Source organism: Nostoc sp. (assembly GCF_036917135.1).
Lineage (GTDB): Bacteria > Cyanobacteriota > Cyanobacteriia > Cyanobacteriales > Nostocaceae > Nostoc.
In genome coordinates this window covers 1-57,671 of the sequence record NZ_JBALEA010000025.1, presented here as the reverse complement: position 1 = coordinate 57,671, position 57,671 = coordinate 1, and the positions used below count along the sequence as shown (strand labels likewise).

The following is a 57,671-nucleotide window of genomic DNA, read 5'->3' as shown; positions in this document are numbered from 1 at the left end:
TAATATAGCTACTTTGCCTACGCTTTTCGTAGAAACCCACGTTTTCTAAGGCTTTGGCGCAATCTCTTCCTGAAATGCTCGGTAATTTGCTCACACGAGTACCAGAAACGTTTCAAAGTTATCTTCTGGAACAGGCAAGCCATCCTCCTCTAATGCGGCAACGTAACCTGAGATTGCCTCTTTGATATTGGAAAGGGCTTCCTCTTTAGTCTTACCCTGGCTAATACAACCTTTTAGGCTTGGGCACTCTACAACCCAGAAGCCATCTTCATCTCGATACACAATTACCTGTCTCATATTCTACTCGATAATAAAAAATGTGTATAACTGTTCTTGATCTTATCAAGTAAGCCTCTTAAATCTGCCTTCTACTGTTCATTTCAACCTCAAACTGTATATTTCTCTGATCACATCTTGCACCTAGCCCTAGCGATTAGAAATCGCGGCTATACAAACGAAGTCCGCCTACGCCGACTAACGCAAAATCAAGGCTTTTCAACCTGCGGAGGCAGGTTTTGTCTGTGTAGCCGCGACTTCTAGTCGCCTAGTGCAAGATATAAGTCTGGGCGTCTACGCATCTTCATTGCCGATATATTCAATTTTCGGTTGCTTCGGTTTCAAACTGCACTATTTTTATTGCTACCCTGACCAAGCACTAATGTCCCAACATTTTATCCCGCAGATGTTTAATGCGATCGCGCAATTTACCCGCTTCTTCAAATTCCAGTTTCTTCGCCGCTTCTTTCATCTGCGCTTCTAACAAAGTAATCAACCCTGGAATCTGTTCTAATGGCAGTTCATCTATATGTTCATCGACAACTTTTAAATCAGTTGCATTTAACCGCCGAGATACATCTAAAAAAGCCAAAATCGCATTACTTGATTTTTTCACAATTGGTTGTGGTGTAATTCCATGCAGTCGATTATGTGCCGTTTGAATTCCACGCCGTCTATCTGTTTCATCAATGGCTTTAATCATGCTACCTGTCATATTATCGGCATACAAAATCGCTTGTCCTTGGACGTGACGCGCGGCTCTACCAATAGTTTGAATTAAAGAACGCTCGGTTCGCAAAAAACCTTCTTTATCTGCATCCATAATTGCTACTAAGGAAACTTCAGGTAAATCCAAACCTTCCCGCAGCAAGTTCACACCAACCAAAACATCAAATTTCCCCTCGCGCAAGTTCTGCAAAATCTCAATGCGCTCAATAGAAGTAATCTCAGAATGTAAATAACGTACCCTGATACCGTGGTCTTGCAAATATTCGGTTAAATCTTCCGCCATCCGCTTGGTTAATGTGGTAATTAACACTCGTTCATGGCGATCGGCTCTATCTTTAATTTCTCCCAATAAATCATCAATTTGTCCTTCTGTGGGACGCACAGAAATTTCTGGATCAACCACCCCAGTTGGTCGAATCACTTGCTCAATTACATGGTCTTCAGAAACTTCTATTTCCCAATTTCCGGGAGTTGCTGAAACAAAAATACACTGATTCATCTTTTGCCAGAATTCTTCTGCTTTCAAAGGACGGTTATCAGCAGCGCTAGGGAGACGAAATCCATGTTCAATTAAAACTTTTTTTCTAGCTTGATCGCCGTTATACATCCCACGAATTTGGGGCACAGTAACGTGAGATTCATCGATAATTAATAGCCAATCTTTAGGAAAATAATCGATTAAACATTCTGGCGATTCTCCAGGTTTTCTTCCTGCTAAGTGACGGGAATAATTCTCAACGCCGTTGCAATAACCTACTTCGCGTAGCATTTCCAAGTCATAGCGTGTACGCTGATCTATGCGTTGCGCTTCTAATAGTTTCCCAGCTTGTTCTAAGTCTAATTTTTGCTGTTTTAATTCGGCTGCAATATCGTGACAAGCGACTTCTAACCGTTCTTCTGGAGTGACAAAGTGACGCGCAGGGTAAATATTCACCGCTTCCAAACTTTTGAGAATTTCCCCTGTCACCGGATCAATATAGCGAATCGCGTCAATTTCATCACCAAAAAATTCGACGCGAATAATCCGGTCTTCATAAGCTGGTCCAATTTCTAAGACATCACCCCGAACGCGGAATTTTCCCCGACCCATTTCGATGTCGTTGCGGCTATATTGAACGTTGGCTAAATCTCGTAAAATTTGGCGTTGATTTACTTCCATACCTATCTGAAGGGGGATGGCAGCTTTCAGATATTCTGCTGGCATTCCTAAACCGTAGATGCAGCTGATGGAAGCAACGACAATCACATCACGGCGTTCAAAAAGCGATCGCGTCGCTGAATGCCGCAACATATCTATTTCATCATTAATCGCTGCCGTTTTTTCAATATAAGTATCGGTAACGGGAATATACGCTTCTGGCTGATAGTAATCGTAGTAGCTGACAAAGTACTCGACTGCGTTGTTGGGAAAGAAATCTCGCAACTCGTTACAAAGCTGTGCAGCAAGGGTTTTGTTATGTGCCAGCACTAAAGTAGGCTTGCCAATTTTCTCAATCACTGCTGCTACCGAAAATGTCTTGCCAGTTCCAGTGGCTCCTAGTAAAGTTTGGTAACGATTGCCTGATTGGATACTAGCAGTCAATTGTGCGATCGCTTGTGGTTGATCGCCTGTGGGACTAAAGGGAGCTTGAAGACAAAATTCTGTCATACAGTTTTGCTGGAAATACCCTATTTCATGGTGACGATTCCGCCCTGTATCCATTCTAGCTGGCTTATTAGACCAAATAAATAGTAATAATTATTTACAAAAATTAATGCTTTAAATTTACTTATGTATCTGTTTTAAAGATTCTTATATCTATATGAGGTTTTTTAAGGTTAAACTTTAAGGTATATGGAAAAAAATTTCATCTTTCCTTAATTATTGTAAAATTCAATTAACAAACCAGAGGTGTTCGTTTATGGCTATTAGCAGCGCTGGCAAAGCAATCGGTTCTCGGCAAAACAATGCCAAGTCTCCAGGGGAAAGTACAGAGGAAGTTGAAAATCAACCAGACCAGAGCTTGAATGCTGATAAAGTCGAGGAAGTTACTGAACTGCCAGTGGGAGCTTCTGGAACACTCGCCATTTCTGGAATTCGTCCTATAGGCGCTAGCGACTTAGAAGTTGCTGAACACCTTTCAATTGCTGGGGTGCGCCCCGTTAGCACCAGTACGTTAGAAGTAGTTGAAACCTATAACTCAATGGGTATTCGTCCAATTGGTGCGAATACATTTCAAGTCGTTGAAAGTATAAATCTTTCTGGGATTCGTCCAATTGCCTCAAGTTCATTGGTAATTTCTGACGGCTATTCATCATTTGGGAACCGTCCGATAGCATCAAATGAGGTTGATAATTCTGAAACCCTTATGGGTTTTCTAGATTAGACAAAAAACATCACCATAACTTTATTAACCCAGTTTCTTTAAGAAACTGGTTTTTTTTAGCTAATTAAAAAGTATGGATGACGATATTTGCACTTGTTCTATGTCTTTTAGCATAGGCAACTAAACTATTATTGTTTTAATTTACGTTCAGCCAACAGCCAGGATGCTTAGTACAATTACTTTTTTGCAGTTTTAATTTTTAATTTTTAATTTTTAATTGTTTAATATGCCTTGTGGTGGAAGGCTTTAGCAAAAACTTTAAGCTACTGTGTAAGAGTAAGAACAAAGGATTTCAAAGTAGTTTATAGCTTTGAAAGTAACTTTTTATTAAATCAGGAGTACAAAATGAGCATAGAAGATCGTGCTAAAGCAGCTGCTAAAAATGTTGAAGGTAAAGCCCAAGAAGCATTAGGAAATGTCACTGGAGATCCTGAAGACAAAGCCAAAGGTAAGGCAAAGCAAGCTGAAAGCGAAGTACGTCATGGGATTGAAGACGTAAAAGATAATGTTAAGAAAAACATTGACTAACAATTCATCATTTTTTTGCAGAAACTATAGGGATATAAATGGGGTTAATTCTCTTTTTGCAGAAAAATATGAGTTGTTTTAGAAGCAAGCTAAACTCTTTTCATACTTCCTGAGCAAGGGGTGGATAATAGAGTATGAGCTTGGTTTCCAGAATTTTTGTAGAGACGTAATTAATTACGTCTCTATAAGCTAAAACACATCTAATTTGCATGCATATTAAAATTATCTCAATATCCTGTGGATTGGGCATCTTCCCCGCCCTGACTATGCAACTTGAATGCCGATTAGCTTACTTCCAAAAATATTTTAAAACTTACATAATTTAACTAGAGAAATCGTAAATTGTTTTGGAAAAAAAATCTAAGTAGTTTTGTAGGGTGTGTTAGCAGAGCGTAACGCACCCTACTGGAACGACAGAGCTAAAATAGTGCATTAGACGTAGGTTGGGTGGAGCGGAGCGCAACCCAACAGATATCAGGATGTTGGCTTTGGCAAAGCCTCCAACGCCACTTGCTACAAGGTGGGAAACCCGCGCAACGCAGTGGCTCCCCAACCGACAATTTTTTTGCACCATTTTAGCCTTTTCATGCAACTACTGGCGTGGCAAGGCTAAATGTGTGCATTCAGAAAAAAGCAGAAAACGTTGATTTATCTCAATTTTCTCAAAAATCTATTGCACTATTTTAGCCTTGCCACACCACTAGGTGTATTTCACAAATCAAACGCTAGTCCTATATATTAATTACTTTGTTAACAGAACTTTGCCCGAATCAGAAAATTATTCAAAATATCATAAATACTGTAGTAATATACCACAGGCATTAACTATCTTCAGCTATATCTGATTGTTAGCGCTCTGAAGTTTACAATTGATGAGAATATACTATGAGCCTAACTCTTTATTTTCTCCGTCACGGACAGACAGAATGCAGTCGCAATAATTCCTTTTGTGGTTCCATAGACTCAGAACTTACCCCAGAAGGCTTGGAGATGGGAAAGGCTTTTGCCTCTGCATATAGTTCTACACCTTGGACAGCAATATTTTGTAGTCCAATGCAGCGAACTGTATTGACAGCAAAACCTTTGTGTGTATCCATAGGGATGGAACCACAACTTAGGGATGGTTTGAAGGAAATCAACTATGGTGAGTGGGAAGGAAAAACGCCAGAAGTAATTAGCCGTGAATATCACGATGATTATATTCGCTGGTCAGCAGATCCGGCTTGGAATGCGCCAACTGGTGGAGAAATGGCGGTTACAATTGCTTCTCGCGCCATACAGGTAATTGAGGAAATTAAGCAAAATTACAGCAGTGGCAATGTGTTAGTGGTTTCTCACAAGGCAACTATCAGAACTATTCTGTGTAGTTTACTAGGGATTGATGTGGGACGCTTCCGTTTTCGTTTGGGATGCCCTGTTGCTTCGGTGAGTATTGTAGAATTTAGCTCACATGGACCACTGTTAAAGGTTTTAGCAGACCGTAGTCATTTGGATGAGCGGTTGCGAAATTTACCGGGAACTTGAGGGAGTTAGGAGTTAGGAGTTAGGAGTTATTATTTTTACGTTGCTTACCGTGACTGGCAGGCTCAGTATATTTGCAGAGAATGTTGATCGCTATTTTCAAAATATATAATACGGCAATTGTTGCGATCACAATTCCAAATCACTGGCTTGTAGTGATGAATATCGCAACATTCGGGCATCTTTCCACTAGTAGGGAAGAAGGAAAAAAAATACTCGATCAGGGTTTCAGCCTGAAGTTGACACTAATGGCCAGCTATATGGTATTATTTCATGGCATTATGCTAAAAAACTTTGCCTAGAATCAAAGAGTAGCCAACCCATGAGTTTAGCTGTAATTAAGTTCTCTTCAGAAGAGTGCGGCATCTGCCACAAAATGTCTTTTTATGACAAAAAGGTGGCTGAAGAACTGGGTTTAGAATTTATTGATGTAAAAATGCAAGATACGTCTGCTTACCGCAAGTATCGCAAGATTTTATTGACTCAATATCCCGATAAATCAGAAATGGGATGGCCTACTTACATCCTCTGCAACTCTCCAGAAGGCGAATTTGAGATTGTGGGTGAAGTAAAAGGAGGTCATCCAAAAGGGGAGTTTAGAAGCCGTCTGCAAGAGGTTCTGAATTCTACGGCTAATCAGAACTAATTAAGTCAAAAGATTTGACCTCTAAAACAGGGCCAATCATGGCAATAGTCATGACATCTTCGCGTACCTGTCCTTTAACTTTTGCTTTTTGTCCGGCTTTGAGTAAGTCTTTGTCAGCCCCTTTAAGGATTTCGTAAGTAACGCCCTCTTCTGTGACTAACGCCCATGCGCCCATACCAATATCACGGCGTTCGATTGTACCTGTAAGTGTAATGCTCATAAGGAGTGGGGAGTGGGGAGTGGGAAGTTAGGAGTGGGGAGTGGGGAGTTAGGAGTTATCAAGAATTCTTCCCCTATTCCCCATTCCCCATTTACGCTATTTTCTCTTCGTTTTTCAATGCTAAACGAACAAGTCCATAACAGATTAGGGCGTTGGCAATAAGGAAGAGGCGTGCTAAGTTACCACTTCCTAATCCCCAAACTGCTGGATCGAAAAATGCACTTACAGTTAAACACGCTGCTATACCTAAGCTTGAACCAATGGCAAACCATTTCCAACTAGGATGTCCCAGCAGCAATGCCATTAACACAACGGGAATTAGTACACTAGCAAACAGGGGATTTAACGCATCAGTTCCTTGGAGGCTATTGCCTAGTTCGGGAATTGAACTGCCCAAAACTCGGAAAGGCCATTGGGGAAGATCAAAAATATAGATTCCCTTGAGGAAGAATAACCCAGAACTGCCGGCAATTAATCCACTGAATAAAGACCAACTCCAAGTGAAGGGGAAGTAAACTCGTAAAAACCAAGCCAGCAGATAGGAACCAACTACCATTAAAATCTTAGGTAACAGTGCGATCGCACCACCATCAATCCAAAAGCCGGGGTTAATATAGCCGCTATCCCGTAACCACCGGAAGAAATCTGGGAAACTGATTTGCCCCTGGAAGGCTAGTTTAACTGCTGCTGCTGCATTAAGTTGTCCAGCGCCATAATAGTTCAAACCATCATCCTGGATAACTAGCGCTGACTGCTTAAGGACTTTTAAAATTTCATCTGGTTCTTTGATGCCAGCAGCTTTAATTAATGCTGCAACCCCGGCAACGTGGGGAGAAGCCATGCTTGTACCTTGTAAGCCAAGAAATATGCCTTCGCCCTTTTCATTGATGGTTTCTTGGAGAATCTGACCAGTTTCACTACCACCAGGAGCAGATATATCTACCCCTGCACCAAAGTTAGAATAAGGTGCCCTTTCGCCATCTGGGCCAATTGCCGAAACGCCGATGACGTAGGGATAGCGGGCTGGATAACTTGCCCCATTGGTGTTTTCATTCCCGGCTGCGGCAATAATAACTACACCTTTTCTATGGGCATACTCGATCGCTTGTTTCATCAAGTTGCTTTCACCGCCACCGCCCAAGCTCATATTAATCACATCTGCGCCTTTATCAGCAGCAAATTTAATCGCTTCGGCAATATCGGCAACAGTCCCACCGCCAGCTGAACTGAGTACCTTCAGTGGCATCAGACTGGCTTCGTAGGCAATTCCAGCAACGCCATATTTGTTATTGGTCGCTTGGGCAATAGTTCCAGCAACATGGGTACCGTGGCCGTTATCGTCTGTGGCTTCTTCTCGGTCGTTAACAAAATCATAGCCTTTGACGAATTTTGTCTCATACAAGTCCCGCACCTTGGTAATCCCAGTGTCAATTACTGCAACTGTGATGCCACTGCCTTTGGTTTGACTCCATGCGCCTTCAATACCTATTTTGTGCAAGTTCCACTGCTTGCTGTAATATTGATCGTTGGGGCCAGTTAATGAAGGACTTGTTTCTTCATCTTCTTGGGGTCTTAAAATTTCTCCCAGCCAAGTGGCTTTACTTGGTTCGGGAATCTTGGTGTAGATATAGTTTGGTTCAATGAATTCTGTCGCTTGGGCAAACTGAGATTTTTTCAGTTCTTGGAGCCGTTGGCGATCGCCCTTGATAATATAAACATGATCTTTTTCTGAAAACTTGTTGTCTAATTGGGGTGTAACGTTGTATTGTTTGGCGATCGCTTGTAGATCCTGTTCCACCACAAGTGATGGAATGTCTTCCCGAAAATCAAGCAAAATCGTCTCAAACTCTCCTTTACCTGCCAATCCCTGGAAATTCAGGAACCCAAATATGGCAGATCCCAACCCAATGACAAACAAGCACCATAATATAAGCTTTCTCATATTAACTAATCACCGCTTCTTGCCAGTTTGTTCACTACCATAACTTATCTGCATCACTTGTTGGTGGATTTTGCACTTTTAGTTACAAGTTTCACTCAGGATTCAGGATTTTTTAAACGATGGAACGTGGTCTTTTGTGGTTGCCCCTGTTAGCAATGTTTTTCTGGTTGGCTTGGCAAGGCTCGAAGGAATATCAAAAAGTTGAAGCCTATCGCACTTGGGCAGAGCAATTTGAACGGGCTAAGTATGATATTTATGCTGTATTAGGTCAAAAAGGCAACGATCTAACTTGGGGAAAACCCACGCCTCAAGGGCCGATTAAACTAGAAACATTCTCTTTGCTTGATGTTAAGCAAATCTATCTTTTGGTAGATGACAAACAAGTAGATTTAGAAAAAATACCGGAAAAAGGTCGTTCTATAGAATTAGAGTTTCTATTTTCTGAATCTACTGACTCAGTGCGAGTTCCGTTTACAGAAATCCCTTTGGCGGCGGAATGGGGTAAGTTTTTACAAAGGGTATTGCAAGACTTGCGATCGCAACCAGATGACTAAATAATTCGTAATACTTCGGCTACGCTCAGTACAAGTTCGTAATTCGTCAAGTTTAAATTGATCTATAAGCAAGTTCGTAGTCAGGACTTTAGTCCTTATTTTTTAAGCACTAAAGTCCTTACTACAAACTTTTCATTACTAGCTTGACAAAGTACTAGAGCATCGATTCAGTAATCAAAAACCTAACCACCCAGCCCCTTCCCTACCAGGGAAGGGGGAGCAAAACTCCCCTCTTTGCTTGCCTAACGGCAGGCTGACACCAAGGTCGAGGAGTTGGGACAGAGGTTCTTCCGAGATTACTGAATTGGTGTTCTAGGAGGTTTTCATCGCCAGAATCTTCAAAGCTACTGCTTCAGCAATAGGCATCACTGATAAACGATTTCCTTGTCTCAGCACTATTAGCTCTTCGGCGCTAAACTCATCTTTGAGTGTTGATAGCAAGATGGGGTTAGGAAAAACCTCAACAAATTCTACGACAACTGTTTGCCACCGAGGGGATTCGGAATTTGATTTCGGGTCATAATATTTACTTTTTGGCTCAAACTGGGTTGGGTCGGCAATATCTTTTTTCACCACACGCATTAATCCAACAATACCGAGAGGATTAGTGTTGGAGTGATAGAAAAAAGCTAAGTCTCCTTCATTCATTTGGCGCAAAAAGTTACGAGCTTGATAATTGCGAACACCGTCCCAGATAGTCTCGCTCTGCTGTTGAAGGTCAGTAATGCTATAGACTTCTGGTTCTGATTTCATTAGCCAATAATTCATCTACACAAGTTATGGATATAGGACTCGGATTTGATTTTTGAAATCCACATAGAAATCAACATCGGGTGCGTTAGGCTCCGCTAACACACCCGACAAAATAGTATGTAAGTTCGTAGTCAGGACTTTAGTCCTGGATTTTTAAGCACTGAAGTGCTTACTACGAACTCATCAAAATTAATGACATTAACCACTAGTGGTCTGTCTCATTAAATTTGAGTGATAAGAGAACGAACCGCAATCGCGTAGCGTCTCCCCTTCTCCCAAAGGGAGAGGCTAGCGCCAAGGGAGAAGGACGCAAAGGGCAGCGCGGTCTTGGGGAGCCAGTGCGGTCTTGGGGTCTCCCCAAGTGGAGCATCTGGCGTGGTTTCCCCCATGAGCGACTGCCGTCGCGAAGAAAGAAAGAAATTTAAATTTGATTTACTCCTTATAACTAATGGGACAGATCACTAGGCATTCAGTTTTTTCTCTACTAATTCGTTAGTCAGCTTAGGATCAGCACGTTTAGCTGTCTTTTTCAGAACTTGTCCGACAAAGAAGCCTTTGAGGTTGATGTTACCGTTGCGATACTTTTCTACTTCTTTAGCATTGGCGGCTATGACTTCATCAACGATGGGTTCCAGTACACTAGGATCGGTGATTAACTCAAGACCGGCAAAGGCTTTCTCAGGAGAAATACCACTGAGCAAATCTGGGAGCTTTTCTTTAGCTTGAGCATTGCTAATTTTGCCAGTTTCAATGCGAGTGATGATATCTGCTAGATTGGTGGGAGTCAGAGCGATCGCAGTGATACTGAGTTTTTGCTTGTTAATGTATGCTGCAATATCTTGAGTAATCCAGTTTGCAGCAGCTTTGGGATTTGCTCCCGCCGCGATCGCTGCTTCAAAATATTTTGCTACTGGATGATCTTCTGTCAACACTCGCGCATCGTAAACCGAAAGCCCCAACTCGTTTTCATAATGATGGCGTTTTTGGGCTGGTAGTTCTGGTAATTCGCTACGCCATTGGGCTAATTCTGCATCTGATACTTCAATTGGTGCTAAATCTGGTTCGGGGAAGTAGCGGTAATCGCTAGAACCTTCTTTGACTCGCATACTACTTGTACGTTGAGCGCCTTCTTCCCACAGACGAGTTTCTTGGATAATGCGATCGCCTGCTTCAATGGCGGTGATTTGGCGCTCAATTTCGTAGTCAATCGCCCGTTGGATGGCGCTGAAGGAGTTCATGTTTTTAATTTCTACCTTGGTACCAAACTCCTTTCGTCCCACCGGACGCACGGAAATGTTGACATCGCAGCGCAGAGATCCTTCTTGCATATTGCCGTCACTCACGCCGAGATACCGCACAATCCGGCGCAATTCTTCGGCATATTCAGCAGCTTCTATTCCAGAACGCAAATCAGGTTCCGAGACAATTTCTACTAAGGGGATACCTGCGCGATTGTAGTCTACTAGAGAATAGGAAGAACCAGAAAGGCGATCACTACCAGCGTGTACCAATTTTCCCGCATCTTCCTCCATGTGCAAACGTGTGATCCCAATGCGTTTGCGAGTGGGATTACCCTCAGCATCTACCAACTCAATTTCTAACCAACCATGTTCTGCGATCGGTAGATCATATTGAGAAATTTGGTAATTTTTGGGTAAATCTGGATAAAAATACTGTTTACGATCAAATTTGCTATATCTAGCGATTTGGCAATTTAGTGCCAAACCTGTCTTGACGGCGTATTCTAATACTTTTTGATTGAGTACAGGTAAGACCCCAGGTAAACCCATACAAACTGGGTCAATGTTAGTATTGGGATCAGCACCGAATGCCGTAGAGCTATTAGAGAAGATTTTGGTGTTGGTACTCAGTTGACAATGGGTTTCTAAACCAATAATCGCTTCATACTCAGTTTTTACAGTTGTAGCAGTGGTCATAATCTCAATATTTGGGCATAATCCTTGTAGTGGTACTATTGTAGCGGCGTATTGAGTTGCCCTGAAGACGGTTATTTGGGTGAGCAATGCTTACCCTCTTGAGCTTGAAAAGGGAGATGCAAAGCAAAGGTGAAGAAAATCTTAATCATTGGTTCTGGAGGTGCTGTTCAAAGGGGGTAGGGTGTGGGGTTGCAGGTATTGGGAACCCACGTTTTAAAACGTGGGATTGTAACAAGGACACTGTTTTTCTCTCTACGAGACGCTAAGAGCGAACGCGCTTTGCATCTCGAAAAACATCTTTTTTTTAACTGAAGCTCTAAACTCAGCAACTAAAGTTTTTATTTAAACCCCTACCCCCCACACCCTGTTTTTTGTAAATCTACCCTAGCCCGCGAGCTGGGAACGATTTTAGGCTTAGAAGTGATTCACTTGGATGGTTGCTACTGAAATCCTGGTTGGGTTGAGACTCCAAAAGCTGAATGGCAGAGCATAATTCAAGACTTAAGCCGACGAAAATCTTGGATTATGATGGTAGTTTTTTTGGATTTTCCCCATCTTTTATGTTTGTCGCGAGTGATTAAACGTCGCTTCATGTATGCTGGACAATCTAGACCTGATATGGCATCAGATTTTCCTGAATAGGGTTATTTTCCTTTGTAGGCAAGGAGTTAAGAAAGAGGGAAATATGTATTGCATCCAATTGCCATACATACTTCGTTAGTTAGAGAAATCTCTGGATCAGGAGTTGAACTGCTACAATAAGCGTCTTAGTTGGCATCATCCAGAGTTAGTTAATCAAAGTTGGGCTGATATTTAGGGGGTTATTTGAAAAAGCGTCCATTGGGATTAGTGGCAATTGTTGTCTACAAAACATTTACCGCCTTGCTACTTATGGCTACTTCGATCGCTTTATTATTGACATTAAAAAATTATCAAAATCTAGAGGCTTTTTCGGATGATTATGTTTTAGAAGGTAAATCGATAATTATTGATTGGGTTTTAAAGAAAGTTATTAACTTAAATCCGAGAACTCTAGCATTTAGCGGTGTTGGAGCCGGAATTTATGCTATTGTTACTACTATTGAAGCCGTTGGTCTGTGGTACGAAAAGCGTTGGGCACATGTCTTGGTCTTGGTACTTGTCGGTATCAGTATTCCACCAGAGATTTATGAGTTGATTCGGGGTATATCTCCTATAAAAATATTGGTTCTTGTGTTGAACTTAGCAGTGTTTGGCTATTTATTACGAAATTTTCCTAAACATCAAAACTAATACCAACCTCTTGCCTCGTGCCTCTTGAAGACAAGAGGGTGCGGGTTTAGGCAAAACCAAGACCCCACGTTGTACAATCGCTAGAAATACAATCTGGAGAGCGACTTGCCTAAATCGATTCACTCAACTCAACCACCACTAAAATTTATTCCCCAACGGTTGAACCGGCTGGTACTCCAGATTGTTCGGTGGTTACTGCCGATCGCACTCAGGTTTCGCACTCGCCCTTGGCTACCAGCTGGTATTGTCAAGATTGAAGCCAAGAATGTTGAGGTATTAGCTGAACTTTATCAACAATTCCAGGCTGGAAAAATTCGCTTTTTGTTGGCATTTCGCCACCCAGAGGTGGAAGATCCTCTGTGTATGCTGTATTTGCTTTCTCGCATTGTGCCACAAGTTGCCCGTCAGGAAGGCATTACACTAAAATCTCTTGTTCACAGCTATTTTCTTTATGACCGGGGTATGACGGTTTGGGCTGGAGATTGGCTGGGTTGGTTATTTTCACGGATAGGGGGTGTACCTGTTCATCGCGGTAGACGACTAGATCGCCAAGCGATCCAAACTGCACGGGAGTTATTTACTAATGGTGAACTACCGATCGCAGTGGCACCGGAAGGCGGTACTAATGGTCATAGTGGTATTGTTAGCCCCTTAGAACCTGGTGTTGCTCAAATGGGGTTCTGGTGTGTAGAAGACTTGCAAAAAGCCAACCGGACTGAGACTGTAATCATTGTGCCGATCGCCATCCAGTATCGCTACGTTGAGCCACCTTGGTCTAAACTGGATTGGCTCTTAAGTAAGTTAGAAACTGATAGTGGCTTGAAAGTTTTGGAAATTGAGCAGGGCGATGGCGAAGAAATTTACTATCAACGCCTCTTGAGGTTGGCTGAATATCTCATTACCGAGATGGAAGAGTTTTATCGTCGCTTCTATCATCAAGACATCCCAAAAACCATCTCAACTGATGAATCTGCTAGTGCGAATCAGATATTAATTGCTCGACTTCATCGCCTACTGGATAAGGCTTTACAAGTTACTGAGCAATATTTCGGAGTTCAAGGGCAGGGTAATTTTATTGACCGTTGTCGCCGATTGGAAGAGGCTGGTTGGAATTACATTTATCGGGAAGATTTGCCAGATATCAATGCTTTACCACCCTTCAAACGCGGTTTAGCAGACTGGATTGCAGAGGAAGCAGACTTGCGGATGCGACACATGCGGATAGTGGAAAGTTTTGTTGCAGTCACAGCTACTTATATTCAGTCACAACCGACGGCGGAACGGTTTGCCGAAACTGCTTTGCTTGTATTCGATATGCTTTCCCGAATTCAGGATACAACACTTCCGGGGCGACCTCGGTTAGGTTTGCGACAGACACAAATCACCGTGGGAGAGCCAATTTCAGTTACAGAACGCTCTCGAAATTGTCAGGGCGATCGCTTGGCAGCTAGACAGGCTGTGAGCGATTTGACAAAAGATTTGCAAATCGCTTTAGAGAAGATGATTGGTTGATTACTCATCAATTTAAAGTTGACAGAGTACTATGACTATCTCATTGATTAGCGATCGCACAACTGCAAACGGCTTACCCCTCTTGTGTCATCCTCCGCGAGGACAATCTCTAGAAGCTTTATCAGTCAATCAATACAAGCTATCCTATGACAAAAACTTGGTTATTGTATTTGTTATTAGGAAAAAATCTGGCGATTGCTTTGTATACAAAAGCTCTATAATTCCGAAATTGCAAAAGTTTTCGGAGACTGACATAAGAGGGATATTTTATGCAGATAAGAATAATTAAATCATTCCTTTCAGCACTGCTTCGGTGATGATCGTATTCATGTAAATTAGGCTAGACAGGAAATCTAGAGGTGTTTTTGGTAATATTCCTCTATGGCACCTACAGCTTTTAGTAATGGCGAATCTAGCGGTTCAATCCAATCAGCCACTTCATGAGACAGCCCAAGAGTTGAGATTCCTCCTGATGGTTCAAGCTGACCATTCAGTGTGTTGCTTCTAATAGATTTTAGGGCACTATTCACATTTTTTAAAGGTGCAGAAAACTCAGGTTGTTTGTCTTTAAGCATCTGTTCGATAATCTCAGAAGCTTGATCGATTAGCTTGATAAATTCTTCTATCTTGGTTTCCATTAATTTTACGGACAAGTAAATTTTTGTACAACGATATTTTCTCCCTCAGACCACTTAATATTTAGATCTTTGGAATCTTGAATGAATGTCTGTTGAGCGCCACCTGGATAGCATCCCTTAGGGGTTTGAGGACCAACAATACCTTGATAAGTTGTGGTTCCTGCTGGCAAAGTTACTCTTTCTATCATAGTGGCTTCATTGCCCCATGATTGATTGAGAGCTAGATTCTTGATTACTTCTACGTTTGTTTTATATTTGTTAGTTGTTAAATACCTGCCGTATTTGTTCTGACTGCTACTATAGTAGCGATAAAAAATTCGAGGAGACTTTAGTTTTACTTCATGACATTTAGAATTCAGGAAGGTAATAGCAATCTCAGATGGGAGAGGGCATGAAGAGCTAACTTCTTGGGCAAGGACTTGTGGTGAGTTTACAAGACGCGGGAATGAACTGACTGAAAAACTCAAAAGGCTCAAACCAATACATGCGGAAGCTGACTTAAATTTCATACAAACTCTTTTTCACAATCTTTTTTGAATATGTATAAAAATAACACAGCAAACTTAGTTCCGTTACAGTAAGGTTACGAAATTTAAAAGTCAAATTTTATGAATATTATTGCCAGAATGGACATAACGACATTTATTCGAGTTTGTCAGATTGGCGAAAACATTCTGAGGTGTGTAGTTTTTTACCGTATGTCGGTAGTATGTGTTGGCGATCGCACTAAATGTTTGGTGCGATCGCTATCACCTTTTTAGGGTAAGGAAACTCCAACAAATAAATTATCCAATCTTGTGGGGTGGGCAACATCAGCACGCAGTTCACAGGACGGGCGAGACGCCCATCCCGAAATATTAGGATATTTTATTACTTGCAAGTCCCTAAAGAATTGCCCCTACGGGTTTACCTCACGTGGACGATAACCGCTATAGGATCTATTTAATTATCTGAAACTTCTCAATTGTCAGAAATATTTCTTCATCAGCTATTTGACTGTTGTAATCGACATTAATTTGGGTTGGATAGCCGAGTTTAGGATCGTATTGTACATTCAAGCTGTATGCCTTACGGTTGATAGCATCTTGAATGACATTAAAAAGTTTGGGAATTGTGTTGTATTTTTCAAAGAATTGCGGATTAACTGGTTTACCATCTAAAGTGATTGAAGTTGTTTGACCATTACGTACTTCAATGACTACTGGACCTCTAGCTTCTCCTATACAAAAGCAACTGTTGCTAAATGTATAGCGATAGTTATAAATATTTTTCTGATTCCACAAACCGCGATTAAAATTCAATCGTCTTAATAGTCTGAAATTAGAGTTATTATTCGTTTGATATTGTGTTCTCTCTGCGGGAGTTTGGGACATTGCTGGTAGGTTAAGACCTAGAGATAGCAACAGTGTTGCACTGATAATGATAGGTAAACGCATATCCATTTAGTTTTAAAAATCATAATAATTATAATATATTAATTACTTTACTTGTTTAAATAAGGTTTGTATTGTGATTAAAGTTATTTCGTGGGTAACTGAATCTCTTTTCAGAATAAGCTAAAATACATCTAATTTGCATATTAAAATTTTCTTTGCCGATTAGCTTACCCATCCATAGTCCAATCTTCAAGACATAAATTAGGAACTTTCCTAAAATCTTTTTGATTACGCGTAACGACAATTGCCCCCTTAGCCAGAGCGATGGCAGCAATTCTTAGGTCTTGCGTACCTATCTGGATTTTTTGGTAGCGCAAAGTTTGGTAGCAGCTGTATGCTGCATCGTCGAAATCCAGCAAATTCATACTACAAAAGTAAATCTGGGTTATTCGCAAATTTCGATGAGCGACTGCTAGCAGTTCTGGTTTAGTAGCACATTTACTGATAGAAGCTAGTCTGCCTTTTAATTGTTCTTCGAGTGTGACTGTTGTAATAAATATGTTGGAACTTCCGACAGTTTGAGCGCGTTGTAGAATTTGAGAGTTACCATGTTGAGAAAGAGTAACATGATCAGTATCGAGGATATATTGGCTCAAGCTGACTGATTCTCCTCTAAGGAAGCTTCATAAGGAGCGACTTCTGCATCTAATTCACGTCTATTTGCAGCCATATCTTCTACAAAATCATCAAAAAGTGGATCATCTTTGAAAATACCATCAAACTTAACCCAAGGATTGGACTCTTCAACCTGCTGTTGCTGTTTCAAGATTGGCAAACAACAAAGCCGTAATGTAACCCACCATAAGTAAGACATGATCGGGCTGTTGAACTCACTATCGTTAATTAAACCGTGAGCCATGCGGTTTCTTAAATTTGAACCTGAACGCTCAATTAGCAAGCCTTGGAGGTCAAAAAGTGTGTCTTCATCAAAAATTGAGTTTATTTGTGGATAGTTACGGGGGAAAAGAGTAGTATTCAAATCACGCTCATCTTCAATTCCCTTATCGATATCAATTTTTGAGGGTAGCGCACCGTGCTTTCGGAGTAGATAACGGATAGAATTCTCAATTTGAGGAATGAGAAGATGAGTTGATGTGAAGAAGTCTCCGGTTAATCCAGCATAAAGCGCTTTCGCAAACTGCTGTTCTCTACCTGGTGGCACAAAGGGGTTATTTGAAACAATCGGAAATAAGTCTTCTACTTGTACATTATGTTCCAAAATTATTTGATACTTTGCTGGCTCAGTATAAGCTAGAACCTGAAGTTGTTGATAGTAGATTGCATTTTTGTACATCTCAAAACGAATTGATTCTTCTACCTGCTCTGGATTATTGGATAAGCCTAACTTGGGCTTACGAGCTACAACTTTACCCATCTGATTAATCATTGAAGATGGGAATAAATGATATATGGGATTTTCAACAGCTATTTCCAAGACTTCTTGTCGAAGCTGAGACACTTTAGGTGGTGTTCCTAGAAATGCTAGAGAAAAGAGTGCATTATAAAACTCTTTACCTTTAACGTGTGATCTGGCTATATTTACTTGAACACTAATATCTGTTTCATGAGACATAGAAACTAACTCATTTAAGGATTGCTCCTGATACTGGCTAAGAAGCTTGTGAACCTCCTCGGCTCTTTGTTTGGCAGCGATAGTTTCTTCCTTAGTACCTCGGACATTCATGAAAGCTTCAAAAGCTTTCTCCATAAAAGGTGACGCTTGCAGGTACCTTGCATCTGTACCCTTAAGGCTATCTTCAGCTTCTTTTACATAGGTTTCAGCCGCCTGCATTTGCGCTGCACGTTCTTTTTCTGCATCTTTTTCAAGACGATGCCATTGTGCTTTAATTTCCCAATAGTTTCTTGCTCTACGCCAATCATGCGCTGATTCTGATAAAGTTGCGGCTTTCTCAGCTAGAGCAGCGTATTTATTAAAATTACCGCGTTTGTATTCCTGCAAAAGCTCCATAAGCTTTGCTGATAAAAACTTTGGATCTTCTCCATTGCAGCGCTCAAGAACTGTCTCTATATGTGCAACAACATCTTCAAATTTATAATTAATTTTGCGTGCTAGCCAGAGTGCCCGTTCAATTCTAGCGAAACAAAAAGTCCACTTTTCAGGATCTTCTAATTCTGAGGCCGATTTTAAGTAATCTGTGACTGCTAACTGCGCCATTTTATAATAGTCACGTCGTTTGCTAGTCCAGAGAATATCTGCAATTCGTGCTTGAAGCTCTGGGTCTGAGACTTCACCCACAATTTCAGCCAAAAAATCTAGCTCTTCATCAGTCAGGCTATGAACAAATTTAGCCAACAACTCCTCTGTTAATTTTGGCTTGATTCCAGTACCAGTCAGTAATACCAGAATCTCAAAGACACACTGTTCTCTAATATTTCCTGCCTCTTTCGCTTCCTGTGCCTTGTTCGAGAAGACTCTGTTGTAAGCGCTACACTCTTTTCTCTCGCTGCTATTAACCACTTCTAGCCAGCGAGAGTTAATGAAATCTTCTTTAGTGAGAGGAGGGTTTATTAATGGCATAGTATAGAATTATTTAGCTATACATCTACTATGCCAAATCTGAAATAGATCAGGCTATTGTTAGCTCTAGCTGAATAATGCGAACAAAAGCTATAAATTAATATTCCCCGGCAGAGCCAGGGAATGAGAGAATTATTAACTCGCGGCTAAATTGCCCCAACCGACGTAGGGTAATTTTGCAGCTGTTGCCCGAACTTGGTCAGCATTCGCCACCAACTGACCACAAGCGTCCCAAGTTCCAGAAATAAATGTGCTTCTAGTACCTTCACCGATCGCAACTGGGGCGGTGTAATCATCAATTTGCACTTGCAATGTTTCCAGATTTACTGTGACGGTGGCTTGGGGATTGGCAGCGACTAAATCTTGTACTTGTTTAACAGTCACAGTATCGGCTGTCACACAAGGTATGCCCATTGCCACACAGTTACCGAAAAAGATTTCGGCGAAGCTTTCACCGATTAAAGCTTGAATTCCCCATTTAGCGATCGCTTGGGGTGCATGTTCTCTTGATGAACCACAGCCAAAGTTACGGTTAACTATTAAAATCTTCGCACCTTGGTATTGAATTTGGTCAAAGGGATGTTCACCTTTAAGTGCTGTTCGGTCATCGATAAACGCGCCTTCGCCTAACCCGTCAAAGGTAATGGCTTTTAAATATCGCGCGGGAATAATGCGATCGGTATCTATATCATTGCCCACTAAGGGTATACCGCACCCTGAAACTGTTTTAACTTCACTCACCATAGATTTTATCTATTATTTCAATGACAGCCTATTGAAAAAGGGACTGGGGACTGGGGACTAGGGACTAGGGAAGATGAGGATATGAGGAATAGTAATAGCTAAACTTTTAATTACCAATCCCCAGTTCCCAATCCCCAGTCCCTAGTCCCCATTCCCCAACGTTACAGCAACTCGCGCACGTCAGAAATTTCGCCTTTAATGGCAGCAGTGGCGACCATCGCTGGACTCATTAGCAATGTCCGACCGGAGGATGAACCCTGTCTTCCTTTAAAGTTGCGGTTGGAGGAAGAGGCGCTGATTTGTCTTCCTTGGAGTTTATCGGGGTTCATGGCCAGACACATCGAACATCCCGGTTCACGCCACTCAAATCCAGCTTCCTGAAAGATTTTATCCAGTCCTTCAGCTTCCGCCTCTTCCTTCACCCTTTCAGAACCGGGGACAACGAAGGCTTTGATTCCCTCTGCGACGTGGCGACCTTTGGCGATTTTCGCCGCTTCTCGCAAATCAGTAATCCTGCCGTTGGTGCAACTACCAATAAAGCAGACATCTATTTTGGTACCCTTGATGGGTTGACCAGGATATAAATCCATGTAGCGGTAAGCTTCTTCGGCAATAAATCGGTCTTCTTCCAGGAGTTCTTCGGGTTGAGGTATTGATTGGTTGACACCGATACCTTGACCGGGAGTAATCCCCCAGGTAACGGTAGGGGAAATTTCCGCAGCGTCAAATACCACCACATCATCGTACTCGGCATCAGCATCACTCTTGATGGATTCCCACCAAGCCACTGCTTGATCCCAATCTGCACCTTTAGGAGCAAAATCTCTGCCTTTGAGGTAATCGTAGGTGACTTGATCGGGGTTGACGTAACCGCATCTAGCACCGCCTTCGATCGCCATATTGCAGACAGTCATCCTCTCTTCCATGTTCATTTGCTCAAATGTCGTACCTGCAAATTCATAGCCATAGCCCACACCACCTTTAACACCCAGTGTGCGGATGATATGCAAAATAACATCTTTGGCGTAAACTCCTGGGTTGAGAGTGCCGTTAACTTCAATTTTGCGGACTTTTAGTTTCGAGAGGGCGAGAGTTTGGGAAGCGAGAACATCCCGGACTTGGCTAGTACCGATACCAAATGCGATCGCACCAAATGCCCCATGACTGGAAGTGTGACTATCTCCACAAGCGATCGTCATTCCTGGTTGGGTCAGCCCCAGTTCTGGTGCAATGACGTGAACTATACCCTGACTACCAGAACCAATATTGTAAAAAGTTATGTTATTTTCTTGACAGTTATTTTCGAGCGCCTGAATCATTTCCTCTGCCAAGGTATCGGCAAAGGGACGCGCCTGGTTTTCTGTGGGTACAATATGATCGACTGTAGCGACAGTACGCTCTGGAAACAGTACTTTTAAATCCCTCTCGCGTAACATAGCAAAAGCCTGGGGACTGGTGACTTCATGAATTAGGTGAAGCCCGATAAATAGTTGCGTCAGCCCTGAGGGAAGTGTACCAACGGTGTGTAAGTCCCAAACTTTATCAAACAGGGTACCTTTGCTCATACGTCAATCAATATTTAAAGAGTCCGGCTTAAATAGTATCAAAAAAAAGTCTCGGTTTTTGCAGATCCCTTAATATTACTTACAGTTTTGCACTTTTATTTCTCTGTGCCCTCTGCGTCTCTGCGGTTCGTTAAAGAAGAATAAAACTGAGCATCGCTAGTCTTTGGGAAATTGCCATCAAGTTGAACCTTGGCAAATTATCGCTTCAACGGAGCTATGAAACAATAGGTTCTGCGATCGACACTTCAGATATTCTCATACTTGCGATATCTTTTGCAGACACGGTTCAAGTTCGGAATCTCCCGCTACATCATGGTGATCCATTTTACCGAATGTTGATTGCACAGGCAATAAATCACTCTTTAATTATCATTAGTAGGGATAAAAAATTCGATGCTTATTCTGTTCAGAGGATGTGGGAATAGTCATACTAAAAGAGAACGCCCTTTTTTCGCTATCCTAGATAAAGTAAATCATTCAAAGATCGCGCCGATGGTTGCTTTACCCGATTACATTTTGATGAGTGCAGAAGAATATCTGGTTTGGGAACCCACCCAAGAAGAACGTTACGAGTATTGGGATGGCGAAGTTGTGATGATGAGTGGTGCTACACGCAACCATAATCGCATTTCTCTCAATTTCTCAAAGCTCAAAGTATTTAATTATGAAAAAATTTACTGATAAAGTTGTTCTGATTACAGGAGGAAATTCTGGTATTGGGAAAGCTACAGCATTAGCTTTTGCTAAGGAAGGGGCAAAAGTAGCGATTGCCGGTAGGAGAATTCAAGAAGGTGAGGAGACAGTTAATTTAATTGAAAAAGCAGGTAGCCAAAGTATTTTTATCACTACAGATATTACCCAAGAAACACAAGTTAAAAATTTAATTAGCCAAACAGTTAAAACTTTTGGCCGTTTAGATTATGCTTTTAATAATGCTGGAACTCCTGGAATTCTAAAAGTAGACATAGATGATTCTGAAGAAAATTGGAATAAAGTCATTAATACTAATTTAAAAGGAGTTTGGCTATGTATGAAATATCAAATTCCTGAAATGCTTAAAAATGGTGGTGGTGCTATTGTCAATAATGCTTCTATTAGAGGGTTAATCGCCGCTAATTTAACTAACAATCAAGAAAACAAAGCACAACATAATATTCATTTTTATTGTACTAGCAAACACGCCGTTTTAGGACTTACTAAATCTTTAGCTGTACAATATGCCAAAGATGGTATTAGAATTAATGCTGTTTGCCCAGGAACTATTATAACTCCTATGGTAATGGAAGCCTTAAGTGAGGAAATAATAAAGAATTATGGCAATCAATATCCCATACAACGATTAGGTACACCACAAGAAATTGCTCAAGCAGTATTATGGTTATGTTCAGATTCAGCTAGTTTTGTTATTGGACATTCATTAGTTTTAGATGGTGGTCTAACTATTCAACATTAGTTTTGATGGTGATACAGAATTACCCTCTAACAAGATGGCTGGACGTTAATGTAAAGATCAATAAAATTGAGTTAAGCGAGCGATCGCTTCATCATTCGATTTTTGGTTAAGAATGTTTTGAAGTATATCTCTAACGAAAAGTTGAATATGGGAGAGTGAAATCGAGGTGTTAAGGACTGTATTTTTTATAATCCGTTGCAATTTTACTAACAAACCTTGATGGAATCCATCCAGGAGGTAGAAGAAACGACTTACATAATTCAGTATCGTAGAGTTTGTGTCTTAAAATCAGGAAAAAAACGCTTGTGGTTCCCATTAGAGATAATAATCCGACAAAAATCACGCCTTATGTAACTTATGGGTTGATTGCTGCCAATGTCCTCGCCTTTCTTTATGAAACAAGTCTTCCGCCACAAGCATTAAATGGGTTTTTACACCTTGCGGCTGTAGTTCCACGAGAACTCACCTTAAGCTTTGCTGGTACCTCTCTACATCAACCACTGCCAGAGTGGGCAACTTTGATTACTTCCCAATTTCTGCACGGTGGTTTCTTGCATTTAGCCGGCAACATGTTATTTCTCTGGATTTTTGGTAACAATGTTGAAGATAAGTTAGGTCATGCCAAATATCTGCTGTTTTATTTATCTTGCGGTGTTTTGGCATCCTTGACTCAGTGGTTCTTCGCTCAAAATTCTAGCATTCCTTCTTTGGGTGCAAGTGGCGCGATCGCAGGTATTCTGGGTGCATACATTCTCCGCTTTCCCAACGTCGAAGTTCTCGGCGTAATACCTTTAGGGTTTTTCTTCCCAACTTTCCGTGTCCCCGCATATTTCTTTTTGGGATTTTGGTTTCTCGAACAAGCCTTTTACGGACTTGCTAGTTTAGAAACACCTACCAACATCGGTATGGAAAGCGGTGGTATTGCCTACTGGGCACATGCAGGCGGGTTTATCTTTGGGGCAATTCTCGGTCCACTGTTGGGTTTATTTAGCGATAAATCCCACGAAGAATCTTGATACAAGTAATTCTTCATAGTATCATAGTGACCATTAATTATTGCGAGATCCAATCAAAGAAACTCTTATAGAATGGGGAATTGAGCTTTTAGAACAAATAGAGGAAGAATCTGACAAAACCGCATTGCTCCCTATCTGCCTTTACAATAAAAGCGATCGCATTATAGACAAAAACCCGCCTACGCGAGTTTCAAATTCTTTGAATCCACGTAGACGGACTTGGTTTATGTAGCCGCGATTTCTAATCCCCAGGTATATTCTGAAATTATTTTTCTCTATACCCACCAGCGTAGTCAATCACGCAGACTGTTCTATATGATTTGTGAGTTCCAAAGGCAACACCAGACACTTTAAAAGTGCCGTTAAAAATATTTTTTCGATGACCGCGATCGCGCACGCCATCATCGATAATTAATTGCATGACGATATCTTGAGCAGAGTTTGGCCCATAACTGATATTTTCGCCTGCGGTTGTTTCCCATGTACCATAGCGGTTGATGCGAGTAAAAGGGTTGCTACCATCGCTACCATCATGACCTATAGCACCTTTTGGGCCTTGGTCTTTAACGTGGTCTTTTGCTCCTAAAGACATACCCTTTGATGCACTCAAGGCTCCCACAGGACGTGCTGATTTCAAAAATGCGATCGCTTCATCAACTGCTTTGACTCCTTCTTGAGTTCGCAAATAGGTATTATTAGAAATTTTGACTCGGTTCCCCTCAAAGCGGTTTCTATAGTTTTCCAAAATCGGCAGGTATCCCTTGGGATTTGTTCGTACCTTATTTGTTTCAACAATTACCTGTTGTTCCAACGGTGAAAGATAACTCGCCTTTGCTAATAAAATCGGACTAGTTTGTTCAACTACTGCTGGATTCGGGTTGGCTCCAGAGGGTTTAGATTGAAACAGTTGATCTGAGCAGCCGAATATCAAGGCTACTGGCAAAAATACCCAAAATTTCATGCGACGCATCATTACCTCACAATTTTCTATGGATTAATTTAGTGAATTAGAAGAAATAAGAATTTTCAACGCACAGATAAGTCTGTAGACGCTTCTGCCGTTAGAAACGATCTCAGAACTTAGGTGAGTTGCCAAGGAAAGTGTAGATTAATGCACCAATAATCTAGATAAAGCTGCCATCGCCCCTAAGGTGTGACAAATCTATCACTTAATACCTGTTGTAACATTGAGAACAGCAAAAAGTAAATAACAATAAAAATCTTTTAATTTTCTCACGCCTGCTTTTAACCCAATACGCTTGGGTTAAGGCTAAAATTTTTTGTCAAAGTCAATTTTTTTAACGTAGACGCTTCTCTACGAGACGCTACGCGAACGGCTTCCCGCAGGGTACCGCCAAGGACGCAAAGAGAAGAAAGAAATGCTTAACTGAACTGTATTGGCTTTTAACCGAGTACCGTGGGTTTAAATCCCCCGGTTCAATAACCGGCAAGTTTTGGATCGGGGTCTAAATCCCCGTCACAAAACTTAATTACGAATTACGAATTATTTAAATTTATACTTTCAGAAACCAGCGTTGGCGATACATCAAAACACCAACAGCCCACCACAACAACACGGTGACTATGGCAAACAACAGGGAACCATTCAGCGCCCCCGCCCAAGATGCGAAAAAATTCTGGTAAATCCAATTGTAGGTATTGGGAGCGTCTTTGCCAGTGCCAATCGTGGTTTTGACTAAAATTTTAATCAATAAAACCGATGCAACGAAAAGAGCGATCGCATTTAAGCCCATAATTTCAAAAGGTTTACTCCAGCGACGCATCAACCGGACTTCGATGAGTTCATAACAAGCTGCTAGCAATAACAACGCCCAACCTGTTGTAAAGACTACATAAGAACTTGTCCACAGCTTTTTATTAATGGGGAATGTCCACCCCCACGCCCAACCGATAATTAAGCAACCGACTCCAAATAATGCTAAACCTATACTTATGCGTGATTTTACTGATTGACTGCGTATCCATTGCCCGGTGAAGTAACCAGCGAGAACGTTTACTATGGCAGGAATAGTACTGAAGAGTCCTTCTGGATCTCCCATGAATTTGAAACCATCACCTTTATATAAATGTGCTTTGGAAATAATCAGGCGGTCAACATAAGCACCAAAGTTACCTTCCCGTGTCAAAACTCCCGCCCCATAGTCAGGTACTGCTACATACATCATCGTCAGCCAGTAGCCGATGAGTAGCACTGCTGCTAGTATCCATTGACTTTGACGCGGTAGGTTGAGAACAGTTAGGGAAGCCAGGAGATAGGTAAGGCTGATGCGTTGTAATACTCCCATAATACGGATACTACTCAAATCAAAAGTCCAAATACCCTGATTCCAAAAGCCATTTAGTAGCAATCCCAAGGCAAAGAGAATGGCGGCGCGGCGTAATATGCGCCAGTAAACGGCTGAGGTTGGTTTATTACCTTCGGTGTACTTTGACAGTGAGAAAGTCATCGCTACACCAACAATGAAGAGAAAGAAGGGAAATACCAAGTCAGTTGGTGTGCAACCGTGCCAATCGGCGTGGGCTAAAGGAGGATATACATCATCTGCGACACCCGCCATATTGACGAGAATCATCGCAGCGATGGTAATGCCGCGAAAAACATCCAGTGAACTCAGGCGCATAAGCGGAATTTTCTGTTACATGAGTATCTAAGCTACTCCCCTTGATGCACGTAATCAAGCAAAATTTATAGACTTGGATACAAGGTAAAATTTTGTTAAGTCAATTACCACCAATCACTATGCCAATTAAAGTTGGAGATACCGCTCCTAATTTCACTCTACCGGCTCAAAACGGCTCAACAATTAGCCTCCAAGATTTTCGCGGCAACAAAGCTGTTGTGCTATATTTCTATCCCAAGGACGATACACCCGGATGTACGGCTGAATCCTGCGCCTTTCGGGATCAGTATGAAGTGTTTAAAACTGCTGGTGCTGAAGTTGTCGGCGTAAGTGCTGACTCCAGCGAATCTCACCAGCGATTTGCTGCGAAATATAATCTACCTTTTACTTTGTTAACTGACAAAGGCGACCAAGTGCGGAAGCTATATGGCGCAACAGCAGCCTTTGGCTTATTCCCTGGTCGCGTTACTTACGTTATTGACCAACAGGGAGTTGTGCAATACGTGTTTGATTCCATGTTCAACTTTAAAGGTCACGTTGAAGAAGCGCTGAAAAGTTTGCAATCTGTTGCAAAATAGGAGATTGGGGACTTGTACTGAGCGACTTGTGCCGAGCGAAGCCGAGGTAAGCCGAAGTATTGGGGATTGGGGATTGGGAAACTCTCTCCTAGTCCCGAGTCCCTAGTCCCTAATCCCTAGTCCCCATTCCCTATTTAGAATGCGACTTTTCCGGCATGACGATATTAGCGTGGGTTGCCTTGCCATTCTTGCCGTTGGTATGACCGTTACCATTGCGGGGTTGAATCACGCCATAACCGCCGTGGTTGCGTTCGTAAATGACATTAATCTCGCCAGTTTCAGAATTACGGAACATATAAAAGTCGTGTCCTACGAGTTGCAGCTGTTCTGAGGCTTCTGCAAGGGTCATCGGCGGCATGGAAAAATATTTGGTGCGGACGACTTCGTTGGGTAGTTCGGGGGTGCGATCGCCAATTAAATCTGTTACTATCGACTCTGCAACAACTGTTTCTGTTGGTAGGGCATGAGTTTTCTGGTCTTGACGACGTTCTTTGTATTTCCGCAGTTGACGGGCAATTTTATCTGCAACTAAGTCAATGCTGGCATATAGGCTTTCGCTGCTTTCCTCGGCACGGATAACGCTACCATTAGCATAAATAGTTACTTCAGCCGCTTGTCTAGTATTAATTCGGGGATTACGTCCGACGCTAAGATGCACATCCACTTCATTTGTAATGCTCTGAAAGTGACTAACTGCTTTTTCAATTTTTTGATGTACATACTCACGAATTGCATCGGTGATTTCAATATTTTTGCTGTGGATGACAAGCTTCATGTAATACTCTCCCACTAAATATTTGAATGTGTGAATTTGCTTTGTATGAAAAGAAGTTGCGGTAAGCTCTATTACTCCCGCCAAAACAAATTGTGAACTATTGCACATACTGCTAGCAAGCTGTCTCTCAGCTTGCTGCATCTGAGTTTTTCTCAAGTATACCCTTGATTTACCTCCTCATCTCTGCGCTTATATCCAATTGGATATCCACTTAGAACTCTTGAGTGAGGCAATCTGAATGGTAGCTGCCGTGACTACCTTCTTCTTTAAAGCAAGGCTTACAGAATTGTTGATAGTTGCTCCTTCTATGTTCAGTTGAAGTTTGCTTGCTACTGTTCAATAATACAGGTCTTTGTGGAAGTTTGATTCTGTTTGAAATGCAAGCAATGTTATAAGAGTCATCAGCCAATGCATTCGTCCTTATTGTCTTGGCATGATTCTTATTGCAGAGAATTCCTCCTAAAACCTATTGAGGTTAATATTCAAACTAGCACTTTGTATTTTCTAATGCAGGTTCCCTTGACTTTCCTTTAAAATCCTTTGCAAAACTTAATATTTTTGACTCCAATCCTGTAAATTGAAATATATTTCGTCCTTAATACAGTTGATTTTTGGCATTATCTATAGTATGGAAGCACGCAAAAACCATTGTTTGTTGTATAACCAAGGATTAATGCCTTACTTAGAGGCTCATAGATGGCAGCGATCGCTCCTGACTGAGCGCATCCATGACCCCAGTCTAGATGACGTGTTAATTTTGCTAGAACATCCACCTGTTTACACTCTTGGCCAAGGAAGCAACTCAGATTTTCTGAAATTTGATATTGACCCTTCGGCTTCTCTACGAGACGCTACGCGAACGCTCAGGGTAAACGGTGAATATGATGTGCATCGAGTTGAACGAGGCGGCGAGGTTACTTACCATTGTCCCGGTCAACTGGTGGGTTATCCAATTTTAAATCTGCAACGTTATCGTCAAGACCTCCATTGGTACTTACGCCAACTCGAAGAAGTAATAATTCGCGTATTGGCAGTTTATGGGTTGCAGGGAGAAAGAATTCCGGCTTTTACTGGCGTTTGGTTACAAGGGCGAAAAGTTGCGGCTATTGGTATTAAAGTCAGCCGTTGGATTACTATGCACGGCTTTGCATTAAATGTTTGTCCAGATATGACAGGCTTTGAGCGTATAGTACCCTGTGGTATTTCTGACAAACCTGTAGGCAGTTTAGCCGAATGGATTCCAGATATCACCTGCCAAGATGTGCGTTTTTATGTAGCACAGTCCTTTGCAGAAGTCTTTGGCGTGGAATTAGTCGAATCTCACCCGCAAGGATTTTTCCAGTCTGAGTAAATTCAGTTTGTAATTATGTAAGAAATACTATAGTAGTCCTATTTAAATTGTGAGACACTGAAGAGAGTAGTCGATATTTAATAGTATCAAAATAACTATTTAATCCCAATTTGAAAAAAGAACGTGACAGATATAAACCTAGAAACCTAGATTAAATAAGGCTTTCTTAATTTTGAATTTTGTTAGCGAGTCCGTGAGCGTCATTTTGAATTGGTATTTTTACGGCTGTCAAGCACAACTTTACGCGTGAATTACTCAAATAATCTCCAGGTATATGCCCCATCCCTAGCGTCTTTGAGAGAACGTGATTGGACAGCTTTGATAGAACTATTTGATCGAGATGACGGTGATGACATTGAAGCCGACATCCACAGTAGTTTGTTTTGGCTGATACCTGAACCTTGTTGGGAAGATGATCCCTTTGATTTCTTGCGTGAGTACCTTTAAGTAGTGGGGAGTGGGGAGTGGGGAGTTATAAAAGAACCTTTCATTATCAACTCCTAACTCCTAACTCCTAACTCCTAACTATCTATCGTTAAGGCGACTGAGGAAAATACGTAGGCGATCGCTTTGGGGATTAGTCAGCACTTCAGATGCTGAACCTTGTTCTGTGACAATACCTTTGTCTAAAAATATCACCTGATGGGCTACTTCCCGCGCAAATTGCATTTCATGGGTGACAACCACCATTGTCATGCCTTCTGCGGCCAATTGCTGTATCACTTGCAGAACTTCGCCGACAAGTTCAGGATCTAGGGCGCTGGTGGGTTCGTCGAATAGCATGATTTGGGGATTCATACATAAACTACGGGCGATCGCTACTCGTTGCTTTTGTCCGCCTGAAAGCTGTTCGGGATAAGCAGAGGCTTTGTCAAATAAACCGACTTTTTCAAGATATAATCTCGCTAGTTGGGCGCTTTCTTTCGGTGTTTTACCCAAAACTTTACGCGGTGCGAGGGTCATATTTTCCAGAACGCTGAGATGGGGAAACAGGTTGAATTGCTGGAAAACCATGCCTACTTGGGTTCGTAGTTGCCGCAGTTGGCTATAGTTGATAGTGGGGCGGGATAAGTTGATCCCGTTGATGATTAAACGCCCATTGTCAATGGTTTCTAGGCGATTGAAGCAGCGTAGTAGAGTACTTTTACCACAACCGGAGGAACCGATAATTGCAACGACTTCTCCCCGGTTGATTTCGCCGGTGATTCCTTTGAGGACTTTGAGGGAACCAAAGTTTTTTTCGATATTGTCAAAAATAATGGCGGGGATGGTGTTGTTCATTACTAATGTCAAGCTGCTCTACAGTTGATTGTAGTGTGGTGAACGAACCACATACACAAGTCTGAGCAAATGATTGATCTCATGTCCGCATAATTGGACATGAGATGACATCTACCTAGAGTATGGATTCAGTAATCAAAACCTAACCCCCCAGCCCCCTTCCCTACTAGCATCTACGGTGTACACACAAGTTGGTTAAACCCATATCCCGCCAGCGATTTAAATCGCTGGCTAACAGCACAAGTACATTTTAATGGACTCCCACGCCGACAATATTAGTCATCTTTTAGATGACTTTGGCTATTAGACAACGGTTTACAACCGTTGGCGGGCTGGGTGTGTACAGCGCGCGAAATTATGCATTTAGGCAATTCTATGACTTGTGTGTACACCGTAGCTACTAGCGTTGGGGGAGTTTAGCTCCCCTCTGGGCTTCAAAGAGGTGTTGGGGAAAAGGTTCTTCCAGGATTACTGAATTGGTGTTCTAGTATTAATTAGTGTCAACTGATGTAATAAAAGGGTTGGCCATCCAAGTGATTTCTGCCAGTTAAAAAGCCGTGGTGGTAGTATCAGGAACTTTCAAGCTCTTACCTAAGAGAGTAACAAACGGCGCACAATTTGTAATAACATTCGATCTGAATAAATATCCAGTGCCTTCATAATTAGTGATGAAGCCGATTAAACTGAGAACTGGGAATTAGGGACTATTAAGATTTGAATGGGATTCAAACCCCAACAAAATCTTACTCATATTTTCTTAGCGATCTTTTATTCCTCTGAAAAAAAAAATAGGTTGGGTTTCGCTCTGCGAAACCCAACCTACAAATATTTTTACTGAGCAGTATTTTGTTGCGTTTCGAGGAGGGAAACGCAACAAAATCAAAAATTCCTGTTGTTGATAGGGCTTACACCAAATTACACGCGCTCTGGGGCAATTCATGAATTGCCCCTAAGAAGAAAATCACGATTTCGGGTATTGTTTGCGTAAATCCTGGTTGAGTTTCGTTCCTCAACCCAGCAACGCCCTAGATTTATAAATTCATGACAGTAAAGGTTTGTGATTTTTATCTGGTGAAAGTAATAAAAGAGGGTTAGACAGTCACGGCTCTCTAGTAGTCTGTCAAGCTAGTGGTTCATATCACTAATTCTGATCGGTGATGGTGGTCAGATCCCCGACTTCGTAAAAGTTGTCGGGCATCTCGCAGCACCTCAGAATTAATGGGACAGACTACTAGTAGCTACTTAGGAACTAACATTCCTCCCCAAGAAGCTTGGCTGAAGTTGGGGAAGAATGAGTCTAAGAGGTTGTTTGAAAAGTATTTCGCTGTGACTTTAGACACTTTTAGATCCCCCCTAACCCCCCTTAAAAAAGGGGGAACCGGAGTCAAAGTCACCCTTTTTAAGGGGGATTTAGGGGGATCTAGAATGTTTTGCTACCAAGAAGAGGACTTTTCAAACATCCTCTAACCTCTTGAAGAAATGTTACGGAATTTAGTTGAACCTGGATAAAGACTGCTTAACCAAATAGCTTTCACAAGGGGAGTAGGGTAATGACGAATGAACCAGTAAAGCAGAAATCTTTAGACGATATTCTCATCACACAAGAGTTGTCACATCGAGTACCCAGAACCACTGACCTCAAAGAAGAGAACGATGCACTTCATCTCCTAGTAGAGCAACTACTTGAGCAGCCTCAAATTCTCCTGAAAAACCTTGTAAAAATAACCGCTCAACTGTGTCGGGCAGAAACAAGTGGTGTGAGCCTACTTGAGGTAACTCCAAACGGGAAAGAAATTTTTCGCTGGGTTGCAGTAGCTGGGATGTTAGAAGCCTATGAACAAGATACATATCTCAGCACCTTTAGTCCTTGCGGCATCTGCCTAGAACGTCAAGCCCCTCTGCTCTATTCCTATCCAGAACGTTATTTCACCTATTTGCAACAGTTGAAGCCAACAATTATCGAGATCCTGGTGTTTCCTTTATTGATTGCCAATCAACAGCTTGGTGCGATTTGGATTATGTCACATAATGAACATCGGCGGTTTGATAAAGAAGACTTGCGACTAATCACAAGCCTGGCAAATTTTACCGCCGCCGCTCTTTATAATAGCAATGCCCGTCAAGCCGCCGAAGAATCTGCACGCCGTGAGCAAGCCGCCCGTGCGGAAGCTGAACAAGCCAATCGTCTCAAAGATGAGTTCCTCGCTGTTCTATCTCACGAACTGCGTTCCCCTCTCAACCCGATCTTGGGTTGGGCAAAACTTCTCCAAACCCGTAAGTTTGATGAAGCTAAGACAGCTTATGCTCTAGCAACTATTGAGCGCAATGCCAAGTTACAGTCTCAGATGATGGAAGATTTACTGGATGTTTCTCGCATTCTTCAAAGCAAGCTCAGTCTCAATGTCTGCTCTATTGATCTTTCAGCCGTGATTGAAGTAGCACTTGATACCGTGCATCTAGCGGCTGAGGCTAAGTCAATTCAACTCCAGACGATACTTGAAACGAATGTGGGGCAAGTTTTGGGTGATCCGAGTCGCTTGCAACAAGTCATCTGGAATCTGCTGTCTAACGCCATTAAGTTCACAGCGTCCGGGGGTCAGGTGTCAGTGCGACTTGAGCGCGTGGGTACACAAGCCCAAATCCGAGTGAGTGATACGGGTAAAGGCATCAACCCAGACTTTCTGCCTTACGTATTTGATTACTTCCGTCAAGCTGATAATAGCACCACAAGAACCTTTGGCGGATTGGGGCTAGGGCTGGCGATCGCTCGTCGCCTCGTTGAACTACACGGTGGAACAGTTCAAGTAGAGAGCTTGGGAGATGGTTTTGGTGCCACGTTCACTGTGTTACTACCCATTCATAGTGTTGTACCTTTAAAAAACGAGGACAAAGGGTTGCCTGATGTCTCTGCCAATCTGGAAGGAGTAAAGGTGCTAGTGGTGGAAAATGAGGTTGACACCCGCGATCTGATAGTCTTTCTGCTTGAAGGCTATGGTGCTTCTGTGCGTGCCGTCGCTTCAGCAAGTGATGCGCTAAACGCCTTTGCACTTCAGAAGCCAGACATTCTCTTAAGTGATATTGGGATGCCAGAAATGGATGGCTATATGTTGATTCGTAAAATTCGATCGCTACCGTCTGAGCAAGGGGGAGAAATTCAGGCGATCGCACTGACAGCCTATGCTGGAGAGATTAACCAACAACAAGTTCTCCAAGCAGGATTCCAGAAACATCTGACTAAGCCAATAGAACCAAGCGAGTTAGTTATGGTAATTGCTAGCCTAGTTAAATAATAGTTGCCCTGAGAAATCGGGAGTAAATAGTTGACTACAAATTACGGTTTTAGAATGCTAAAGGATCAATTCCTTCCTGAACGCAAAGAAGCTCTACTCGCTCGGATGGCGAACCGCATCCGGCAATCGCTGAACCTTCAAGAGATTTTAGATGCAACGGTGGCCGAGCTGCGAGCATTTTTGCAAACCGACCGGACTAAGGTTTACCGCTTTGATCGCGACGGGCATGGACACGTTATTGCCCAAGCAAGTGCCCCCAACCGCCTGCCTTCTTTGTTGGGATTACACTATCCATCTGATGACATTCCGCCCCAAGCGCGGGCTTTGTTTGTTAAAGCACGTACCCGCACAATTGTCAATGTCAGCGAACAGCGTATTATCCTCAACTCGCTCCCGACCGTGAAAACGACGGCAACGGGAGACTTGACCGTTAAAGAAGTCCAAGAGCAACCCCTTGAAGATATCTTAAGCCGACCAGTAGACCCCTGCCATGTCGAGTATTTGACGCAAATGGGTGTGCAGTCTTCCCTGGTAGTGCCAATAATTTATGAACAGGAACTCTGGGGGCTGTTGATCTCTCATCATGCCGAACCGAGAGAGATTACATCTGAGGATTTGCAGGTCGTGCAATTGCTTGCTAACCAGGTTTCACTAGCCATTACCCAGGCAAGTCTGCTGAGTCAGGTTCACGAGCAACAACAACGGGAAGCGATCGTCAATCAGATTGCCGCTCTGCTGCACGCGCCTCTGGCACCTGAGCAGATTCTGCATAACGTTCTGGAGCAAGCAGTGAAAGCCTCTGGCAGTTCGGGAGGAAGGTTGTACCTAACTTCTCCGGATCAGGCTTTACCAGCCCATCTTTATACTTACGGAAATCAGCCGGACTCATCCGAGCTTGAGCATCCAGACTTCCTAGAAAATCATCCCCTCTGGCAAGAGGTAGAGATAGCTCCTACTGCCATCGACCCTAGCTTAGTTCCAAAGGATAGTCCTTCTCTACGAGTGGTAATTGATCTTCAGCAAGAACCACGTCTGTACCAACTGATTGAATCCTTCCAGACCACGCCGATTCGGGGCTTGATCATTCAACCATTGTATTATGGCAAAGAATTCTTGGGGTATCTGACGTTCTTTCGCGATCAAATCGACACCGAAAGTCTTTGGTTGGGCTATGACGAGGCCGATGAGCGCCAACAGAGACCTCGCCAGTCTATGGGGCAATGGCAGGCGCTCAAACAAGACCAGGCTCACCCGTGGAGTATGGAAGAGATAGAATTCATCCAGTCTTTGAACATTCACCTATCCCTGGCCGTACTCCAAAACCGACTCTATCAGCGCGAACGGCAGCAACGCCTGGTAGTTGAGATGCACAATCAGGCTCTCTCTCATGCCCAATCTGCCGCAGAAGAAGTAAGTCGCCTCAAGAGCAACTTTATGGCTTCTACCAGCCACGAACTGCGAACACCTCTGGCCTCGACCTTGAACTATTTAAAATTGCTCCAAGATCGCCTTTATGAAAACGAAGAGGAGTTGCGCGAATATATCGATGCAGCTTATCAATCAACGCAAAATCTAGTTACTATCATCAACGATGTGCTTGACATTGCCAAGATTGAAGACGGGCGCATAGGCTTAGACTTGGCGACAGTTGATCTGCAACAACTTTTACAAGAGCAATGTTTCCTCTCAGGTGCCGAAAGCCGCAAGAAGGGAATTCCTCTGACGCTCCACTCTGAAGCCCTGACTGTTTTCGCCGACAAGATCAAAGTCCGCCAGGTGATGACTAACCTGCTCTCTAACGCCTTAAAATTCACAGATGAGGGTAATATTGATGTCAGGGCTATCACTGACAGTAGTGGGACAATGGCTGAGATATCAGTGCGGGACACGGGTCTTGGCATTGATATGGAAAACTCAGAGCAACTGTTTGCCCCATTTGTGCAAGCTGATGGTTCTACTCAGCGATCCTACGGAGGCACGGGCTTAGGGCTGACTATTTGCAAGCGGCTGGTGGAACTTATGGGTGGTCGAATCTGGCTTGAGAGCCTTGGTTCAGAACAGGGAAGCACGGTATCTTTTACCTTGCCCCTAAGTGAAGTAAGTAGGCTCAGAGGTGACAGTCTTGAACATCCTACTAGTTGAGGATGACCAACTTTTAGCTAAGGGAACCGCCAAACTCCTCGAACGCTTGGGAGGCCATCAGGTGTTTATCACTGCCGAACCAAAAGAGATTTTTCACCGATGCTCAGTGGGGGCAGTAGAACTTGTAATTATGGATATCAATTTGCCAGGAGCTAGGTGGCAAGGGCAAAAAGTCGATGGTTCTATTCTGTCGCGCTATGTGAAAGCACACTGGAAAGATATACCGATTATCGTGGTAACAGCCTATACTATGCCTGCGGAACTACATCTTCTGTTGGCTGAATCTGGGGCAGACGATTGCTATACCAAACCGATTACTGATTACGAAAGCTTTTTAGATGTAATTACCCAGCTTGGTAAAAAGAGGAATTAAATCCCTATGTATAAACTGGCGATTTTGGATGATGACGAAGACTGGTGTCGGATCGCCCAACGCTTTTTCAAGCAAGAATATACAGTGGCAACCTACAAGTCAGTGTCTACTTTCTTATGGGAGTTAGAGGTACTTAAGCAGTATGATCTCTTCTTGGTGGATTTCGTGCTGCCTGCGGCTCGGCATGAGCTAGATACAGATGGCATCGCAATCGTTACTGCTCTTAAACAACGCTTGCCCCGTTCTCCTGTGGTTATCCTCGTCACGGCTTACATGAGCAAGAACGAGTTAGAGGTGCATGGCAAACAAATATGCCCAGACGCTGACGGATTTTTTGCCAAGGATGCTGGATTAGAAATCTTGGCTGACCAAATCAAGCAACTGTTAACACCAGGTACAACTGAGTTACACTAAGTTGCAAATTACTTACCTATACCTAATTTATGCCTTGGTGCGATCGCTAGGCCGGGCTATATAGCCGTTCTCGTTTACATGAGGTACACGGTAGGGGCACGACACTGCCCATTGGTGTCAACTTAAGGTGAAACCCTTGTCAAGACGTGATATTCAATTCTTTGGCTTCTCATCACGAGCCGCGTTACCCCACCCTAACCCTCCCCTTGTAAAGGCTACGGTGTACACACAAGTCTTATAACCTAGCCCCACAACGTTTTGATCCCCCCTAACCCCCCTTAAAAAAGGGGGGGAAAGAATCAAAGTCCCCCAATTTATCGGGGGATTTAGGGGGATCAAGCCACATTTTGCACTTAGCACAAAGATGTGTGTACACCGTAGCCTTGTAAAGGGGAGGGAACTGGATTTCTTTCCCCCCCCCTTTATAAGGGGGGATTAAGGGGGGTAAAACGTCTGTAGAATAAGCGTTTGGGCTTAAGTTGACACCAATGGGCACTGTTCCCTACACATGGTGATGTAATATTATACCGCAACTGAATGGGAACCGCTATAACTATGCACTAACAGAAAAGCAGATATTGACCCTAGCGCAGAGAATATGTTCTACTTTGCACTAGAAAGAAAAGGCAGGTTGGCATAAAATTACAGCTTCTCTAACTTTGCCCCATCTTCGGCGGGTGCAGGAAATGCGTAGGAAGAAGAGGGAAGAGAAAATAATATGGCTAAATTTGATTTTGGGCGTTGGCTGCGCTGGTGTGTGGTTGTCGGTTTTAGCTGTTTGTTACTGGCTGGCTGTGCTGTGAACCCTAGCGCCGGGAAAACTCTGCGGGTGGCTACGGAACCTGCATTTCCACCTTTTGAGTTTAAAGGACAAGCTGGTGAGTTGCAGGGTTTTTCTATTGATTTGATGAATGCGATTGCACTTGCTGCTAACTTTAAAGTGGATTTTCAAAGTCTGCCTTTTGATGGTATTATCCCAGCTTTGCAAGCCAAAACGGTAGATGCGGCCATTAGTTCGATCACGATTACAGAGGAGAGGGCGAAGAGTGTTTCTTTTTCCCGTCCCTATTTTAAGGCTGGGTTAGCGATCGCAATTCGCACAGACAATCAAGATATTACTGGCTTTGACAGCCTCAAAAATAAAAGAATTGCTGTACAACTTGGCACAACTGGGGCTGCAAAGGCTAAAAGTGTTCCGGGAGTGCAAATTCGCAGTTTTGATTCCGCACCTCTAGCCTTGCAAGAATTGCTCAATGGTAATGTGGATGCGGTAATTAATGATGCACCTGTTACTTTATATGCTATTAATACGGGTAATCTTCAGGGAATTAAAGTAGTACAGCAATTACTGACAGAGGAGTTTTATGGAATTGCTACAACTAAAAACTCGCCGAATTTGGCATTAATAAATGATGGCTTGGATAGGGTGTTGAAAAATGGCACTTATGCCCAAATTTACCAAAAATGGTTTAAAGCCGAACCGCCTAAATTACCAGCTAAATCACCATTTGAGAATCAAACTAACACTAACGCGCCTAAAATATTTACTTCAATTAGCGTAATTTTGCAGGCTTTTCCAACATTATTACAGGGTGCGTTGGTAACGTTGCAATTGACGATAATTTCTGTAGTATTTGGTTTAATTGGCGGTTCCCTCATTGGTATTATCCGCCTTTCTCCTATCGCACCTGTGCGTTGGATAGCGAGGGCCTATGTAGATTTTTTTCGGGGAACGCCTTTATTGCTGCAAATTTTTATGATTTACTTTGGATTACCAGCAATTTTGCAAGAACTGGGTTTGACATTTAGTTTTGATCGTCTAACTGCTGGGGTAATTGCTTTAAGTTTGAATAGTGCTGCATATATTGCTGAAGTTGTTCGTGCTGGGATTCAATCAATTGAACCAGGACAAGCAGAAGCAGCACAATCATTAGGTTTGAGTTCTGTGCAAACCATGATTTATGTAATTTTTCCCCAAGCTTTCCGGCGGATGATTCCACCTTTAGGTAATGATTTTATTAGTTTATTGAAAGATACTAGCTTAGTTTCTGTGATTGGGTTTGAAGAATTACTACGTAAAGGACAGTTAATTATTGCTGACAATTATCGCGCTTTTGAGATTTATGCAGGTGTAGCGGTGATTTATTTATGTTTGACGTTACTTTTTTCACAAGCGTTTAGTCGCTTAGAAGTGTGGATGAATCCGGTTAAAGTCCAGAAAAAATACGATACTTAATAATTTTATGTAGGGTGTGTTATGCCGTAGGCTAACGCACCTAAACAGACGAGATAAATATGGTGCGTTACTTTGTTAACTAATTTGGCATATCAAGTTATACGGCTTGAGAAGGTGGATAATATATAGATAGAATGCTCCCCCGAACGAACAAATTATGTTATGTCAGCAAAAGATAAATTTCACGATGTTGTAAAATTAGGCTTACAAAAAGATGGTTGGACTATTACAGATGATCCTTTACGTATAGAGTGGGGTTTGGTTGAATTATATATTGATTTGGGAGCAGAAAAGATTATTGCGGCTGAAAGATAAGGAAAAAAAATAGCTGTCGAGATTAAGAGTTTTCTTGGACAATTTATTAACTATCGCTTTGCACTTTCCCAAGAACAACCAGAACGCATTTTATATTTAGCGATTCCTTCAGATACTTACGAAACTTTTTTTAAGCTGCCATTTCCTCAGATGATAATTCAAGAATATCAATTACTGTTGCTAATTTATGATATCGAAAATGAGGTTATTCTCAGATGGCTAACTTAGATAAATATAGAAAGTACATTCAGCAGTTATTAACAGTATATAGTCAGTATGAGAAATCTGATAGTGAAGTGGAAGCACAAACTATCTTTGATACCGAACACGACCACTATCAATTAGTATATGTGGGTTGGGAAAACAAGCGGCGTGTATATGGTTGTGTATTACATTTAGATATTAAGAATGAAAAAATTTGGATTCAACATAATGGAACGGAAGCTAATATTGGTGATGAATTAGTCGCTTTAGGCGTTGCTAAACAAGATATTGTATTAGGATTTCACTCGCCTTACAAAAGACAGTTCACAGATTTTGCTGTAGGTTAATATTTGCTCTACTGACAAACATTTTTCGTTTCAATCAAGGAAAAATATATGACAATTCTCAACGCTCGTAATTTATCTTTAGAAGAAATTCAGCGTCTGTTTGGCTTTCAAAAACAGTACAGTGACTCATTTTCTAACTACTTATCTCTGCAACCTCTCACGGAGACAGAACAGCAGGAACTCAAACAAATTCAGCATGACTTTGATAGATACCTGACAGTAGGAAAAGTTTCTGAAGGTCAGGTAAAGTTTCTTGCAGTTGCCCCTTTATTAAGATTAGCTGGTTTTTATCGCTATCCTATCGAGATTCTTTTGGAGGAAAATATTGCTGATATTGAAGTTGAAGATGAAGATATCAAAATTAAAGGAAGATTTGATATTTTAGCTATTAGTAAAGCTAAACATACCAAACCTCAAACATATTTTTGGGTACTATTAATTGAGTCTAAAAATAGTCAGATTGATATATCAACAGCTTTACCTCAGCTACTCACATACTCTTATAAAAATTTAGATAATCAAAAATCAGTTTGGGGATTAGCGACTAATGGTAGAAGTTATCAGTTTGTCTATATCGAACAAGGAAATCCCCCGATTTATTATCTGTTACCAGAATTAAATTTAATGGAAAGAGAGCGTTCAACTCAGTTGTTACAAGTTTTAAAAGCAATTTGTCAGCTTTAAAAGGTAATTTAATTAGAGCTATCGCATCGAAAACTTATTCACCCACGAGGACAGAGAGGCGGAGAGAGCAAGACTGAGTTTTTATGCTACTTTACCAAAACTGCGATCGCCATGAATCTCAATCACCAGATCAACCAGGGTAATATTTTTTACCAACGGATTGACAAATAATTCCGGGTGAAGCGATCGCCAAAAATAATTGACAAATTGCTCTATCTCTGCATCGCTCATCCCCGATTTCCCCGCAGCAATCATCTGCTGTTCCGCCTGTTTGCGCCACTCCAAAGAATAGCGATAATCGGTGGGATAGAGCAAAATTAAGCTGTCTAATCGCTCCCACAGTGGTAGATAATCGTGGAGGCGAAGATTAATATCACGGGCGAATGTTCTATCCTCATCTGTGAGAATTGGCGGCGGCGCAGTCTTAAATACATCAGGGTTGATTGGTCGCACACCCACAAACCAACCTTCAAATAGTACAATATCTACACCTGTTACCATTTCAGGAGTCGTGCGATCGCCAGCGCCTCTGTATGCAGATTTATCAAAGCGGGGAACCATAACTGGACTTTGCAACTGGCGGATTTGATCTAGTACATTTAAGCCTAAGTCTATATCGTGGGTTCCTGGTGGGCCTCGCCAAATTAAGCGGGGATCTTGCTGTATTAAAACCAAGCGATCGCTGTAAGTTTTGTATAAGTCATCTAAAGATAAACTCAGAGTGTGATATCCTAAATGCTGGAGAATCAAACTGAGAACTTTAGACATTGTAGTTTTACCAGTACCTTGTACTCCCAATATTCCCTGAATCATCGGGCGGCTTAACTGTTGGCGCTGCAATGCCAGTTTCATCCCCAAAGGAAGCCACAAGTCCCACAATACCTGTAACATTTCCTCGGGTTGTACCTGGAGACTAGTTTGGCAGAATTGACTAAAAGCTGGAAACACAGATTTTAGTAAATGCGATCGCCTTTCTATCACTTCATGGACATTTTCCGGTGTGATCCCAAAAGCTTTTGCCCTTAACTGATCTGACAGCGCAGCAACTCTAGCTTGCTGCTGCCAAGTTTCCCCCACCGCATCCGTTACTAGAATTTCATTCAGCCACAAATTCATAAATTCATTATCTCGCTACGATCCGAGCTTAAAGGCTTCCAGAAACAGACTGTAAGTGAAACCAATTTTGAGCAGATTTAGTGAGTCTACTAAGAGCGATCGCCTGTCCAAAAAGCTACGACTGTAAAATATCCTACTAGTAATTTCCGTCAACACTACTAAAAAACCCGCTATCGCAATGTCCAATACACCCTGTTGACCGGCTGTAGTGGAAACTGCGTTTCCCAGAAAAAAACCGAACAAAAAACTAATTATCAGCAACGATAGTCGCCGCCAAGGATTTAAAAACCATTGCCCCAAGCGTGTAGCAATGGCATCCAACAAGTTATTGAGACGAGTGTTTTGCATTAAAGGGACTTCTGGGCCAAAGTCAAGATATCTTGAAATATATCTATATTAATTAAGGAGGATATTGGTTTTAGAATCAGCTTGTTTGTTAATATTGTATATATCTATTGGGCTTCCAGTGTTAATTCAAATTTGACCATTTTTTCATCTTCAGGGAAGTATAAACCCTTAAGGTGCTTGCTTCTTCTGGGGTGGGCATTTTGCCGCTCGTAGCCAAAAGCAGACTTTTCTGCCTATGCCACAAGGTTTGATCGTTTATTTATTGGAAATCCCTAAAAGGCGGCTTTTCCTCGCCCCAGATAAAATATACCAGTTAGATTTATCTCAGGTTTGAGAAAGTAAGCCTTATTGAGACCGCCAGTACAGCACGGCGTAAATTGAACTAACATCTCAATTAACCAGACTTTTCACGTTATATGTAAAAGTCCACAAAAAATCTAACCCTCTTCCCGCGTCGCCAAGGGGGAAATTTTAAAGTCTCTCCCTAAAAGTAGAGAGATTTTACAGATACCGTGAAAAGTCAGATCAATTAAGCAGACAACAACTTGCTTGAGCCATTTGTTAAAGGTAGGCAAACTTCCGCCACAGTGTAGTAGCGGTTTCACGGAACTTTTTTTATACAAATCAATGGGTTTACTAGGTATCAAATTTTATTGTTTATATCTAAGGCTACGGTCAAAATCTGAAGCAATGGGTGTCTGTACCTCTTGTTTGTCAAACATCAAAGAAATTATTTACTCCAAATGTTTGCTACTCACAATGATATTTATAATACATTCGTATCCTTAATTTTAGAAAAATCTATATTAGGCTACTTTGTGTGATTGTCTTTTGGGATAATAGGCTACTATTTGGTCAAGCCTAGACAAAATATTTATTTCTAATAACTATCAATATGAAATCTTTAGTGTATCGTAACGTCGGTGTTACAGCTTGTTGCTTGGGACTGCTTGTTGCTTTGGTGGGATACTTTGGAGTTAGCGTATCCTTTGAGTCCACAAACCCAGATACATCTTCACAACAGCCAACTCAAACTACCCAGTGGAACTCAACTTCGTCTACACCTGTTTCACCTGAAAAAGGGATTGACGCTAGTCTTTCTACTCCAGCAACAATTCCAACTAGTGAAGTAGAACATAGCAGTAAAAATAATACTTATCCTGTCTTGGCAGATCGTGATAAATCAGCTAGTAAAGCCAACCAACAAGGGAGTTTGCGAATTAGCAATCAAACAAATCAGCCCGTGCGGTTAGCTCTATTGGCGCGACAGTCGGTAGCAAAAGGCTCTGGTACTAAACAAACTAACTATGATGTACCGGCACATTGGGATTTTGATCCCCAAGAAGGTAGTGAAAAAGGATTGATTCTATCCCTACCTCAAAATAATTTAAAGCTGGAGAAGGGAGATATTTTAGTTGCTTTTGCACAAGATGGTTCACGTCGTTACTGGGGTCCTTATGTTGTCGGGGAAACTCAATTACCTAAATGGAATTCCCAAAACAGAGAATGGCAACTAGTACTGAGTCATTAAATAAATGAGTAATAAGTAATGAGTAATAAGTAATGAGTAATGAGTAATACCCATTACTTATTACTCATTACTTATTACTTCAAAAATAAAGACAGTTGGAGTCGGGGATTTAAACCCCAACTCAACTGATACTACGTCGTGTAATGGTTGGGGTCTTAAACCCTTGAATTTACGATAAACAGTGCTGTTATACCATTTGTTTATGAAGATGCGCCTGTAGGACTTACCCAAAACCGCGCTGTAGGGGCAATTCATGAATTGCCCCTACCTGAATAAAGCGCAGCCTCACATAGAATTGGTGTTAGGGGATAGGTATAGTTGAGCCTGTACGGAAGCAATTTTTGGAGGGTGAACATTGTTTGGCGTTTGCTCAGACGTTTATTTTTACATAGCTACCCCACAGTTGCTAAAGTGTTGAATAATGAGTAAAGAAAAATTGTTAAATTAAAAACTCCGAAGAACAAAAGATAGATAACCAACGACTATTGATTAGTGATTGTTGACTATTGACTAATGAGAATGAAACTGAGTGTTAAGCACACTGTTGATCAGTGGTTCAACAAAATAGCAAAAAATCCCGCCCTTGGTGTAACTGTGTCGATTTTGTGGCTGATGGCGATTGGCTGGATAGCTTTTGGCTGGAATTTGGGCAACATTGGCTTGATTGATGAGACAGAGCCGCTATTTGCCGAAGCTTCCCGCCAGATGTTTGTCACAGGTGATTGGATTACCCCATTTTTCAATGGTGAGACTCGTTTCGATAAACCTGCTTTAATTTACTGGTGTCAGGCGATCGCTTATGCAATTATTGGGGTGAATGAGTGGGCAGTACGTCTTCCTTCTGCGATCGCCGCCTTCGCTTTAGTTTGTTTAGCTTTTTACACCATCTACTGGTATCTGGGTAAACAAGACGAATTAGAGCAAGTTTCACGTCCTACTCGCCGCTACTTAATATCTTTTATCGCAGCAGCGCTCATGGCACTCAATCCCGAAACCATTATTTGGGCAAGAACGGGTGTCTCTGATATGCTACTCACCGCATGCATGGCATCAGCATTATTGTGTTTCTTTGTAGGGTACGCAGGGAAAGAAGGGACTGGGGAGGAATTTTCCCAAACCCGGAGGGAAGCGACCTCCCTATTCCCTAATAAGTGGTACTTAGCTTTTTATGTGCTGATTGCTGGCGCAATTTTGACTAAAGGACCAGTGGGAATTGTTTTGCCAGGGATAATTGTTGGTGCTTTTTTACTTTACGTGGGCAAGGTACGAGAGGTATTGCGAGAAATGCACCTCTTCGTAGGTATACTGTTAATTATAGTTTTATCAGTGCCCTGGTATGCTTTAGTAATTTGGCGCAATGGCTGGAATTACATTAACTCATTTTTTGGTTATCACAACCTAGAACGCTTTACAGAAGTAGTTAATGGTCACTCAGCACCTTGGTATTTTTACTTTTTAGTGGTGCTGCTGGGTTTTGCGCCATACTCCGTGTATTTACCAGCCTCTATAGTCAGACTAAAGTTTTGGCAGCGATCGCATTGGCGATCCGTTGAACGTTTTCAGCAATTTGGTTTATTTGCCTGGTTCTGGTTTGCTAGCATCTTTAGCTTTTTCTGCATTGCTGTCACCAAACTCCCTAGCTACGTATTACCTTTAATGCCAGCAGCAGCAATTCTGGTAGCCCTGTTGTGGAGCGATCTTTTTCCAAATATAGAGAATGAAAATGACACGGAGAAAGTATTAGAGAATTTATCCTCATCCCCACGTCTCCCAGTCCCCGCGTCACTCGTCTGGAGTGGTTGGGTAAATGTAGTGTTTTTATCATTTTTGGCAACAGCACTGTTTAACATAACCCATATATTAGGTACTGATCCAGCCATAAGTAACTTCCACGAACTAATTCAAAAATCTGGTTTACCAATAATAGCGGGTGCAATTTGGCTAGTTTGTGCCGTTTTGGTTGCGGGTTTATTATTAAGTCGCCGTTGGAACTACGTTATCAGTATTAATTTAATTGGGTTTGTGGCGTTTATAATTTTTGTCTTAACGCCTGCTTCATTTTTTATTGATCGAGAACGTCAATTACCCTTAAGGGAATTGTCTGCGATCGTTCTAGAAGCAAAACAACCAGATGAAGAATTGATCATGCTTGGTTTCAAAAAGCCCAGTGTGGTATTTTACAGCCACATTCACGTAAATTATTTAGGATTTCCCCAAGAGGCTATAGACCATATTAAAAAACAGGCTGCCAAAGGACTAAAACCTGCATCAGTGTTGCTGTTGGCTGAACAGAAAAAGTTTTTACAAATGGACTTACAGCCAGATGATTACAAGAATTTATCGACTAAGGGGGCTTATAACTTGGTTCGAGTTCCTTTTAAGAAAAAGAAAAATGAAAAAATGGACATATCGTAATTGGGGATTGGGGATTGGGCACTAGGAAAGATAAGTATGTAGATTTATATCCCAACCAATCTTAAAAGAATTTCTTCCTCAGTCCCCAGTCCCCAGCGATGCACTGAGCTTGTCGAAGTGTCCCCAGTCCCCATTAACATTTGCCATTGTAACCATTGACAGCTAATGCTTGATTGATCTGGCTTAACAGGTCTTCCATTGAGATCGATCGCGGTAATATTTGAGTAGCGATCGCACCAACAACAGTTTCTATGGATTCCAAACCATTCTTCTTCTGCTTGTCAATTTCCTTGTAAGCTACTCCAGGCGGTAAACTGCTTTCTGGGCGATTTAAGCGCTGATTCAGTACCAAAATCGGTGGTAACTTGTCAGGCGAATCCCCTAATGTTTTCAAAGCTTTTAGCACATCTTTATGGATAGCAGATTCTCCTAAACAAATTAGCAGTAAATCAACGCTTTGGTGGCGAATTTGTTGTAACACTTCTGCCCAACAAGGACTCATCGCCGCTTTGAAGCCTGCTGTTTGGAGATACTGAATTAAAGCTTGGAACCACTCAGAACCCCGTTCCGCAGTTTCACTACTAATTGAGCAATTTTTTTCTGTACGATAACTCTTAACTTGCTTGCGTCTTACCTGGGGAAAATCCCGCAGCATTGTCAAATCCACTACTAAGATGTTAGGCGGGCAACAAATACCAGAAGCAATTTGCAGTACTGATAGTAAAGCATCTGTTTTCTCGGTGCGACTGCTGTTGTCTTTCGCAAATGGTGTTAAGTAAGGAAATACAGATAGCCCTGATATCTTAGAAGCAATTAGGGTAGTTGCAACATCGCAAGTAACTAGGGGTATAGCCGCTAAACGTGGATGCCCAATTAGTTGTTGCAGATAAATTTGGGCGGTGGTACTTTCGACATCTAGCAAAATGACATCAAACTGCCATACCCGCGCCAAAAGTTCTGCCTGATCTAGATCATCGACTTCAATCACCCGGTGTTCTCGAAGTGAGGGGTGGGGATTAACCGATTCTAACTGGGGATTCACCAACCGGAGAATTCGCAGTGCGGTTTTAGTCGGGATAATTGCGCTGTTGTTTAACGCTAGCTGCCCAACTGCTTCTACAGTAGATAATTTTTCGAGAACTGGTGCTAAAAGCTGATGCTCTACTGGCAAACTTAAGAAACCATCGGCTCGGTTAGCAAATGCTTGATCCTTTTCAGCTCCCGTCGCGGTAACAATTACAGATATATGACGGGTTGCGGTGTCAGATTTTAGTAAAGTCAGCACATCCCAGCCTGATAGCAGGGGTAGCAACGGATTCAAAAATATCACTATTGGTTGCAAGCGCCGAGCTTTTTCTACTGCTTCTGTCCCCGATCGCGCAATCACGACTCGATATCCTAAGCCTTTAAGTTGCTCGGTCAAGTCTTCAATATATCTGGCTACTGCCTCGACTACCAAGACCAACCGTTGCGAACTAGCATGATGATGTTGTGTGGGCGTACTAATATGCTGGCGAGCTGCTGTGGAAATTTCCCGTGTTGGCTGGTGTCGTGTCTCCTCGTCTTCTCTGATTCCCATATCTGGTTCAGAAAAGCCTGTTTTCGGGGGACTGGGCGGCAGAAGTAGGGTAAACTGGCTGCCTTTTCCTTCACGCGATAAGAAGCTGACATCTCCTCCGTGGAGACGAGCCAAGGCACGAGTTAATACTAGCCCCAAACCAGTGCCTTCAAATTGGCGGGTGAGGGGATTTTCTAGTTGTTGAAATTTTTGAAAGATTAAGTGTTGCTGGTGTTCAGGAATGCCAATGCCTGTATCCCAAACTGTAAAGGCAATCCATCCTTCCCAACGACTCACCCGTAGCCCAATTTCGCCGGATATTTCGGTGAATTTAAAGGCGTTGGAAAGTAGGTGTACTAGCATCTGGCGTAAGCGCAATTCATCTGCCACCATTTGATCTAAGCCTAGTTCAATGGAAAGGCAGAATTCCGGGGCTGATGAACGGGCATTTTGAGTTGGCGAAGCGGGTGTAGCTTTGGTAGTTTGAGTGTGGATCGTTTTAGCTTCTGATAAGGCGCGATCGCACACAGCCCGAATTTTCACCGGAGTCAGCGTCAAATCCATTTGCCCCGTTTCCATCCGAGTCAAATCCAAAATGTCATTCACCACACTCATCAGGTGGCGGCCACTTTGATGAATCAGTCCCGCATAACGGGCTTGACGCTCATTAAGTTCTCCCAACTGCTGATCCACCAGCAAGCGCGATAATCCTAAAACGGCAGTTAGGGGAGTTTTGAGTTCATGACTAATACAAGCTAAAAATTCATCTTTCAAGCGATTAAGTTGAATTAAATCGGCATTTTTTGCTGCCAATTCTTTGCAAAGCTGCTGTTGTTCAGTCACATCAGTAGCTAAAACTAACCACAAATCATTGCTGAGTGCAACCTCAGATTCAGCACTCATGACTTTAAATTCAGGACTATCTAAGGGAATTTTGGCAAATTGCCAGATTTGCTCTTGACCATTTTGCACTTCGACAACGCAGGTACAAGTACCCACTTGACTATCCAAATAGCACCGACTGTAAGATGTTTCTTGCTGAGTCAGTTTCTCTTCACCATCATGCTCATTCTGCCTACCATTGGCATGAACCTTGATTGCTCGTTGACTGATATATTCTGGTGTTTCCGAGAGGTTAGGGACAAGTATTGCCTCCACCTGTTCCCTAACTCTTTCTGGATCTTTCAAAGCTCCTAATTGCTGCCACCAGGCGGGATTTCGTGCTATCACCTCACCAGTACCCGTTTGCAACATCAAAGGCCAAGGCAGTCTTTCCAGCAAGTGTACCAATGGCTGATGTCCCAAAGACTTGGATTCATTTGGTCTAGCATCATACTCATGGCGATGCTCACCTGAACTTTCTAAGCCAGCCATACGTTCCTTAGCTAGCGATCGCAACAGGCGTGAACTATCCAGCAGCCCTAAATATCGACCATCAGAGTCAATCAGCGCCCAATCTAAATTCTGGTGTTTTTCGCCTTGTGGATCAAACAAGGGCAAGCTCAATTTCTCTACACGCTCATAAGCTGATATTGTCTGTATTGGCTCAATTAAACCTTGACCCCAGGTAGAGAGTGATTGGTGTAAATTTAGATTTTTATTTTCACTATGTGCTAATAATTTTGGGATTAAACGGGCAGAATACAGCAATCCGATGGGGCATTGCTGTTGATTCACTACTACCAAGCGATCGCACTGCTCTTGCTCAAAAATCTCCAACACCACTGCCAGAGAACTTGTTTGAGGGCAGCTAGGTACGGTTGCCTGAAAGTCATAAAGCGGGTAATCTAGCATTAACATAGGGCTTTGGGGGTCATTCTTCCCGTGGAAACCTTCGGCATTTCCATCTGCCAGTTGATGGTCTTTTCGCCTGAAGCCATATCCTCTAAGAAGACTCATATAAGCAACTCTGGTTATTTCAACGCCATTAAAACAACGGGATTTTTCATCACGGACACTTGCTTGTGGACGAGTGCATTTTTCCTAAAAGCGACGTTTTTTATTTGTCGCAACTAGCCTCCTCCAGTGTCTTACTGGTATTTAAACTCCTCATATATAGCGACGGCTAAAACAATTATGACCCCAAAGATTCGCTTTAGAACCTTGAGGAATTATAATGATTTGGAATGCGACAATCCTTTAAGTTCGTTTAAGTATCTTATCAATGAGCAAAATACAAAAATATATCTATTTATATAAACAAATATGCAAATAAGGAGTTAGCTACTGTGTCTGGCGATGCGGACTAGTACCCGATCATCAAAGGTAGGGGAAATTCATGAATTGCCCCTACCCGAAAATCAGGATTTCGGCTATTGTTTGCGTAAGTCCTGCCCAAGTCGCGTAACTTGTCTGGTTAATTGAGATGGTAGGTGCATTTACACCGTGCTGCACTAAGTTGTTGAGTAGCTACCACTATCTGGTAATACAGAGTGTCTGGGGTGCAATGCACACCTAGTACTACCCTAGAAGCGTTAGCCAAACTTATCAGCCCACATTTCTTGGTCAGGGCGATCAAGGAGATATATTCAAGAATAGATGTTATTACCGATATTGATTCTGAAACTTAATGTTAACAAATGCTTAGATAATCCAGTTGACTTAGCCAACCAAAAAGGTTTGAGGGCGTGGGCGGGGAAATTTATTGACGCAATTATTGCCAAATTTTGCTACCTACCTGTTGCTGCAACTACCTTTGCAAAAATCAACTATTTACCAAATTGTCTGCAACAAAATCCAAGTAAGACATACACTGGCAAATATATCTATGTATTTGCCAGTCAGATGCAAAAAAGTCAACAGCACTTTCAGGAGATGACTCCAGTAGAAAGGCAAGGATTATTAAGACAGCTTAAATCAGATTATAGCCTGATTCTTATAGACTATTTTAGCACAGATAAAACACTCAAAGATAAAATTGATAAATTTATCAATACCATATTTTATGCTAATATTCCTGTGCCCCAAATAATTGAAATTCACATGGAGGTAATTGAAGAATTTTCTCACCAGCTAAAATTAGAAGGAAGGAGCAATGAAACATTACTTGATTACCGCCTAACATTGATAGATATCCTAGCTCACCTATGCGAAATCTATAGGAGTTCGATTTCTAAATAAATTAATTGATGTTCAACTTGGTACAAGCAATTGCTGTTAGTGATTCCCAATGGGCGAACGATGTTGTATTTTTATGATCGTGACTAGCCATTAAGTATATGAAGAAACCCAGAAAAACCTACGTTCTCAAGCTTTACGTAGCAGGGAACACCCCTAATTCAGTCCGGGCATTAAAAACACTAAAAGATATTTTAGAACAGGAATTTGAAGGTGTTTATGCTTTGAAAGTGATTGATGTCCTGAAAAGCCCACAACTGGCTGAAGAAGATAAAATATTGGCAACGCCGACATTATCTAAAATTTTGCCTCCACCCGTTCGCAAAATTATTGGGGATCTTTCGGATAGAGAAAGAGTATTAATTGGATTAGATTTGCTCTATGAGGAACTGAGTGAAGAAGATTTTGAAGAGTAAGATTTTAATCATAAAAAATTGAGTCCAAACTTTAGTCAGTAGACAGGCATAATTAAACATAAAAATCAAATTATAGCTCGTAGTGAGCGATTTATCGCTCAAAAAAATGATGATCAGAACTAAAGTCCTGACTACAAACTTTAATTTATTTACGCCTAGCTACTTCCGAAAAAATAGGTTTTCATCCCAATTTATTATCAAGCAATGAGTGAAAACGAGCAAGTAGAACCAAAGCAACCACCGAAAGCTGGGGGTTTAGAAAAAATTCGGACGATGATCGAAGGGTTTGACGATATTAGTCATGGTGGTTTACCAATTGGTAGAACTACCTTGATTAGCGGCACCTCCGGCACAGGTAAAACTTTATTATCTCTTCAGTTTCTTTATAACGGCATCACCTACTTTGATGAACCAGGAGTATTTGTTACCTTTGAAGAATCACCGAGTGATATTATTAAAAATGCCAATATTTTTGGTTGGAACTTGCCACGGCTAATCGAAGAAGGTAAGTTGTTTATTCTGGATGCATCTCCCGATCCAGAAGGTCAAGATATCGTTGGGAATTTTGACCTTTCTGCACTCATTGAGCGCTTGCAATATGCTATTCGTAAATACAAAGCTAAACGAGTTTCAATCGACTCAATAACAGCCGTATTTCAGCAATATGAAGCGATGGGAGTAGTGCGACGCGAGATTTTTCGCCTGGTAGCACGTCTTAAACTGCTGAATGTCACCACTGTAATTACCACTGAACGTGGTGAAGAATATGGACCTGTTGCCTCATTTGGAGTAGAAGAATTTGTTTCCGATAATGTCGTAATTGTTCGTAACGTTTTAGAAGGAGAACGCCGCCGCCGCACAATTGAAATTCTCAAATTGCGCGGTACAACTCACATGAAAGGCGAATATCCCTTCACAATTACTAATGAAGGAGTTAACATCTTCCCACTGGGAGCAATGCGCTTGACTCAACGTTCTTCTAATGTCAGGGTATCTTCTGGTGTCAAAACCTTAGATGAGATGTGTGGTGGTGGTTTCTTTAAAGATTCAATTATTTTGGCAACAGGAGCCACCGGTACTGGCAAAACCCTGTTAGTCAGCAAGTTTATTCAAGATGGCTGTCTCAATGGAGAACAAGCGATATTATTTGCTTATGAAGAATCACGTGCCCAACTATCTCGCAATGCTTCCTCTTGGGGAATTGATTTTGAAGAATTAGAAGATCAAGGTTTACTCAAAATCATCTGTACCTATCCTGAATCAACTGGTTTAGAAGACCACTTACAAATTATTAAATCAGAAATTGCTGTATTCAAACCAGCTCGCATTGCCATTGATTCCCTATCAGCACTAGCGAGAGGAGTGAGCAATAATGCATTTAGGCAGTTTGTAATTGGTGTGACGGGTTATGCTAAACAAGAAGAAATTACTGGTTTCTTTACTAACACAACTGACCAATTTCTGGGAGCGCATTCCATTACTGACTCTCATATTTCCACGATTACCGATACAATTATAATGTTACAGTACGTAGAAATTCGTGGAGAAATGTCGCGGGCAATTAACGTATTCAAAATGAGAGGCTCTTGGCATGATAAGGGCATTCGTGAGTATAATATTACTGCTGATGGTCCAGATATTAAAGATTCTTTCCGAAACTACGAACGGATTATTAGCGGTGCTCCTACTCGCGTTAGTATCGATGAAAAGGCGGAACTTTCTCGCATTGTTAGACGTTTTGAAGACAAACAGAGTTCCGAACCCTAAATTTAGTATCGTAGTATATTCTTTCCTAAGTTTAGTATCGTGCTATATTCTGTGGTGAAGAAAGGTTTTCTGCCGCTAGTATTGATTTTTGTGTGAGGGGATGCGGTGAAAGGACAGCAATTATTTTATAGCTTCTTACCTGGTGTGACAGCAGCAGTCTTAACAACTCAGGCTGCTTGGGCTGGTACTGTGAAAGTAACCGGGATACAGATAGCGTCTTCTCCTAGTGTTTTGACTTCTACTTTTGGTCAAGACTTACCTGTAGACACCGCGAATACGCAACTGCCTAAAGGTACAGATGTTATTGTTCCAACTCTAGTACCTGCTTTTGGTTTTACTAAACTTAGTGTCAAGACCTTAAATAATAACAGTATTCCAGTATTCACGGCTGGAAATACTGATGTGCCAATAAAACAAGTATTTAAGAAAGGTGAAGGTAGATTTTTCAGTTTGACACCTACCTCTAATCCTTCCCAAGAGCTAGATGTTAGCCGTTCTGCTCAAAGTGACCAAAAAAACAGTAATTCACACCCGAATGGTCAGAAATTAAAGAGCGTAGTAGTTCCTAACTACACTTCCAAACCTCCTTCTGTCCAAGAAGAAATTTTGTCCATGTCTTCTGTACAGCAGCCAGTGGCTCAACAGATAAATACTGTTAATCAGTTGCAGTCATTTTTACAAACTTCAACTACGGGGGTAGGAGCAGCAAAACTTTTGTCAGGGCAGAAGTGTCCAAAGGAGTTGGAGAAAAACAAAAGTGATTCCTCGGCTTCTTTGCGACTAGTCTCTAGCACCTGCTTAGGACAAAATACGGCTGGAGAACTTTTAGCTCAGACTCCAGCAGGTTCGGTACAACCTCAGATTTTACCAGGAAACGTAACTCCCGCGCCAGCAGGTTCGGTACAACCTCAGATTTTACCAGGAAACGTAACTCCCGCGCCAGCAGGTTCGGTACAACCTCAGATTGTGCCAAGAAGCGTAACTCCTGCAACCTCAGGTTCGGTAAAAGTTCCAGAGAACTTGATTCCCAATGCAAATCCCCTGCAATTTCCCACCAAGCCAGAGGAAGTGAGACTTCAGGAAAATCAACCGATTAGTTTGGCACAGGCTCTAGAGCTAGCACGGCGTAACAATCACGATCTACAGGTGTCGATATTGCAGCTAGAACGCAGCCGCGCTGCTGTGCGCGAGGCCCAAGCTGCTTTGCTTCCCACTCTTGGTATTAGTGGTAATATCACTCGCGGTCAGTCTGCTTCTAGTCAGCTTCAGGATGAACTATCTAGACAGCAAGGTTTTCCCTCTAACACAGGTGTACCTAGTACAGCTTTCAACGGTCAAGCACAACTGACATATAACCTTTATACTTCTGGGAATCGGGAAGCTACCATCAGACAGGCTGAGGAACAGGAGCGCTCCGATCAACTGGCTGTAGAAACTCAGTTTGAGACAATCCGTTTAAATGTCGCCACTGACTACTACAATCTGCAACAAGCGGATGAACAAGTACGTATTTCTCAGTCGGCTGTGCAGAATTCCCAAGCTAGTTTGCGTGATGCACAATCTTTAGAGCGAGCTGGGGTTGGTACGCGGTTTGATGTGTTGCGATCGCAGGTAAACTTAGCAAACTCCCAACAAAACCTGATTAATGCTATCTCTCAGCAACAAATTGCCCGTCGTCAGTTGGCGACTCGCATCAGTTTGTCGCAGTCAGTGAATATCAGCGCAGCTGACCCTGTACAATTAGCTGGTCTTTGGAACCAGTCACTAGAACAAACTATTGTCCTGGCTTTTCAAAACCGTTCGGAACTGCAACAGCAATTGGCGCAACGTAATATCAGCGAACAACAGCGACGGCAAGCACTTTCAACACTAGGACCTCAAGTTAGTTTGGTAGCCAACTACAACCTACTAGATCAGTTCAATGATAGTGTCAGCGTGACTGATGGTTATTCAGTAGGAGTCCAGGCAACCCTAAGTTTGTATGATGGGGGAGCCGCGCAAGCAAGAGCAGCTCAGGCAAGGTCTAATATTGCGATCGCCGAAACTCAATTTGCTGAACAGCGCAACCAAATTCGCTTTCAGGTAGAACAAGCCTATTCTACCCTGGAATCTAGCTTGACCAATGTTCAAACCGCTAATACTGGTTTAGAAGAAGCTAGAGAAGCTCTACGTTTAGCGCGTTTGCGATTCCAAGCTGGTGTAGGCACTCAAACAGATGTGATTAACTCTGAAAACGACCTCACAACAGCTGAAGGTAATCGAGTCGCAGCAATTTTGAATTACAACAAGGCTTTAGCTCAGTTACAACGGTCTGTTACCCTCAGAGCGCTACGCTAATATTGCTGGCTCATCTTTCAATTAAAAATTCTCAAAGCCTCATTTTTCAATAATTACATTGAAGAATGAGGCTTTTTGCTTATTTTTTCATCTAAACCTCTAGGAGAACCCCACCAAATCTGTACAGCAATTTTAAAAATGATTGCGACAGATGGACAGAGAAAACCCAGATACACCAAGCGGTTTCCAATCCAAAATGCAAAATCCAAAATGGTATCAGATTGGTGGTGGGAGGAATGGAGTGTCACACCACTCACATTCCGAAGTGCTTCATCCAGACGAGTTATTTGCTGGTCTTTAATCACCTGTTGGGGAATCACTTGCATAGATGCTGGAATATCCCGGATTGGGGTATCAGTCATCCTCTTAGATCAGATGCTACTTGCTTTCATCGCGGAAACCCTAAGAGCAAAGAAGCCCGGAGAGCCGTACAACGCAATGGCTCAACTTTCCAAGAGGGATTTTGGACTGTGAAAGCGCCTCGAAAAACGTATTGGTAACAGGAATTTTGTGAAATGATATAACATAACTGAGTGTTCGCTCGCCTTGTCAAAGACTCATGACTAAAGTAACATCTCAAGAGATTGCACAGTTTCGCTCTCAATTGGCAGATGATCCCAGCGATATGGAAGTGCTGGATTTGATTGAAGACTGTGATGGAGATTTAGAAGATGCAGCGATGACGCTAGCTATCCGCGCCGGACAACAACCAGAAAGAGCAAATTCCGAGTGGTTAGATGCCTTGGCGAGAAAATGGCGTGTGGTCATTTGCGAACAAGAATATCGGGAAGATTTGCTTAATACTTCTCTTCAAAAGATGATGGAACGTCTAAAAACAACCCCAACATTTCCTAAGATTTTGGCAACACCAGTTTTGATATATGTCCTGAAGCAAGGCGTGAACCATTTTTGTGAGCCATTAGATTCCCTAAAGTGATCAGCCGATGTAGATTTAACTGGTGCGATGCCTGGGTTGGGCTACGCCTACGCAGATTGCAGTTGAGTTGAACAGGTCGTGCCCAATGCGAGGTTGAATCGACCAGGACTGATACGCTGTTAATTAAGGCAAAACTTCTATTGGACAAATTGTTAAATCATGCATTACCTTGTTGCCGTATTACCAGACCGTATTCAAGCCGAAGCTGCTTACTTAGCTTTAGAAGAAGAAGGCATAAACAGTACTATCCTGGGGAGGGGGTATAAAACGGCTGACGAGTTTGGCTTAATTGACCCCAAAGACCAAGCTAAAAAGCAAGCAAAACTGATGGCAACCTGGCTGATCCCCTTTGGCTTTTTTGCAGGTTTTACCTTCAGCCTGATCACTAATTTAGATACTTTTGCCTGGGCGGGTGAAGTTGGCAATCACATCGTTGGCGGACTGCTGGGTGCTGCTAGTGGTGCTATGGGTGGTGTGTTTGTCGGTGGCGGAGTTGGTTTAGTCGTAGGTGGTGGTGATGCTTTACCTTATCGCAACCGCTTAGATGCGGGTAAATATTTAGTTGCCGTTCAAGGTTCTGAAACTCTCACTCGCCAAGCAACCAAAATATTACGTCAGTTTGATCCAGAAAATCTCCAAGGTTATGCTGACACAAATACTGTGTATTGAATCAACCATAGTTTACACATCACGACACAGCGACTTGAGTTGCTTGCCTGTTCCTTGGGAGTGGCGCAAGCCTCTGTGACAAAAACAAATCCCAAGTACAAAGGCTCTTGGGGGTACGGGTTGCTGATGATTGGTATGCATTGGTGAAAACCTGCTGAAATGGGAATTAAAGCTAGAATCAAGATAGTTTTAGCAGCTTAATTTTCAATTAATAACTCATAATTTTTAAGAATGTTGCCACGAGAAGAACTTTTAAAAGGTGTTGAAAATCGAGATAGTGTAGCTCGTGTAATTGACCAAGCAGAGCAAGCCATCAAAACTTGGGAGGTGGTTTTGACAGATTTTCTATCTCCCCCAGAATTGGCAGAAATTCAACGGGTGTTTAACCGATTAACAGAAGTGCAATTGGCGGCGTGGGGTGGATATCCCCAAGCTGAACGCCAAAGAATAGCGATCGCACGTTCCGAACTCCCCTTAGATCAATCTCAAGTCAGCCTCGTCGCCGTAGAAATTGCTGGTAATTTCCTGTTTGATACCGCCTCTCACCGCGACTTTTTAGGCGCAATGTTGGGGACGGGAATTGTTCGTGAAAAGACGGGAGATGTGATTGTCTTGGGAGAACGAGGGGCGCAGGCCATTGTCGCCCCAGAGTTAGTGGAATTTCTGGAAATGAGTCTTAAGCAGGTGCGATCGGTTCCTGTGAAAACTCAGCAGATTCAGGTAACTGAATTAAAGGTTAGGGAACCGAAGAAAAAAGAATTAACTACTGTAGAGGCTTCTTTGCGATTAGATGCGATCGCATCTGCTGGTTTTGGGATGTCGCGCAGCAAAATGGTTGATTTTATTGATGCTGGTGATGTCCGCGTCAATTGGAAGGAAGTTACCCAAGCTAGTTCTCAACTGAAATCTGGCGATTTAATTGCCATTCGCTCTAAAGGACGTTTAGAAGTTGGGGAAATCGCCGTTACAAAAAAAGACCGCTACCGAGTTCAACTAACAAGATATATTTGACATCCTCACCGGACTGAAGCCACGGTGATTCTGGAGTAATAAGTAATGAGTAATGAGTAAGAATATTCACTTATTACTTATTACTTATTACTTATTACTTATTACTTATTACTTATTACTTATTACTTATTACTTATTACTTATTACTTATTACTTATTACTTATTACTT

52 protein-coding genes and 3 pseudogenes (1 of these 55 running past the window's edge) are annotated in these 57,671 nt (G+C 42.1%); 32 read left to right on the top strand and 23 right to left on the bottom strand.

The window, feature by feature from the left end; translation table 11 throughout:
• The 3 genes from V7K50_RS07005 to uvrB form a co-directional block, all read right to left on the bottom strand.
• Positions 1–94: the 5' portion of a type II toxin-antitoxin system HicA family toxin gene (locus tag V7K50_RS07005; protein ID WP_334958487.1), read on the bottom strand. 128 nt of this gene lie to the left of the window's left edge; 94 of the gene's 222 nt are visible here — the first part of the coding sequence; the start codon lies at positions 92–94; its stop codon lies beyond the left edge, outside the window.
• Positions 91–297, bottom strand: coding sequence for a type II toxin-antitoxin system HicB family antitoxin (locus V7K50_RS07000; RefSeq protein WP_334958485.1), 207 nt, complete (start codon positions 295–297; stop codon positions 91–93). The genes V7K50_RS07005 and V7K50_RS07000 overlap by 4 nt, the downstream gene beginning before the upstream one ends.
• Before the next feature lie 358 nt (positions 298–655).
• Positions 656–2,653 (bottom strand): excinuclease ABC subunit UvrB, encoded by a 1,998-nt coding sequence (gene uvrB / locus V7K50_RS06995; protein WP_334958483.1) that lies wholly within the window; start codon positions 2,651–2,653, stop codon positions 656–658.
• A 253-nt stretch (positions 2,654–2,906) separates the two neighbouring features.
• Between uvrB and V7K50_RS06990 the strand changes: the two genes are divergently transcribed.
• The 4 genes from V7K50_RS06990 to V7K50_RS06975 all read left to right on the top strand — a co-directional run bounded on the left by V7K50_RS06990 (position 2,907) and on the right by V7K50_RS06975 (position 6,066).
• Positions 2,907–3,371: a hypothetical protein gene (locus V7K50_RS06990; RefSeq protein WP_334958481.1), complete on the top strand. Its 465-nt coding sequence runs from the start codon at positions 2,907–2,909 to the stop codon at positions 3,369–3,371.
• 345 nt (positions 3,372–3,716) lie between these two features.
• Positions 3,717–3,899, top strand: a complete 183-nt coding sequence (locus V7K50_RS06985; protein ID WP_099103871.1) for a CsbD family protein — start codon at positions 3,717–3,719, stop codon at positions 3,897–3,899.
• Positions 3,900–4,784: 885 nt separating this feature from the next.
• Positions 4,785–5,423: a histidine phosphatase family protein gene (locus V7K50_RS06980; protein WP_334958479.1), complete on the top strand. Its 639-nt coding sequence runs from the start codon at positions 4,785–4,787 to the stop codon at positions 5,421–5,423.
• Positions 5,424–5,742: 319 nt separating this feature from the next.
• Positions 5,743–6,066, top strand: coding sequence for a thioredoxin family protein (locus tag V7K50_RS06975; protein WP_334958478.1), 324 nt, complete (start codon positions 5,743–5,745; stop codon positions 6,064–6,066).
• Here the strand turns inward: V7K50_RS06975 and V7K50_RS06970 are convergent.
• Both V7K50_RS06970 and V7K50_RS06965 read right to left on the bottom strand, forming a co-directional pair.
• Positions 6,053–6,286, bottom strand: a complete 234-nt coding sequence (locus V7K50_RS06970; RefSeq protein WP_334958476.1) for a hypothetical protein — start codon at positions 6,284–6,286, stop codon at positions 6,053–6,055. The genes V7K50_RS06975 and V7K50_RS06970 overlap by 14 nt on opposite strands.
• Positions 6,287–6,377: 91 nt before the next feature.
• Positions 6,378–8,228, bottom strand: coding sequence for a S8 family peptidase (locus tag V7K50_RS06965; protein ID WP_334958474.1), 1,851 nt, complete (start codon positions 8,226–8,228; stop codon positions 6,378–6,380).
• A 119-nt stretch (positions 8,229–8,347) separates the two neighbouring features.
• Between V7K50_RS06965 and V7K50_RS06960 the strand changes: the two genes are divergently transcribed.
• Complete coding sequence (locus V7K50_RS06960; protein WP_334958472.1) at positions 8,348–8,782, top strand: hypothetical protein; 435 nt, start codon at positions 8,348–8,350, stop codon at positions 8,780–8,782.
• Positions 8,783–9,094: 312 nt separating this feature from the next.
• On the opposite strand, the gene V7K50_RS06955 is transcribed toward V7K50_RS06960, so the two are convergent.
• Together V7K50_RS06955 and gatB are read right to left on the bottom strand one after the other, a co-directional pair.
• Positions 9,095–9,550: an EVE domain-containing protein gene (locus V7K50_RS06955; protein WP_442944557.1), complete on the bottom strand. Its 456-nt coding sequence runs from the start codon at positions 9,548–9,550 to the stop codon at positions 9,095–9,097.
• A 446-nt stretch (positions 9,551–9,996) separates the two neighbouring features.
• Entirely contained in the window at positions 9,997–11,472 is a 1,476-nt protein-coding gene (gene gatB, locus V7K50_RS06950; protein WP_334958669.1) for an Asp-tRNA(Asn)/Glu-tRNA(Gln) amidotransferase subunit GatB, read from the bottom strand.
• Positions 11,473–12,297: 825 nt separating this feature from the next.
• Here gatB and V7K50_RS06945 point away from each other — a divergent pair.
• Both V7K50_RS06945 and V7K50_RS06940 read left to right on the top strand, forming a co-directional pair.
• Positions 12,298–12,744: a DUF2127 domain-containing protein gene (locus tag V7K50_RS06945; protein ID WP_334958468.1), complete on the top strand. Its 447-nt coding sequence runs from the start codon at positions 12,298–12,300 to the stop codon at positions 12,742–12,744.
• 105 nt (positions 12,745–12,849) lie between these two features.
• Positions 12,850–14,256, top strand: a complete 1,407-nt coding sequence (locus V7K50_RS06940; protein WP_334958466.1) for a 1-acyl-sn-glycerol-3-phosphate acyltransferase — start codon at positions 12,850–12,852, stop codon at positions 14,254–14,256.
• A 353-nt stretch (positions 14,257–14,609) separates the two neighbouring features.
• On the opposite strand, the gene V7K50_RS06935 is transcribed toward V7K50_RS06940, so the two are convergent.
• Entirely contained in the window at positions 14,610–14,894 is a 285-nt protein-coding gene (locus tag V7K50_RS06935; RefSeq protein ID WP_334958464.1) for a hypothetical protein, read from the bottom strand.
• A gap of 5 nt (positions 14,895–14,899) precedes the next feature.
• A complete protein-coding gene (locus tag V7K50_RS06930; protein WP_334958462.1) occupies positions 14,900–15,403 on the bottom strand; it encodes a hypothetical protein in 504 nt (167 codons plus the stop codon).
• A gap of 99 nt (positions 15,404–15,502) precedes the next feature.
• On the opposite strand from V7K50_RS06930, the gene V7K50_RS06925 reads away from it, so the two are divergent.
• Positions 15,503–15,655 (top strand): hypothetical protein, encoded by a 153-nt coding sequence (locus tag V7K50_RS06925; RefSeq protein WP_334958460.1) that lies wholly within the window; start codon positions 15,503–15,505, stop codon positions 15,653–15,655.
• A gap of 177 nt (positions 15,656–15,832) precedes the next feature.
• On the opposite strand, the gene V7K50_RS06920 is transcribed toward V7K50_RS06925, so the two are convergent.
• The 5 genes from V7K50_RS06920 to leuC all read right to left on the bottom strand — a co-directional run bounded on the left by V7K50_RS06920 (position 15,833) and on the right by leuC (position 21,178).
• Positions 15,833–16,330 carry a DUF6174 domain-containing protein gene (locus tag V7K50_RS06920; protein WP_334958458.1) on the bottom strand — a complete coding sequence of 166 codons (498 nt, stop codon included), beginning with the start codon at positions 16,328–16,330 and terminating at the stop codon, positions 15,833–15,835.
• Positions 16,331–16,497: 167 nt separating this feature from the next.
• Entirely contained in the window at positions 16,498–16,926 is a 429-nt protein-coding gene (locus V7K50_RS06915; protein WP_334958456.1) for a type II toxin-antitoxin system VapC family toxin, read from the bottom strand.
• On the bottom strand, positions 16,923–18,869 hold the full coding sequence (locus V7K50_RS06910; protein ID WP_442944556.1) for a DUF4209 domain-containing protein: 1,947 nt from the start codon (positions 18,867–18,869) through the stop codon (positions 16,923–16,925). Before V7K50_RS06910 ends, V7K50_RS06915 begins: the two co-directional genes overlap by 4 nt.
• Positions 18,870–19,004: 135 nt before the next feature.
• Complete coding sequence (leuD, locus tag V7K50_RS06905; protein WP_334958452.1) at positions 19,005–19,613, bottom strand: 3-isopropylmalate dehydratase small subunit; 609 nt, start codon at positions 19,611–19,613, stop codon at positions 19,005–19,007.
• Between the two features lie 161 nt (positions 19,614–19,774).
• Positions 19,775–21,178, bottom strand: a complete 1,404-nt coding sequence (gene leuC, locus V7K50_RS06900; protein ID WP_334958450.1) for a 3-isopropylmalate dehydratase large subunit — start codon at positions 21,176–21,178, stop codon at positions 19,775–19,777.
• A 182-nt stretch (positions 21,179–21,360) separates the two neighbouring features.
• On the opposite strand from leuC, the gene V7K50_RS06895 reads away from it, so the two are divergent.
• The 4 genes and pseudogenes from V7K50_RS06895 (at position 21,361) to V7K50_RS06880 (ending at position 23,647) form a co-directional block, all read left to right on the top strand.
• Complete coding sequence (locus V7K50_RS06895) at positions 21,361–21,603, top strand: type II toxin-antitoxin system VapC family toxin (RefSeq protein ID WP_334958448.1); 243 nt, start codon at positions 21,361–21,363, stop codon at positions 21,601–21,603.
• A gap of 67 nt (positions 21,604–21,670) precedes the next feature.
• Positions 21,671–21,829: pseudogene (locus tag V7K50_RS06890) on the top strand (Uma2 family endonuclease); the annotation flags it as partial.
• 13 nt (positions 21,830–21,842) lie between these two features.
• Positions 21,843–22,631, top strand: coding sequence for an SDR family oxidoreductase (locus V7K50_RS06885; RefSeq protein WP_334958446.1), 789 nt, complete (start codon positions 21,843–21,845; stop codon positions 22,629–22,631).
• A gap of 305 nt (positions 22,632–22,936) precedes the next feature.
• On the top strand, positions 22,937–23,647 hold the full coding sequence (locus V7K50_RS06880; protein WP_334958444.1) for a rhomboid family intramembrane serine protease: 711 nt from the start codon (positions 22,937–22,939) through the stop codon (positions 23,645–23,647).
• Positions 23,648–23,912: 265 nt separating this feature from the next.
• Here V7K50_RS06880 and V7K50_RS06875 read toward each other — a convergent pair whose 3' ends face one another.
• Positions 23,913–24,617 carry a CAP domain-containing protein gene (locus V7K50_RS06875; protein WP_334958667.1) on the bottom strand — a complete coding sequence of 235 codons (705 nt, stop codon included), beginning with the start codon at positions 24,615–24,617 and terminating at the stop codon, positions 23,913–23,915.
• 544 nt (positions 24,618–25,161) lie between these two features.
• Positions 25,162–26,289 (bottom strand): acyltransferase family protein, encoded by a 1,128-nt coding sequence (locus V7K50_RS06870; protein ID WP_334958442.1) that lies wholly within the window; start codon positions 26,287–26,289, stop codon positions 25,162–25,164.
• A 119-nt stretch (positions 26,290–26,408) separates the two neighbouring features.
• Here V7K50_RS06870 and V7K50_RS06865 point away from each other — a divergent pair, with 119 nt between their 5' ends.
• Complete coding sequence (locus V7K50_RS06865) at positions 26,409–26,867, top strand: peroxiredoxin (RefSeq protein ID WP_334958440.1); 459 nt, start codon at positions 26,409–26,411, stop codon at positions 26,865–26,867.
• A gap of 130 nt (positions 26,868–26,997) precedes the next feature.
• On the opposite strand, the gene hpf is transcribed toward V7K50_RS06865, so the two are convergent.
• Positions 26,998–27,642, bottom strand: a complete 645-nt coding sequence (gene hpf, locus V7K50_RS06860) for a ribosome hibernation-promoting factor, HPF/YfiA family (protein ID WP_334958665.1) — start codon at positions 27,640–27,642, stop codon at positions 26,998–27,000.
• Between the two features lie 628 nt (positions 27,643–28,270).
• Here hpf and lipB point away from each other — a divergent pair.
• Both lipB and V7K50_RS06850 read left to right on the top strand, forming a co-directional pair.
• Positions 28,271–28,993, top strand: coding sequence for a lipoyl(octanoyl) transferase LipB (gene lipB, locus V7K50_RS06855; RefSeq protein WP_334958438.1), 723 nt, complete (start codon positions 28,271–28,273; stop codon positions 28,991–28,993).
• A 246-nt stretch (positions 28,994–29,239) separates the two neighbouring features.
• A complete protein-coding gene (locus V7K50_RS06850; RefSeq protein ID WP_334804831.1) occupies positions 29,240–29,440 on the top strand; it encodes a hypothetical protein in 201 nt (66 codons plus the stop codon).
• Positions 29,441–29,518: 78 nt separating this feature from the next.
• On the opposite strand, the gene V7K50_RS06845 is transcribed toward V7K50_RS06850, so the two are convergent.
• Positions 29,519–30,274, bottom strand: a complete 756-nt coding sequence (locus V7K50_RS06845) for an amino acid ABC transporter ATP-binding protein (protein WP_334958436.1) — start codon at positions 30,272–30,274, stop codon at positions 29,519–29,521.
• 1,550 nt (positions 30,275–31,824) lie between these two features.
• Between V7K50_RS06845 and V7K50_RS06840 the strand changes: the two genes are divergently transcribed.
• The 8 genes and pseudogenes from V7K50_RS06840 to V7K50_RS06805 all read left to right on the top strand — a co-directional run bounded on the left by V7K50_RS06840 (position 31,825) and on the right by V7K50_RS06805 (position 40,279).
• A complete protein-coding gene (locus tag V7K50_RS06840; RefSeq protein ID WP_334958434.1) occupies positions 31,825–33,564 on the top strand; it encodes an ATP-binding response regulator in 1,740 nt (579 codons plus the stop codon).
• Between the two features lie 54 nt (positions 33,565–33,618).
• The gene (locus tag V7K50_RS06835) at positions 33,619–35,706 is read left to right on the top strand and encodes a sensor histidine kinase (protein ID WP_334958432.1); all 2,088 of its coding nucleotides are present in this window, start codon (positions 33,619–33,621) and stop codon (positions 35,704–35,706) included.
• Positions 35,678–36,079, top strand: a complete 402-nt coding sequence (locus V7K50_RS06830; RefSeq protein ID WP_334958430.1) for a response regulator — start codon at positions 35,678–35,680, stop codon at positions 36,077–36,079. Before V7K50_RS06835 ends, V7K50_RS06830 begins: the two co-directional genes overlap by 29 nt.
• Before the next feature lie 6 nt (positions 36,080–36,085).
• Positions 36,086–36,493, top strand: coding sequence for a response regulator (locus tag V7K50_RS06825; protein ID WP_334958428.1), 408 nt, complete (start codon positions 36,086–36,088; stop codon positions 36,491–36,493).
• 718 nt (positions 36,494–37,211) lie between these two features.
• Positions 37,212–38,729: an ABC transporter permease subunit gene (locus V7K50_RS06820; RefSeq protein WP_334958426.1), complete on the top strand. Its 1,518-nt coding sequence runs from the start codon at positions 37,212–37,214 to the stop codon at positions 38,727–38,729.
• 162 nt (positions 38,730–38,891) lie between these two features.
• A pseudogene (locus V7K50_RS06815) lies at positions 38,892–39,272 on the top strand (XisH family protein).
• A complete protein-coding gene (locus V7K50_RS06810) occupies positions 39,260–39,595 on the top strand; it encodes a XisI protein (RefSeq protein ID WP_334958424.1) in 336 nt (111 codons plus the stop codon). The pseudogene V7K50_RS06815 and the gene V7K50_RS06810 overlap by 13 nt, the downstream one beginning before the upstream one ends.
• A 48-nt stretch (positions 39,596–39,643) precedes the next feature.
• Complete coding sequence (locus V7K50_RS06805) at positions 39,644–40,279, top strand: restriction endonuclease subunit R (protein WP_334958422.1); 636 nt, start codon at positions 39,644–39,646, stop codon at positions 40,277–40,279.
• 81 nt (positions 40,280–40,360) lie between these two features.
• Here the strand turns inward: V7K50_RS06805 and V7K50_RS06800 are convergent, their stop codons facing one another.
• Together V7K50_RS06800 and V7K50_RS06795 are read right to left on the bottom strand one after the other, a co-directional pair.
• Positions 40,361–41,395: a glycerate kinase gene (locus V7K50_RS06800; RefSeq protein ID WP_334958420.1), complete on the bottom strand. Its 1,035-nt coding sequence runs from the start codon at positions 41,393–41,395 to the stop codon at positions 40,361–40,363.
• A gap of 15 nt (positions 41,396–41,410) precedes the next feature.
• Positions 41,411–41,743 (bottom strand): DUF565 domain-containing protein, encoded by a 333-nt coding sequence (locus V7K50_RS06795; RefSeq protein ID WP_334958418.1) that lies wholly within the window; start codon positions 41,741–41,743, stop codon positions 41,411–41,413.
• Positions 41,744–42,638: 895 nt separating this feature from the next.
• On the opposite strand from V7K50_RS06795, the gene V7K50_RS06790 reads away from it, so the two are divergent.
• Positions 42,639–43,274, top strand: a complete 636-nt coding sequence (locus V7K50_RS06790; RefSeq protein WP_334958416.1) for a hypothetical protein — start codon at positions 42,639–42,641, stop codon at positions 43,272–43,274.
• Positions 43,275–43,787: 513 nt separating this feature from the next.
• On the top strand, positions 43,788–45,689 hold the full coding sequence (locus V7K50_RS06785; protein WP_334958414.1) for an ArnT family glycosyltransferase: 1,902 nt from the start codon (positions 43,788–43,790) through the stop codon (positions 45,687–45,689).
• A gap of 133 nt (positions 45,690–45,822) precedes the next feature.
• Here the strand turns inward: V7K50_RS06785 and V7K50_RS06780 are convergent, their stop codons facing one another.
• Positions 45,823–49,047, bottom strand: a complete 3,225-nt coding sequence (locus V7K50_RS06780; protein ID WP_334958663.1) for an ATP-binding protein — start codon at positions 49,045–49,047, stop codon at positions 45,823–45,825.
• A gap of 738 nt (positions 49,048–49,785) precedes the next feature.
• Between V7K50_RS06780 and V7K50_RS06775 the strand changes: the two genes are divergently transcribed.
• From V7K50_RS06775 to V7K50_RS06760, 4 genes are all read left to right on the top strand, one after another.
• A complete protein-coding gene (locus V7K50_RS06775) occupies positions 49,786–50,367 on the top strand; it encodes a KaiA family protein (protein ID WP_334958412.1) in 582 nt (193 codons plus the stop codon).
• Positions 50,368–50,465: 98 nt separating this feature from the next.
• Positions 50,466–50,780, top strand: coding sequence for a circadian clock protein KaiB (kaiB, locus tag V7K50_RS06770; RefSeq protein ID WP_334804843.1), 315 nt, complete (start codon positions 50,466–50,468; stop codon positions 50,778–50,780).
• Between the two features lie 204 nt (positions 50,781–50,984).
• Entirely contained in the window at positions 50,985–52,547 is a 1,563-nt protein-coding gene (gene kaiC / locus V7K50_RS06765; RefSeq protein WP_334958410.1) for a circadian clock protein KaiC, read from the top strand.
• 105 nt (positions 52,548–52,652) lie between these two features.
• Positions 52,653–54,884 carry a TolC family protein gene (locus V7K50_RS06760; protein WP_334958408.1) on the top strand — a complete coding sequence of 744 codons (2,232 nt, stop codon included), beginning with the start codon at positions 52,653–52,655 and terminating at the stop codon, positions 54,882–54,884.
• 245 nt (positions 54,885–55,129) lie between these two features.
• Here the strand turns inward: V7K50_RS06760 and V7K50_RS30645 are convergent.
• A pseudogene (locus V7K50_RS30645) lies at positions 55,130–55,243 on the bottom strand (TonB-dependent receptor plug domain-containing protein); the annotation flags it as partial.
• Positions 55,244–55,443: 200 nt separating this feature from the next.
• On the opposite strand from V7K50_RS30645, the gene V7K50_RS06750 reads away from it, so the two are divergent.
• Together V7K50_RS06750 and V7K50_RS06745 are read left to right on the top strand one after the other, a co-directional pair.
• Positions 55,444–55,821 (top strand): hypothetical protein, encoded by a 378-nt coding sequence (locus V7K50_RS06750; protein WP_334958405.1) that lies wholly within the window; start codon positions 55,444–55,446, stop codon positions 55,819–55,821.
• A 159-nt stretch (positions 55,822–55,980) separates the two neighbouring features.
• On the top strand, positions 55,981–56,490 hold the full coding sequence (locus tag V7K50_RS06745) for a hypothetical protein (RefSeq protein ID WP_334804944.1): 510 nt from the start codon (positions 55,981–55,983) through the stop codon (positions 56,488–56,490).
• 12 nt (positions 56,491–56,502) lie between these two features.
• Here the strand turns inward: V7K50_RS06745 and V7K50_RS06740 are convergent, their stop codons facing one another.
• Positions 56,503–56,631 (bottom strand): hypothetical protein, encoded by a 129-nt coding sequence (locus tag V7K50_RS06740; protein WP_334958403.1) that lies wholly within the window; start codon positions 56,629–56,631, stop codon positions 56,503–56,505.
• Positions 56,632–56,721: 90 nt separating this feature from the next.
• Here V7K50_RS06740 and V7K50_RS06735 point away from each other — a divergent pair, with 90 nt between their 5' ends.
• Entirely contained in the window at positions 56,722–57,501 is a 780-nt protein-coding gene (locus V7K50_RS06735; RefSeq protein ID WP_334958401.1) for a photosystem II S4 domain protein, read from the top strand.
• Positions 57,502–57,671: the final 170 nt, after the last annotated feature.

Bases quoted from the DNA above. Each gene is read 5' to 3' on its own strand.
- V7K50_RS06930 (WP_334958462.1), bottom strand. From the start codon at position 15,403: ATGAAATTTAAGTCAGCTTCCGCATGTATTGGTTTGAGCCTTTTGAGT.
- V7K50_RS06790 (WP_334958416.1), top strand. From the start codon at position 42,639: ATGAAATCTTTAGTGTATCGTAACGTCGGTGTTACAGCTTGTTGCTTG.
- lipB (WP_334958438.1), top strand. From the start codon at position 28,271: ATGGAAGCACGCAAAAACCATTGTTTGTTGTATAACCAAGGATTAATG.
- V7K50_RS06865 (WP_334958440.1), top strand. From the start codon at position 26,409: ATGCCAATTAAAGTTGGAGATACCGCTCCTAATTTCACTCTACCGGCT.
- V7K50_RS06955 (WP_442944557.1), bottom strand. From the start codon at position 9,550: ATGAATTATTGGCTAATGAAATCAGAACCAGAAGTCTATAGCATTACT.
- V7K50_RS06735 (WP_334958401.1), top strand. From the start codon at position 56,722: ATGTTGCCACGAGAAGAACTTTTAAAAGGTGTTGAAAATCGAGATAGT.
- V7K50_RS06980 (WP_334958479.1), top strand. From the start codon at position 4,785: ATGAGCCTAACTCTTTATTTTCTCCGTCACGGACAGACAGAATGCAGT.
- V7K50_RS06990 (WP_334958481.1), top strand. From the start codon at position 2,907: ATGGCTATTAGCAGCGCTGGCAAAGCAATCGGTTCTCGGCAAAACAAT.
- V7K50_RS06970 (WP_334958476.1), bottom strand. From the start codon at position 6,286: ATGAGCATTACACTTACAGGTACAATCGAACGCCGTGATATTGGTATG.
- V7K50_RS06835 (WP_334958432.1), top strand. From the start codon at position 33,619: ATGCTAAAGGATCAATTCCTTCCTGAACGCAAAGAAGCTCTACTCGCT.
- V7K50_RS06795 (WP_334958418.1), bottom strand. From the start codon at position 41,743: ATGCAAAACACTCGTCTCAATAACTTGTTGGATGCCATTGCTACACGC.
- V7K50_RS06775 (WP_334958412.1), top strand. From the start codon at position 49,786: ATGTTATTACCGATATTGATTCTGAAACTTAATGTTAACAAATGCTTA.
- V7K50_RS06875 (WP_334958667.1), bottom strand. From the start codon at position 24,617: ATGCGTCGCATGAAATTTTGGGTATTTTTGCCAGTAGCCTTGATATTC.
- V7K50_RS06785 (WP_334958414.1), top strand. From the start codon at position 43,788: ATGAGAATGAAACTGAGTGTTAAGCACACTGTTGATCAGTGGTTCAAC.
- V7K50_RS06870 (WP_334958442.1), bottom strand. From the start codon at position 26,289: ATGCGCCTGAGTTCACTGGATGTTTTTCGCGGCATTACCATCGCTGCG.
- V7K50_RS06780 (WP_334958663.1), bottom strand. From the start codon at position 49,047: ATGTTAATGCTAGATTACCCGCTTTATGACTTTCAGGCAACCGTACCT.
- V7K50_RS06825 (WP_334958428.1), top strand. From the start codon at position 36,086: ATGTATAAACTGGCGATTTTGGATGATGACGAAGACTGGTGTCGGATC.
- V7K50_RS06960 (WP_334958472.1), top strand. From the start codon at position 8,348: ATGGAACGTGGTCTTTTGTGGTTGCCCCTGTTAGCAATGTTTTTCTGG.
- V7K50_RS06920 (WP_334958458.1), bottom strand. From the start codon at position 16,330: ATGCGTTTACCTATCATTATCAGTGCAACACTGTTGCTATCTCTAGGT.
- V7K50_RS06845 (WP_334958436.1), bottom strand. From the start codon at position 30,274: ATGAACAACACCATCCCCGCCATTATTTTTGACAATATCGAAAAAAAC.
- V7K50_RS06885 (WP_334958446.1), top strand. From the start codon at position 21,843: ATGAAAAAATTTACTGATAAAGTTGTTCTGATTACAGGAGGAAATTCT.
- V7K50_RS06805 (WP_334958422.1), top strand. From the start codon at position 39,644: ATGACAATTCTCAACGCTCGTAATTTATCTTTAGAAGAAATTCAGCGT.
- gatB (WP_334958669.1), bottom strand. From the start codon at position 11,472: ATGACCACTGCTACAACTGTAAAAACTGAGTATGAAGCGATTATTGGT.
- V7K50_RS06910 (WP_442944556.1), bottom strand. From the start codon at position 18,869: ATGCCATTAATAAACCCTCCTCTCACTAAAGAAGATTTCATTAACTCT.
- V7K50_RS06745 (WP_334804944.1), top strand. From the start codon at position 55,981: ATGCATTACCTTGTTGCCGTATTACCAGACCGTATTCAAGCCGAAGCT.
- V7K50_RS06820 (WP_334958426.1), top strand. From the start codon at position 37,212: ATGGCTAAATTTGATTTTGGGCGTTGGCTGCGCTGGTGTGTGGTTGTC.
- leuC (WP_334958450.1), bottom strand. From the start codon at position 21,178: ATGAGCAAAGGTACCCTGTTTGATAAAGTTTGGGACTTACACACCGTT.
- V7K50_RS06935 (WP_334958464.1), bottom strand. From the start codon at position 14,894: ATGGAAACCAAGATAGAAGAATTTATCAAGCTAATCGATCAAGCTTCT.
- kaiC (WP_334958410.1), top strand. From the start codon at position 50,985: ATGAGTGAAAACGAGCAAGTAGAACCAAAGCAACCACCGAAAGCTGGG.
- hpf (WP_334958665.1), bottom strand. From the start codon at position 27,642: ATGAAGCTTGTCATCCACAGCAAAAATATTGAAATCACCGATGCAATT.
- V7K50_RS06985 (WP_099103871.1), top strand. From the start codon at position 3,717: ATGAGCATAGAAGATCGTGCTAAAGCAGCTGCTAAAAATGTTGAAGGT.
- V7K50_RS06840 (WP_334958434.1), top strand. From the start codon at position 31,825: ATGACGAATGAACCAGTAAAGCAGAAATCTTTAGACGATATTCTCATC.
- V7K50_RS07000 (WP_334958485.1), bottom strand. From the start codon at position 297: ATGAGACAGGTAATTGTGTATCGAGATGAAGATGGCTTCTGGGTTGTA.
- V7K50_RS06965 (WP_334958474.1), bottom strand. From the start codon at position 8,228: ATGAGAAAGCTTATATTATGGTGCTTGTTTGTCATTGGGTTGGGATCT.
- V7K50_RS06740 (WP_334958403.1), bottom strand. From the start codon at position 56,631: ATGCATACCAATCATCAGCAACCCGTACCCCCAAGAGCCTTTGTACTT.
- V7K50_RS06810 (WP_334958424.1), top strand. From the start codon at position 39,260: ATGGCTAACTTAGATAAATATAGAAAGTACATTCAGCAGTTATTAACA.
- V7K50_RS06975 (WP_334958478.1), top strand. From the start codon at position 5,743: ATGAGTTTAGCTGTAATTAAGTTCTCTTCAGAAGAGTGCGGCATCTGC.
- uvrB (WP_334958483.1), bottom strand. From the start codon at position 2,653: ATGACAGAATTTTGTCTTCAAGCTCCCTTTAGTCCCACAGGCGATCAA.
- V7K50_RS06800 (WP_334958420.1), bottom strand. From the start codon at position 41,395: ATGAATTTGTGGCTGAATGAAATTCTAGTAACGGATGCGGTGGGGGAA.
- kaiB (WP_334804843.1), top strand. From the start codon at position 50,466: ATGAAGAAACCCAGAAAAACCTACGTTCTCAAGCTTTACGTAGCAGGG.
- V7K50_RS06750 (WP_334958405.1), top strand. From the start codon at position 55,444: ATGACTAAAGTAACATCTCAAGAGATTGCACAGTTTCGCTCTCAATTG.
- leuD (WP_334958452.1), bottom strand. From the start codon at position 19,613: ATGGTGAGTGAAGTTAAAACAGTTTCAGGGTGCGGTATACCCTTAGTG.
- V7K50_RS06925 (WP_334958460.1), top strand. From the start codon at position 15,503: ATGAATATTATTGCCAGAATGGACATAACGACATTTATTCGAGTTTGT.